Annotated in this window: 57 protein-coding genes (1 of these 57 cut by a window edge); 25 read left to right on the plus strand and 32 right to left on the minus strand. The window is 65.2% G+C overall.

The window, feature by feature from the left end:
• The first annotated feature begins 17 nt into the window (after positions 1–17).
• The 3 genes from B2585_RS06795 (at position 18) to B2585_RS06805 (ending at position 2903) form a co-directional block, all read left to right on the plus strand.
• On the plus strand, positions 18–695 hold the full coding sequence (locus B2585_RS06795) for an orotate phosphoribosyltransferase (RefSeq protein ID WP_292021330.1): 678 nt from the start codon (positions 18–20) through the stop codon (positions 693–695).
• Between the two features lie 227 nt (positions 696–922).
• A complete protein-coding gene (locus tag B2585_RS06800) occupies positions 923–2425 on the plus strand; it encodes a replicative DNA helicase (protein WP_292021332.1) in 1503 nt (500 codons plus the stop codon).
• A gap of 4 nt (positions 2426–2429) precedes the next feature.
• Positions 2430–2903 carry an NYN domain-containing protein gene (locus B2585_RS06805; protein ID WP_292021334.1) on the plus strand — a complete coding sequence of 158 codons (474 nt, stop codon included), beginning with the start codon at positions 2430–2432 and terminating at the stop codon, positions 2901–2903.
• Positions 2904–3140: 237 nt separating this feature from the next.
• Here the strand turns inward: B2585_RS06805 and B2585_RS06810 are convergent, their stop codons facing one another.
• On the minus strand, positions 3141–3740 hold the full coding sequence (locus B2585_RS06810) for a biotin transporter BioY (RefSeq protein WP_292021336.1): 600 nt from the start codon (positions 3738–3740) through the stop codon (positions 3141–3143).
• 130 nt (positions 3741–3870) lie between these two features.
• Positions 3871–4287, minus strand: coding sequence for a DUF6314 family protein (locus tag B2585_RS06815; protein ID WP_292021338.1), 417 nt, complete (start codon positions 4285–4287; stop codon positions 3871–3873).
• 71 nt (positions 4288–4358) lie between these two features.
• On the opposite strand from B2585_RS06815, the gene purB reads away from it, so the two are divergent.
• The 8 genes from purB (at position 4359) to B2585_RS06855 (ending at position 9874) form a co-directional block, all read left to right on the plus strand.
• Entirely contained in the window at positions 4359–5663 is a 1305-nt protein-coding gene (gene purB / locus B2585_RS06820) for an adenylosuccinate lyase (protein ID WP_292021339.1), read from the plus strand.
• A gap of 68 nt (positions 5664–5731) precedes the next feature.
• Positions 5732–5890: a hypothetical protein gene (locus B2585_RS06825; RefSeq protein WP_292021342.1), complete on the plus strand. Its 159-nt coding sequence runs from the start codon at positions 5732–5734 to the stop codon at positions 5888–5890.
• A gap of 4 nt (positions 5891–5894) precedes the next feature.
• Positions 5895–6053, plus strand: a complete 159-nt coding sequence (locus B2585_RS06830; protein WP_292021344.1) for a hypothetical protein — start codon at positions 5895–5897, stop codon at positions 6051–6053.
• A gap of 79 nt (positions 6054–6132) precedes the next feature.
• Complete coding sequence (locus B2585_RS06835) at positions 6133–6666, plus strand: hypothetical protein (protein ID WP_292021348.1); 534 nt, start codon at positions 6133–6135, stop codon at positions 6664–6666.
• An 84-nt stretch (positions 6667–6750) separates the two neighbouring features.
• Entirely contained in the window at positions 6751–7785 is a 1035-nt protein-coding gene (locus tag B2585_RS06840; RefSeq protein WP_292022751.1) for a flagellar motor switch protein FliG, read from the plus strand.
• 99 nt (positions 7786–7884) lie between these two features.
• Positions 7885–8271 (plus strand): hypothetical protein, encoded by a 387-nt coding sequence (locus B2585_RS06845; RefSeq protein ID WP_292021350.1) that lies wholly within the window; start codon positions 7885–7887, stop codon positions 8269–8271.
• A gap of 42 nt (positions 8272–8313) precedes the next feature.
• Positions 8314–8949 carry a TetR/AcrR family transcriptional regulator gene (locus B2585_RS06850; protein WP_292021351.1) on the plus strand — a complete coding sequence of 212 codons (636 nt, stop codon included), beginning with the start codon at positions 8314–8316 and terminating at the stop codon, positions 8947–8949.
• Between the two features lie 52 nt (positions 8950–9001).
• Positions 9002–9874, plus strand: coding sequence for a DMT family transporter (locus B2585_RS06855; RefSeq protein WP_292021353.1), 873 nt, complete (start codon positions 9002–9004; stop codon positions 9872–9874).
• A gap of 8 nt (positions 9875–9882) precedes the next feature.
• Here the strand turns inward: B2585_RS06855 and B2585_RS06860 are convergent, their stop codons facing one another.
• Together B2585_RS06860 and B2585_RS06865 are read right to left on the minus strand one after the other, a co-directional pair.
• Positions 9883–10632 carry a glutathione S-transferase family protein gene (locus B2585_RS06860; protein ID WP_292021355.1) on the minus strand — a complete coding sequence of 250 codons (750 nt, stop codon included), beginning with the start codon at positions 10630–10632 and terminating at the stop codon, positions 9883–9885.
• 150 nt (positions 10633–10782) lie between these two features.
• Positions 10783–11493, minus strand: coding sequence for a DUF1223 domain-containing protein (locus B2585_RS06865; protein WP_292021357.1), 711 nt, complete (start codon positions 11491–11493; stop codon positions 10783–10785).
• Between the two features lie 226 nt (positions 11494–11719).
• Here B2585_RS06865 and acnA point away from each other — a divergent pair, with 226 nt between their 5' ends.
• Positions 11720–14467 (plus strand): aconitate hydratase AcnA, encoded by a 2748-nt coding sequence (gene acnA / locus B2585_RS06870; RefSeq protein WP_292021358.1) that lies wholly within the window; start codon positions 11720–11722, stop codon positions 14465–14467.
• Positions 14468–14539: 72 nt separating this feature from the next.
• Here acnA and B2585_RS06875 read toward each other — a convergent pair whose 3' ends face one another.
• The 4 genes from B2585_RS06875 to B2585_RS06890 all read right to left on the minus strand — a co-directional run bounded on the left by B2585_RS06875 (position 14540) and on the right by B2585_RS06890 (position 17595).
• Entirely contained in the window at positions 14540–15505 is a 966-nt protein-coding gene (locus B2585_RS06875; RefSeq protein WP_292021360.1) for a DUF3179 domain-containing protein, read from the minus strand.
• A 46-nt stretch (positions 15506–15551) separates the two neighbouring features.
• Positions 15552–16196 (minus strand): hypothetical protein, encoded by a 645-nt coding sequence (locus B2585_RS06880; protein WP_292021363.1) that lies wholly within the window; start codon positions 16194–16196, stop codon positions 15552–15554.
• A 270-nt stretch (positions 16197–16466) separates the two neighbouring features.
• Positions 16467–17096 carry a peptidylprolyl isomerase gene (locus B2585_RS06885; RefSeq protein WP_292021365.1) on the minus strand — a complete coding sequence of 210 codons (630 nt, stop codon included), beginning with the start codon at positions 17094–17096 and terminating at the stop codon, positions 16467–16469.
• Positions 17089–17595, minus strand: coding sequence for a peptidylprolyl isomerase (locus B2585_RS06890; protein WP_292021367.1), 507 nt, complete (start codon positions 17593–17595; stop codon positions 17089–17091). The genes B2585_RS06885 and B2585_RS06890 overlap by 8 nt, the downstream gene beginning before the upstream one ends.
• A gap of 146 nt (positions 17596–17741) precedes the next feature.
• On the opposite strand from B2585_RS06890, the gene B2585_RS06895 reads away from it, so the two are divergent.
• The 3 genes from B2585_RS06895 (at position 17742) to B2585_RS06905 (ending at position 20692) form a co-directional block, all read left to right on the plus strand.
• A complete protein-coding gene (locus tag B2585_RS06895) occupies positions 17742–18935 on the plus strand; it encodes a phosphoglycerate kinase (RefSeq protein ID WP_292021369.1) in 1194 nt (397 codons plus the stop codon).
• The gene (locus tag B2585_RS06900) at positions 18932–19705 is read left to right on the plus strand and encodes an SDR family NAD(P)-dependent oxidoreductase (protein ID WP_292021370.1); all 774 of its coding nucleotides are present in this window, start codon (positions 18932–18934) and stop codon (positions 19703–19705) included. Before B2585_RS06895 ends, B2585_RS06900 begins: the two co-directional genes overlap by 4 nt.
• Before the next feature lie 96 nt (positions 19706–19801).
• The gene (locus B2585_RS06905) at positions 19802–20692 is read left to right on the plus strand and encodes a fructose bisphosphate aldolase (RefSeq protein WP_292021372.1); all 891 of its coding nucleotides are present in this window, start codon (positions 19802–19804) and stop codon (positions 20690–20692) included.
• 19 nt (positions 20693–20711) lie between these two features.
• On the opposite strand, the gene B2585_RS06910 is transcribed toward B2585_RS06905, so the two are convergent.
• Positions 20712–22325 (minus strand): acyl-CoA dehydrogenase family protein, encoded by a 1614-nt coding sequence (locus B2585_RS06910; RefSeq protein ID WP_292021374.1) that lies wholly within the window; start codon positions 22323–22325, stop codon positions 20712–20714.
• Between the two features lie 224 nt (positions 22326–22549).
• On the opposite strand from B2585_RS06910, the gene B2585_RS06915 reads away from it, so the two are divergent.
• The 5 genes from B2585_RS06915 to B2585_RS06935 all read left to right on the plus strand — a co-directional run bounded on the left by B2585_RS06915 (position 22550) and on the right by B2585_RS06935 (position 27276).
• Positions 22550–22816: an FtsB family cell division protein gene (locus B2585_RS06915; RefSeq protein WP_292021376.1), complete on the plus strand. Its 267-nt coding sequence runs from the start codon at positions 22550–22552 to the stop codon at positions 22814–22816.
• Between the two features lie 266 nt (positions 22817–23082).
• Entirely contained in the window at positions 23083–24072 is a 990-nt protein-coding gene (gene pdhA, locus B2585_RS06920; RefSeq protein ID WP_292021378.1) for a pyruvate dehydrogenase (acetyl-transferring) E1 component subunit alpha, read from the plus strand.
• 22 nt (positions 24073–24094) lie between these two features.
• Entirely contained in the window at positions 24095–25498 is a 1404-nt protein-coding gene (locus B2585_RS06925; RefSeq protein ID WP_292021380.1) for a pyruvate dehydrogenase complex E1 component subunit beta, read from the plus strand.
• Between the two features lie 12 nt (positions 25499–25510).
• A complete protein-coding gene (locus B2585_RS06930) occupies positions 25511–26851 on the plus strand; it encodes a pyruvate dehydrogenase complex dihydrolipoamide acetyltransferase (RefSeq protein WP_292021382.1) in 1341 nt (446 codons plus the stop codon).
• A gap of 107 nt (positions 26852–26958) precedes the next feature.
• The gene (locus tag B2585_RS06935) at positions 26959–27276 is read left to right on the plus strand and encodes a hypothetical protein (protein ID WP_292021384.1); all 318 of its coding nucleotides are present in this window, start codon (positions 26959–26961) and stop codon (positions 27274–27276) included.
• 705 nt (positions 27277–27981) lie between these two features.
• Here the strand turns inward: B2585_RS06935 and cysE are convergent.
• Complete coding sequence (gene cysE / locus B2585_RS06940) at positions 27982–28797, minus strand: serine O-acetyltransferase (RefSeq protein ID WP_292021386.1); 816 nt, start codon at positions 28795–28797, stop codon at positions 27982–27984.
• Between the two features lie 88 nt (positions 28798–28885).
• Here cysE and B2585_RS06945 point away from each other — a divergent pair, with 88 nt between their 5' ends.
• Positions 28886–29224, plus strand: a complete 339-nt coding sequence (locus B2585_RS06945; RefSeq protein ID WP_292021388.1) for a TraR/DksA family transcriptional regulator — start codon at positions 28886–28888, stop codon at positions 29222–29224.
• 22 nt (positions 29225–29246) lie between these two features.
• Here B2585_RS06945 and B2585_RS06950 read toward each other — a convergent pair whose 3' ends face one another.
• The 16 genes from B2585_RS06950 to B2585_RS07025 form a co-directional block, all read right to left on the minus strand.
• Entirely contained in the window at positions 29247–33173 is a 3927-nt protein-coding gene (locus tag B2585_RS06950) for a baseplate multidomain protein megatron (protein ID WP_292021390.1), read from the minus strand.
• A gap of 3 nt (positions 33174–33176) precedes the next feature.
• Positions 33177–33614: an NlpC/P60 family protein gene (locus B2585_RS06955; protein WP_292021391.1), complete on the minus strand. Its 438-nt coding sequence runs from the start codon at positions 33612–33614 to the stop codon at positions 33177–33179.
• Positions 33611–34498 (minus strand): DUF2163 domain-containing protein, encoded by an 888-nt coding sequence (locus tag B2585_RS06960; RefSeq protein WP_414674040.1) that lies wholly within the window; start codon positions 34496–34498, stop codon positions 33611–33613. Before B2585_RS06960 ends, B2585_RS06955 begins: the two co-directional genes overlap by 4 nt.
• Positions 34498–35130, minus strand: coding sequence for a DUF2460 domain-containing protein (locus B2585_RS06965; protein ID WP_292021392.1), 633 nt, complete (start codon positions 35128–35130; stop codon positions 34498–34500). Before B2585_RS06965 ends, B2585_RS06960 begins: the two co-directional genes overlap by 1 nt.
• Positions 35131–35140: 10 nt before the next feature.
• Positions 35141–35800, minus strand: a complete 660-nt coding sequence (locus B2585_RS06970) for a phage tail tape measure protein (RefSeq protein ID WP_292021394.1) — start codon at positions 35798–35800, stop codon at positions 35141–35143.
• Positions 35793–36005 (minus strand): rcc01693 family protein, encoded by a 213-nt coding sequence (locus B2585_RS06975; protein ID WP_292021396.1) that lies wholly within the window; start codon positions 36003–36005, stop codon positions 35793–35795. Before B2585_RS06975 ends, B2585_RS06970 begins: the two co-directional genes overlap by 8 nt.
• Positions 36002–36316: a gene transfer agent family protein gene (locus tag B2585_RS06980; protein WP_292021398.1), complete on the minus strand. Its 315-nt coding sequence runs from the start codon at positions 36314–36316 to the stop codon at positions 36002–36004. The genes B2585_RS06975 and B2585_RS06980 overlap by 4 nt, the downstream gene beginning before the upstream one ends.
• 1 nt (position 36317) lies before the next feature.
• A complete protein-coding gene (locus tag B2585_RS06985) occupies positions 36318–36731 on the minus strand; it encodes a phage major tail protein, TP901-1 family (protein WP_292021399.1) in 414 nt (137 codons plus the stop codon).
• 23 nt (positions 36732–36754) lie between these two features.
• Entirely contained in the window at positions 36755–37165 is a 411-nt protein-coding gene (locus B2585_RS06990; RefSeq protein WP_292021401.1) for a DUF3168 domain-containing protein, read from the minus strand.
• On the minus strand, positions 37162–37500 hold the full coding sequence (locus B2585_RS06995) for a head-tail adaptor protein (RefSeq protein WP_292021403.1): 339 nt from the start codon (positions 37498–37500) through the stop codon (positions 37162–37164). Before B2585_RS06995 ends, B2585_RS06990 begins: the two co-directional genes overlap by 4 nt.
• Complete coding sequence (locus B2585_RS07000; RefSeq protein WP_292021405.1) at positions 37497–38090, minus strand: head-tail connector protein; 594 nt, start codon at positions 38088–38090, stop codon at positions 37497–37499. The genes B2585_RS06995 and B2585_RS07000 overlap by 4 nt, the downstream gene beginning before the upstream one ends.
• Before the next feature lie 156 nt (positions 38091–38246).
• Positions 38247–39446: a phage major capsid protein gene (locus B2585_RS07005; protein ID WP_414674041.1), complete on the minus strand. Its 1200-nt coding sequence runs from the start codon at positions 39444–39446 to the stop codon at positions 38247–38249.
• A gap of 17 nt (positions 39447–39463) precedes the next feature.
• The gene (locus B2585_RS07010) at positions 39464–40051 is read right to left on the minus strand and encodes an HK97 family phage prohead protease (RefSeq protein ID WP_292021407.1); all 588 of its coding nucleotides are present in this window, start codon (positions 40049–40051) and stop codon (positions 39464–39466) included.
• Positions 40044–41240 (minus strand): phage portal protein, encoded by a 1197-nt coding sequence (locus B2585_RS07015; RefSeq protein ID WP_292021409.1) that lies wholly within the window; start codon positions 41238–41240, stop codon positions 40044–40046. The genes B2585_RS07010 and B2585_RS07015 overlap by 8 nt, the downstream gene beginning before the upstream one ends.
• 171 nt (positions 41241–41411) lie before the next feature.
• Positions 41412–42797: a DNA-packaging protein gene (locus B2585_RS07020; RefSeq protein ID WP_414674042.1), complete on the minus strand. Its 1386-nt coding sequence runs from the start codon at positions 42795–42797 to the stop codon at positions 41412–41414.
• Complete coding sequence (locus tag B2585_RS07025; RefSeq protein WP_292021411.1) at positions 42706–43029, minus strand: hypothetical protein; 324 nt, start codon at positions 43027–43029, stop codon at positions 42706–42708. The genes B2585_RS07020 and B2585_RS07025 overlap by 92 nt, the downstream gene beginning before the upstream one ends.
• A gap of 346 nt (positions 43030–43375) precedes the next feature.
• On the opposite strand from B2585_RS07025, the gene B2585_RS07030 reads away from it, so the two are divergent.
• From B2585_RS07030 to B2585_RS07040, 3 genes are all read left to right on the plus strand, one after another.
• Complete coding sequence (locus B2585_RS07030) at positions 43376–46249, plus strand: hypothetical protein (RefSeq protein ID WP_292021413.1); 2874 nt, start codon at positions 43376–43378, stop codon at positions 46247–46249.
• Between the two features lie 106 nt (positions 46250–46355).
• The gene (locus tag B2585_RS07035) at positions 46356–47576 is read left to right on the plus strand and encodes a chemotaxis protein (RefSeq protein ID WP_292021414.1); all 1221 of its coding nucleotides are present in this window, start codon (positions 46356–46358) and stop codon (positions 47574–47576) included.
• 70 nt (positions 47577–47646) lie between these two features.
• The gene (locus tag B2585_RS07040; RefSeq protein WP_292021418.1) at positions 47647–49545 is read left to right on the plus strand and encodes a monovalent cation:proton antiporter-2 (CPA2) family protein; all 1899 of its coding nucleotides are present in this window, start codon (positions 47647–47649) and stop codon (positions 49543–49545) included.
• Here the strand turns inward: B2585_RS07040 and cobT are convergent.
• Positions 49542–50558: a nicotinate-nucleotide--dimethylbenzimidazole phosphoribosyltransferase gene (cobT, locus tag B2585_RS07045; RefSeq protein ID WP_292021419.1), complete on the minus strand. Its 1017-nt coding sequence runs from the start codon at positions 50556–50558 to the stop codon at positions 49542–49544. The genes B2585_RS07040 and cobT overlap by 4 nt on opposite strands.
• 71 nt (positions 50559–50629) lie before the next feature.
• On the opposite strand from cobT, the gene cobS reads away from it, so the two are divergent.
• The gene (gene cobS / locus B2585_RS07050; protein ID WP_292021421.1) at positions 50630–51382 is read left to right on the plus strand and encodes an adenosylcobinamide-GDP ribazoletransferase; all 753 of its coding nucleotides are present in this window, start codon (positions 50630–50632) and stop codon (positions 51380–51382) included.
• A 57-nt stretch (positions 51383–51439) separates the two neighbouring features.
• On the opposite strand, the gene B2585_RS07055 is transcribed toward cobS, so the two are convergent.
• From B2585_RS07055 to B2585_RS07075, 5 genes are all read right to left on the minus strand, one after another.
• A complete protein-coding gene (locus B2585_RS07055) occupies positions 51440–51949 on the minus strand; it encodes a CarD family transcriptional regulator (protein WP_292021423.1) in 510 nt (169 codons plus the stop codon).
• Positions 51950–52235: 286 nt separating this feature from the next.
• Entirely contained in the window at positions 52236–52571 is a 336-nt protein-coding gene (fdxA, locus tag B2585_RS07060) for a ferredoxin FdxA (RefSeq protein ID WP_292021426.1), read from the minus strand.
• Positions 52572–52621: 50 nt separating this feature from the next.
• Positions 52622–52975, minus strand: a complete 354-nt coding sequence (locus B2585_RS07065; protein ID WP_292022759.1) for an RNA-binding S4 domain-containing protein — start codon at positions 52973–52975, stop codon at positions 52622–52624.
• A gap of 17 nt (positions 52976–52992) precedes the next feature.
• Complete coding sequence (locus tag B2585_RS07070) at positions 52993–55803, minus strand: helicase-related protein (RefSeq protein WP_292021428.1); 2811 nt, start codon at positions 55801–55803, stop codon at positions 52993–52995.
• 27 nt (positions 55804–55830) lie between these two features.
• A protein-coding gene (locus B2585_RS07075; protein ID WP_292021430.1) for a tetratricopeptide repeat protein crosses the window boundary here: on the minus strand, positions 55831–56005 show its 3' end. Its footprint extends 359 nt past the window's final position; 175 of the gene's 534 nt are visible here — the last part of the coding sequence; the start codon falls outside the window, past its right edge; it ends in the stop codon at positions 55831–55833.

Here is a 56005-nt window from a genome sequence, read left to right on the forward strand (position 1 = left end):
CGCAACAGGAGACCCAGATGATCCCCACTTCCTTCCCCGACAAGGCCGAGATCGCCCGGCTCTCTGCCCGGATGCTTCTCGAAATCGGCGCGGTGAACTTCCGCCCCGAAGACCCGTTCATCCTCGCCTCCGGCCTGCCCAGCCCGACCTATATCGACTGTCGCAAGCTGATTTCTTACCCCCGCATCCGGTCAACGCTGATGGATTTCATGGCCGTGACGGTGATGCGCGAGGCGGGCTTCGAGGCATTCGACAATATCGCCGGCGGCGAGACCGCGGGCATCCCCTTCGCCGCTCTCGTGGCTGAACGCCTCGCGCTACCGATGACCTATGTGCGCAAGAAGCCCAAGGGCTACGGACGCAACGCCCGGATCGAGGGCGCGATGAGCGAGGGCGAGCGGGTGTTGCTGGTCGAAGACCTGACCACCGACGGCGGCTCCAAGCTGTCCTTCGTCGACGCGATCCGCGAAACCGGCGCGACTTGTGGCCATACGGCGGTGATCTTCTACTATGGCATCTTCCCCGAGACCGAGAAAACGCTCGGCGATCACGGCGTGAAACTGCACCATCTTTGTACCTGGTGGGACGTTCTGGCTGAGGCCCGCGATCAGGGCATCTTCACTGACGCCGCACTTGCCGAGGTCGAGGCCTTCCTGAACGAACCGCGCGCGTGGCAGGACAAGCACAAGGGCTGAAAATCGCATAGTGCCGCGGCCCGGTCACGACCTGTGGACGACTCACCTGCACGACCTTCGACGGCTCGCCCCCTGTCAAGATGTAGATATTCGCACGCGATGTGCTACACTCGATAGCGTGTGCATCGGGGCCGTCGGGCCTGCCCACAGGGTTATCCACGATCTTATTGGACTGGCGCGGCCCCACCGCAAAGGTCTATGCCCGCCCAACGTCTTTGGGGGATGTAATGAACGACATAACGCCATTCCGGCCGGGCCAGACGCCGGAAAACACAAGCGATATGGCCGATGCCATGCCGCACAATATCGAGGCCGAGCAGCAGCTTCTGGGCGCGATCCTGACCAACAACGAGGTCTATGACCGCGTCGCGAACATCGTGCGCCCCGACCATTTCTACGAGCCCGTCCACCGGCGAATCTATGACATCGCCGAGCAGCGCATCTCCAAGAACGCGCTCGCCTCGCCCGTGACGATCAAGGCGTTCATGGAGGAGGACGAGGGGCTCAAGGAGCTTGGCGGTCCCTCCTATCTTGCGCGCCTTGCCGGTGCCGCGATCTCGTCCTTCGCGGCGCGCGACTATGCGCAACTCATCTATGAGATGCACCAGCGGCGCGAGCTGATCCAGCTTGGCGCCGACATCTCGGCCCGCGCCACGCGGTTCGAGAGGGACAACGAGCCGTCCGAGCAGATCGTTGCTGCGGAGCAGTCGCTCTACAAGCTGGCCGAGACAGGACAAGCGACGACCGGATTCGTGAGCTTTCTCAATGCCGTGACCGACGCCGTTCAGGTTGCCAACGCGGCCTATCAGCGTGACGGGGGCCTCGCCGGGGTCTCCACCGGACTCAACGACATGGACAAGAAGCTGGGCGGTCTGCACCGCTCCGACCTCCTGATCCTCGCGGGTCGTCCGTCGATGGGTAAGACCTCGCTCGCGACCAACATCGCCTTCAACGTCGCCAAGGCCTACAAGCGCGGCAAGCTCCCCGATGGGTCGGAAGGCGCGATCAACGGCGGGGTCGTGGGCTTCTTCTCGCTCGAAATGTCGGCCGAACAGCTTGCCGCCCGTATTCTGTCCGAGGCCGCCGAGGTGCCGTCCGAACAGATCCGGCGTGGTGACATGACCGAAGGCGAGTTCCGGCGGTTCGTCGACGCGGCGAAGGCGCTCGAGTCCTGTCCGCTCTACATCGACGACACGCCCGCCCTTCCCATCGCCCAGCTCGCCGCCCGTGCCCGGCGGCTCAAGCGCGAACACGGGCTCGACGTGCTGATCGTGGACTACCTTCAGCTCGTGCGCGGCACCGCAGAGAACCGGGTGAACGAGATCGCGGAAATCTCGATGGGCCTCAAGGCCATCGCCAAGGAACTCGATATTCCGGTGGTTGCGCTCTCCCAGCTCTCGCGCCAGGTGGAAAGCCGGGACGACAAGCGCCCGCAGCTCTCGGACCTGCGCGAATCCGGCTCGATCGAGCAGGACGCGGACGTGGTCATGTTCGTGTTCCGCGAGGAATACTATGCTGAGCGCGAGAAACCCTCCGACGACCGGCTGGACGAAATGGCGGCCTGGCAGGAACGGATGGAACGGTTGCACGGCAAGGCCGAGGTCATCATCGGCAAGCAGCGTCACGGACCGATCGGCACTGTCGAGCTGAGCTTCGAGGGTCGCTTCACGCGCTTTGGCAACCTCGTTCAGCCTTGGCAGCAGGGCGGCGGCGGGCCTGACGGCTACTGAGGCCATGTTGCCGGTCGCCCTCGGGGCGCTCATCGTCGTCCTTCTGGTCGGCGCACTTGTCCTGCGGGTGCGCCGTTCGCGTCGTCCCGCGGTCCTCGTCGACGGCTCCAACGTCATGTATTGGCACGGCGAAACCCCCGATATCCGAACGGTACGGCGGGTGGTCAGGCGGCTGGAGAAGGACGGCTTTCGCCCGGGCGTGATGTTCGACGCGAACGCGGGGTATCTGCTGTTCGGTAAGTATACGCACGATCCGGGCTTCGCCAGGCACCTGAACCTGCCCGAAGACCGGATCATGGTGGTTCCCAAGGGCTCACAGGCAGATGGCCATCTTCTGGCTGCTGCCGCCGATATGGGCGCGCGGATCGTCACGAACGACCGCTTTCGCGACTGGGCTGACCGCTATCCCTTCGTCACCGAAAAAGGCCGCCTGATGCGTGGCGGCTTTCAAAGCAATCGCCTTCACCTCGACAACTGAGCCCCCTTTGGTCGACGGCGGGTCAAGGAGGGCGCAGGCCCCGCGTCCAGACGCGGCTTGTCCTTCATGCGTCGCTCCTCGCCAGACCACCGAACCGGCGTTTTGCCAACCGCCCCACGACGACCGCCGACGTTGCCACCGATCTCGAACGGACTGAGCGATCAGACCATGACCCATTAAGAAAGGCGCGCGAGCGGTGCTCACGCGCCTTTCGGTCTTGTCACGATGCCGCCGGGATCAGCCGCGGGCGTTGCCCACCAGTTTCCAGGCCGCCGGCAAGATAAGCGCGGCGAGAACCAGCTTCAGCGCATCGCCAATCAGGAACGGGGTCAGGCCCCATTCGAGGATCGGCGCATCGAGACCGTAGAGGTTCACGAGCCAGGCCAGACCCGGCACATAAATGATGACGTTGCCGATCAGCATGGCAGCCGCCATCCACATGACCGAACGGTCCCAGCCACGGCGCGCCAGATAGCCGAGCGCCGCGACTGCCACGACGTAGCCGAACAGGTAGCCGCCGGTGCCGCCCAGCATGTAGGCGATGCCCGAGGCCTCCGCGCCGGAGCCTGCGAACACGTTCAGACCAAGCGCACCCAGAACCATGTATGATACGATGGTAACGAGGCCGAGACGCGCACCATAGGCTGCGCCGAGGCCGAGCACCGCGAACGTGCCCATCGTGATCGGAACCGGCCACATCGGCACGCGGATCTTGGCGGCCACGGCGAGGATCGCGACCCCCACGATCACCAGAGCTACCTGCTTCACGCGCAGGGCGGTGCCGGACTGCGGGCCGAAGACCTCGCTCAGAACCTTGTCATTCGTCAGTGTCGCCATGTGGGTCGTCCCCCTGAATACCAGTGTCGTTTTGATGTGTTGTGCCGCACCTGTTCCTCTTAGGCAAGTCTCAGTAGCGCCACCATTGCAAGGGTCCCGAGATTTCACGCGGCAAAACGGCTGCCAGCGATCACGGTGCGATCCGCATGTAATCGCTGACCATCGTATAGTCCTTGCGCGGCCCCGTTACGGTCCAGACCGCGCGCCAGTCGGGCCAGAGCGTAAAATCGTAGGCCACGCGGTAGTCGTCGGGGTCGCACCAATGATCCGCGACCGGCGCCTGATCCGTGCCGATCCGGTGAAAGAACCGCCCGTCTTCGAAATGGACCTCGATCCCGGTCTCACCCTGCCGCCAGAGGTAGGTGCGGGAGGCCGCGAAGGGCGTGCCGCCCTCGAAGGTCAGTTCGCCGGCTTCCCGACAGATCAGCCCTTCCCCGTCCGGCGCAAAGGTCACGACACCTTCGAAGCGGCCCATGCGCCCCTCGTGCCGGTCCTCGATCTGGCGCGCGACGCGCCAGCGGCCCTCGAAGTCGTAGAGTGCTGCCATGCTCACCTTGCCCTTGTCAGGGCACGAGTCTATGACGCGCGCGACCCGCCCACAAACCGAAAGGCCGCCCCATGATCCCGCGTTATGCCCGCAAAGAGATGACCGACATCTGGGAGCCGGCCACCAAGTTCCGCATCTGGTACGAGATCGAGGCACATGCCTGCGACGCCATGGCCAAGCTGGGCGTCATCCCACAGGAGAACGCGGATGCGGTGTGGAAGGCCAAGGACGTCGAATTCGACGTGGCCCGGATCGACGAGATCGAGGCGGTGACCAAGCATGACGTGATCGCGTTCCTCACCCACCTCGCTGAACATGTCGGGTCCGACGAGGCGCGTTTCGTCCACCAAGGCATGACATCGTCCGACGTGCTGGATACCTGCCTCAACGTGCAACTCGTGCGCGCCGCCGACATCCTGATCGCGGATGTGGAAAAGGTGCTCGCCGCGCTCAAGAAGCGCGCGATGGAGCACAAGATGACCGTCCGCGTGGGCCGCAGCCACGGCATCCACGCCGAGCCGACCACGATGGGCCTGACCTTCGCGCGCTTCTTTGCTGAGTTCGACCGGAACCTGTCGCGCCTGAAAGCGGCGCGAGAAGAGGTGGCAACCGGCGCGATCTCCGGCGCGGTCGGCACCTTCGCCAACATCGACCCGGCGGTCGAGGAACACGTCTGCGAACAGCTGGGCCTCAGCCCCGAGCCGATCTCGACCCAAGTCATCCCGCGCGACCGTCACGCGATGTTCTTCGCGACCCTAGGTGTCATCGCCTCGTCCATCGAAAACGTCGCGATCGAGATTCGCCACATGCAGCGCACCGAGGTGCTGGAGGGCGCGGAATTCTTCTCGATGGGCCAGAAAGGCTCGTCGGCCATGCCGCACAAGAAAAACCCGGTCCTGACAGAGAATCTCACCGGCCTCGCCCGGCTCGTTCGTATGACCGTGATCCCGGCGATGGAGAACGTGGCGCTCTGGCATGAGCGCGACATTTCGCATTCGTCGGTCGAGCGGGGCATCGGCCCGGACGCGACCGTGACGCTCGACTTCGCGCTCAATCGTCTGGCCGGCGTGGTGGACAAGATGATCATCTACCCAGAGAACATGCTTGAAAACATGAACAAATTCCCGGGCTTGGTCATGTCGCAGCGCGTGCTTCTGGCCCTCACCCAAGCTGGTGTGAGCCGCGAGGACGCCTATTCCATGGTGCAGCGCAACGCGCTGAAGGTCTGGGAAGAGCGGCTCGATTTCCAAGAGCTCTTGCTTGCCGATGCGGAGGTCATGGCCGCACTTGGCGAGGATGGCATCCGCGAGAAGTTCGACATGGAATACCACACCAAACACGTCGACACGATCTTCAGGCGGGTGTTCGGAGAATGATCGCGCCCGTGTGAACGCGGACGATAAGGATTCGTGCTAGCCTTCTGTCAGCCAACAGGAGATCAACCATGAAAGCCAAGACATTCCTTGCCGCCGCCTGCATGACGCTTCTGCCGATGGGCGCTTTCGCCATGTGCTCGGGACACGCGGAAACTGCGTCGTCCTGCATGGACGGCTATACTTGGGACGCTGAAACCAGCGCCTGCGTCGAAGTCGTCTCGGGCTGAGGCCGTGACGGTGCGTACCGCCGTCGTGGCGGCTGTTCTCGTTTGGCTCCCGTTCAGTGCGATCGCGCAGGAATCCGCGGCCTGTGAAGAGGCGCACGCGAACTGCCAGGACGGGACCATCTATGACGCCGAAACCAAGACTTGCGTGGTCGTGTCGAGCTGATCCCACGACCTTCCCATCCGATTGACCCGGCGGCGATCCTGCCGCGCGGGCATGTTTTCCAATGACCTGGAGTGTTACAATGCGCCCTGCCCTGTATCTCGCGGCCCTCGCCTTCCCGACCCTGGCTTTCGCCGTGGGCTCCGACGACAATGCGACCCCAACGACCACCGAGACAACAACCGAGTGCAGCGACGGCATGGTCTGGGACGCGGACGCACAACAATGCGTGGCGCCCAAGGAAAGCTCGCTCACCGACGACGCGCTGTATCAGGCTGCGCGCGAGCTGGCCTATGCCGGTCGGTACGGTGAGACGCTGAACGTGCTTGCGGCCATGTCCGACCAAGGCGACGACCGGGTGCTGACCTACCGCGGCTTCGTCCATCGCAATCTGGGCGACCTGGCACTCGGGGAGCGGTACTATCGTGACGCCATCGCTGCCAACCCGGACAACCTCCTCGCGCGATCCTACATGGGCCAGGGCTATGTGGAGGAAGGCCGGATCGACGAGGCTTACGCCCAACTTATGGAGATCCGCGCGCGTGGTGGAACGGGCGGCTGGCCGGCCGAGGCGCTGGAAACGACGATCCGCAGCGGCGTCACCACGAACTACTGAGCCTGCGCGTCCCAACCGATCCTTAACGAATGGCACGTTACTCTGATCCCGTCACAGGGGACGGAGTGAGACGTGTCGACGGAAATGGCCATGGCCGACGTGGGAATGCCGGCCCTACCCGCGAAACAACTGACCAAGCGTCAGAAGGCCGCCGTGATCGTGCGGCTTCTTCTCGCTGAAGGCGTGCCGCTCAAGCTCGCGGACCTGCCGGAAACGCTCCAGACCGAACTTGCGCACCAGATGTCCACCATGCGCTTCATCGACCGGGTCACGCTGAAATCCGTCGTCGATGAATTCGTTGAGGAAATCGAGAGCGTCGGCCTGTCCTTTCCGGGCGGGTTGGAGGGCGCGCTGACCGTGCTGGACGGGACCATCAGCGCTTCGACCGTCGCGCGTATCCGCAAGGCGAAGGGGTTCAATTTCACCGGCGACCCGTGGGAAACGATCGCGGGGCTGGACACCTCACGCCTCCTCTCGGTGCTGGAGGAGGAAAGTGTCGAGGTTGCGGCCGTCCTTCTGTCCAAACTCAAGGTCTCGGTCGCGGCCGACCTTCTGGGCAAGCTACCGGGGCCACGCGCACGCAAACTGGCCTATGCGATCTCGCTGACCGGGTCGGTGGAGCCTGCCGTCGTGGACCGGATCGGACGGGCCATCGCCGAACAACTCGACGCGCAGCCCGCCCGAGCCTTTGCCGAGGCGCCGGTGGAGCGGGTGGGCGCGATCCTCAACTTTTCGCCCGCTGCCACACGCGACGACGTGCTCGAAGGGCTGGACGAAGAGGACAAGGCTTTCGCCGAAGAGGTGCGCAAGGCCATCTTCACGTTCGCCAACATTCCCGAACGGCTCGACGCACGCGACGTGCCAAAGGTCACCCGCGACGTGGACCCGGCGGTGCTCGTCACCGCGCTCGCGGGCGCCACCGGCCCGCTGGAAAAAACGGCTGAGTTCATTCTGGGCGCCATGTCCAAGCGCATGGCGGACCAATTGCGCGAAGAAATGGGCAACCTCGGCAAGGTCAAACCGAAAGACGCGGAAGAGGCGATGAGCGCAATCGTCTCGGCCATTCGCGAGCTCGAGGCGGCGGGTGAAGTCCTGCTCCTGGCGGGTGAGGACGAGTAGCCCAGCGACCGCCCTTTGCATCCGCAATTGACATGATGCGCGTTGCTTCTATTGTGAAATTAGACCGACCGGTCTATTCAAGCACAAGGAGCGACTCCGATGCATGTGTCCAAGAACGATGTCGATATCAGGATGAGTATTCCCGGCGCAGTGATCCGCCAGCGCCAGAACTTCGGAAATGCGACGGGGCTGGGCCGGATCAGTGGCGAGTATTTCTCGCTCTCGGCAGGTGTCGACACGACGCCGCTCTTCAAGGGCCTCGAGGGCAACCTGTGCCAGGCGCCGCATTGGGGCTATGTCCTAAAGGGCAAGTTGATAACCACCGACTCCTACGGTGTTACGGAAACCGTGCAGGCAGAGGATTTGTTCTATTGGCCGCCGGGCCACAACGTACTTGTTGAGGAAGACGCCGAAATCATCATGTTCAGCCCGCAGCACGAACATGGTCAGGTCATCGACCACATGATAGACATGACCAAGACCTGATACGGCGGCATCCCGCCTCCGCGAGGCCAGCGAAAAAGCGTCATGCCCCCCGACACGACCCAAGCGACCAACCATGTCCCGCGCAAGCGGGACACGAGGCAACGCCTTATCGAAACCGGCATGCCCCTATTGCTGCGTCACGGCTACAACGATCTTGGTCTCCAGATGCTCTTGCGTGAGACCCGCGTGCCGAAGGGCTCGTTCTATCACCACTTCCGCGACAAAGAGGACTTCGCGCTCGCGGTGATCGACGCCTACATGGACGGTGTGCACCAGGGCATGGCCGCGAGCCTCGGAGACCACACTCTGCCTCCATTGGTACGCATACGAACTTTCTTCGAAATGACGGCGGAATCTTACCGTGACGAGGGCTACATGGGCTGTCTGCTGGGCGGGCTCGGACAGGAGCTTTCGGGCATTAGCGACGTGTTCCGCGACCGAATCTCGGTCTGTTTCGGAGAGATCGCGGGCGGCATGGCCGGCTGTCTGGCCGAAGCGCGCGCCAGGGGAGACATCGCCGCGGACTCGGACGTGGACGAAATGGCCGCGCGTCTCGTCGATTGCTGGGAGGGGGCTGCACTGCGCAGCAGACTGACGCGCGACCCCGCGGCGCTCATGTCAATGCTGGATTTCTACTTCGCCGCAATCACCGGCAAACCGGTGCAGCGGGAGGCCTGACGCGCAACTTTGCGCCGTTGCCAATCCCAGACCGCGCCCATAGGGTCGCGCGGTGGCGACCGTACCCTCCCCTCTGCAAGCCCCAGGCAAAGGCATCCTGCTCTACATGACCGGGATCTTCTGCATGGCCACGATGGACCTTCTGGCCAAGACGCTGTCACAGGAGGTGCATGTGGCGCAGGCGGTGTGGGCGCGATACGCGGGACAGACTGTGATCGTGCTGCTCTGGGTGCTGCCCTCGCTGGGTCGCGTCGTGCGCACGAATTACCCTTGGCTCCAGTTCGTGCGGTCCATGTCGCTGCTCCTTGGCACAAGCATGTTCTTCCTGTCGCTCACCTTTCTCGGCCTCGCCGAAGCCACGGCGATCATGGATGTGAACCCGGTATTCATCACGCTCGGCGCCGCGCTGTTTCTGGGGGAGCGGTTCGGACCGCGCCGGGCGTTCGGTGTGCTGGCAGCCCTCGTGGGCGCGCTCATCATCATTCGGCCGGGGACGGCCGTGTTCTCGCCGGCGGCGTTCCTGCCGCTCATCGCCGCGACGGGCTATGCCACGTTCATCCTGCTCACGCGCCGTGTGGGCCGGGACGAGGATCCGCGCACTTCACTGCTGTATGCAGCGCTTCTGGGCGCAGTCGTGACGAGTATCGTGGTCCCGTTCTACTGGGTGCCGCCCAGCCCCGCCGCAATCGCCATGATGTGCGCCATCGGGGGGCTCGGCGCGCTTGGCCAGCTTTTCCTGATTCAGGCCGTGCGCTTCGCCGAAGCCTCGGCCATCGCGCCGTTTTCGTACGTCGGCCTGCTTATCGCAGCCTTCTGGGGGGCGTTGGTGTTCGGGGAGTTCCCGGATCTGGCAACGTGGATCGGCGGCGCGATCATCGTGGCCTCAGGCATCTACATCTGGCACCGCGAACGAGTCGCGCCCTAGCCGAGCCCTCAGGCCCGAACGATCAGCGAAAAGTCCGCCTCGGGGCCATCCGTCTTGCGGTTGAACAGCCGATCGAGGGATTCCTGCGACGACGCCCGCCGTGTTCGGTTGTTACGAGGGTCGTATTCGGTTTCCACCCTGTGTGTCATCCGCGCGGCGGCCGGGCGCTCGGCAATCTGACTGCGCCAGCGCGCAAGGTTCGGGAAGTCATCGGGCACGAAGTCGTGTCGCTCGAGATAAAGCGTCCAAGGCCAGGTCGCGATGTCGGCGATGGAATAGACATCGCCCGCGATCCATTCCCGGCTCGCAAGCCGGTCGTCGAGGTGACGATAGACGGTTTCCGACTGGTTACGGTAGCGCGCCGCGGAATAGGGTTCCGTGCCGTGCTCCACCACGAGGTGGTAATGGTTGTACTGCCCGAGCATCGGCCCCACCAGCGCGGTCTGGACCATGAGCCAGCGCATCACATCGCGCCGGGCAGCACCTGCTTCAGGCAGGAAGGCGGGTCCATATGTTTCGGCCAGATAGATCAGGATCGCGTTGGATTCGAACAAGGGCTCTTCGGCCGCCGGATCGGTCAGGACCGGCACCTTGGCAATCGGATTCATCTCAAGGAATGCAGGCTCGAACTGTTCGCCGCTGAAGACCGCCACATGTTTCATGGCGTAGTCGAGCCCGAGCTCTTCGAGCAGCAGCGCCACCTTGCGGACATTCGGGCTTCCAGTGCCATAGAGAATACGATCGTCAGGTCCAGTCATGTCTGGGTCCTCCCCTCAAAACCTACAAATCCGCCGTCAGAGTGCCGGAGGACGAGGGGAAAGTCATATGATGCGGTCTGAAAAACGAGCAATACCGTGCATTGCGTCGCGCAATGAACCAAGCCGGCAAGCCCGTGAACGGGTCGCGCCCTAGTCGATGCGGTAGGCCGCCAGAACGTGCCCCGGCCCCGGCTCCTGAAGGATCAGCGCGACGGGACCGTCGCCTGCGATCTCGGTGTCGATTTCCAGCGTGTCCTTGCCGTCCCATTCCGCGATGCGCTCCCACCCCGTCACGATATTGGTGTAGGAGATCGTTTCGCCCGCGTTCTCACCGTGCTTGATCGAGACGGTTTCCTCGGGCTTGAAGCGGACGATGTCTACGTTGATCGCGGCAGGCAACGCCATGCCACCTTTGGGCAAGCAGGTGATGCGCAGGACGCCGTCGACGATCTCGGCCTCGACCACAACATCGGAAAGCCCCGCCTCGTGCGCTTTCATGTAGTCGGCGACGCGCATCGGTTTGTAGCCGACGACGTGATCCGTTCCACCGACGACCATCTGCGGCGTGTAGATCGTGGACGCGCCGGCGACATGGGCATAGGCCTTCTGCCGTGCCGTATGCTCGGGCCGGGCGAACTTGTCCTTCCAGCCGATATAGTCCCAGTAATCCACATGGAGCGCGAGTGGCAGCACGTCGTCGCGGTCGGACAGCTCGGCCAGAAGAGCATCTGCGGGCGGACAGGAGTTGCACCCCTGCGACGTGAAAAGCTCGATCAGAACGAGGGGCTTTTCTTCCGCCAGCGCCACGCCGCCCGCAAGCGTCGCGGCCGACACGAGCCCTGCTCCGATCCAAGATTTCATAAGTCGGTCTCCGTCCATCCGTATCGAAGGTCTTAGACGACCCCCCCTTCACCCGCCAATCAAGGTTTTGAGAGGGTCGCACAGCCGTGGCCGTGAGGCCATAGCCGGGGGCTTTGCAGAAATGTGTGCAATAGTATACAAATGTGACTGCTCCACCCTTGCACCGGACTGCGATCCGTTGCAAACCGAGCGCAACCGACCCATTCGTCCAGCAAAGGAGCCAGACATGCCCATCGTCGTCGGCAAGGATACCTCCAACACCCGCAAGACGCTTTCTTCCGGTAGCGCCTCCATCGCGTATTACTCGATCCCGGCCGCGGAAGAGGCCGGTCTCGGCACCTTCTCCAAACTCCCCGCCTCGCTGAAGGTGGTGCTGGAGAACATGCTGCGCTTCGAAGACGGCGGTCACACAGTGTCGGTCGACGATATCAAGGCGTTCTCCGAATGGGCCGACAAGGGCGGTAAGAACCCCCGCGAAATCGCCTATCGCCCGGCCCGCGTGCTGATGCAGGACTTCACCGGCGTTCCCGCCGTGGTCGACCTCGCCGCCATGCGTGACGGCATCAAGGCGCTGGGTGGCGATGCCAAGAAGATCAACCCGCTCGTTCCCGTCGACCTCGTCATCGACCACTCGGTCATGATCGACGAGTTCGGCAACCCGCGCGCGTTCCAGATGAACGTGGACCGCGAGTACGAGCGCAACATGGAACGCTACCAGTTCCTCAAGTGGGGCCAGACCGCGTTCGAGAACTTCCGCGTGGTCCCGCCGGGAACCGGCATCTGCCACCAGGTGAACCTGGAATACCTTGCCCAGACCGTCTGGACCGACACCGATCAGGACGGGACCGAAGTGGCCTATCCCGATACGCTCGTCGGCACCGACTCCCACACCACCATGGTCAACGGCGCTGCGGTGCTTGGCTGGGGCGTCGGCGGGATCGAGGCCGAAGCCGCGATGCTCGGCCAGCCGATCTCGATGCTGATCCCCGAAGTCGTGGGTTTCAAGCTCACCGGCAAGATGATGGAAGGGACGACCGGCACTGACCTCGTGCTCAAGGTCGTCGAGATGCTGCGCGAACACGGCGTGGTCGGCAAATTCGTCGAATTCTACGGCGAGGGCCTCGACAACCTGCCGCTGGCACAGCGCGCGACCATCGCCAACATGGCCCCGGAATACGGCGCCACCTGCGGCTTCTTCCCGATCGACGCCGAAACCCTGCGCTACATGGAACAGACCGGCCGCGACAAGGACCGCATCGCGCTGGTCGAAGCCTATGCCAAGGAAAACGGCTTCTGGCGCGACGCGGATTATGATCCGGTCTACACCTCGACGCTCGAGCTCGACATGACCACCATCGTTCCGGCCATTTCCGGCCCCAAGCGCCCGCAGGACTATGTGGCCCTCGACGCTGCCGCACAGGCATTCGACACGGTGATTGCGGATTTCCGCGGCGTCGACATCTCGGATGATGCACAGGACATGGCCGCAGAAGGCCCGGTCGCGACCAAGCCGTCGGCCACCGCGAAATCGGCCAAGGTTGACGGTGAGGATTACGAGATTCGCGACGGAAGCGTCGTGATTGCTTCGATCACCTCCTGCACCAACACCTCGAACCCCTACGTCATGATCGGTGCGGGCCTCGTGGCGCGCAAGGCACGCGAGCTGGGCCTGAACCGTAAGCCCTGGGTCAAGACGTCGCTCGCCCCCGGCTCCCAGGTCGTGACCGAGTATCTCGAAGGCGCGGGCCTTCAGGAAGATCTCGACGCCATCGGCTTCGACCTCGTGGGCTACGGCTGCACCACCTGCATCGGCAACTCCGGCCCACTTCAGCCGGAGATTTCCAAGGCCGTTAACGACAACGACCTGATTGCGGTGTCGGTGCTTTCGGGCAACCGGAACTTCGAGGGACGGATCTCACCGGACGTGCGGGCCAACTACCTCGCCTCCCCGCCGCTGGTCGTGGCCTATGCGCTTTCGGGCGACATGAATATCGATATGGCCAACGACCCGATCGCGCAGACGCCGGATGGCAAGGACGTCTATCTCAAGGACATCTGGCCGACGGACAAGGAAATCGCCGATCTCGTCGAACGTGTCGTCACTCGCGACGCGTTCCAGTCGAAATACGCGGACGTGTTCAAGGGCGACGAGAAGTGGCAGGCCGTGGATGTGTCGGGCGGCGAAACCTACGATTGGCCGCCGCAGTCGACCTACATCCAGAACCCGCCCTACTTCCAGGGCATGTCCAAGGATGCGGGCACGATCAGCGACATCGAAGATGCCGGTATCCTCGCGATCCTCGGCGACATGATCACCACTGACCACATCAGCCCGGCCGGCAGCTTCAAGCCGGAGACCCCGGCCGGCAAGTACCTGACCGAGCGGCAGGTCGCACCGCGTGACTTCAACAGCTATGGCTCGCGCCGCGGCAACCACGAGGTCATGATGCGCGGCACCTTCGCCAACATCCGCATCAAGAACGAGATGCTGGAAGGCGTCGAAGGCGGCTACACCAAAGGGCCTGATGGCGATCAGACCTCGATCTACGACGCCTCGATGGCCTACCAGGAGGCGGGCAAGCCGCTCGTCATCTTCGGGGGCGAACAGTATGGCGCAGGCTCTTCGCGCGATTGGGCAGCGAAGGGCACGAACCTTCTGGGCGTGAAGGCGGTCATCGCCGAGAGCTTCGAGCGGATCCACCGTTCCAACCTCGTCGGCATGGGCGTCATCCCGTTCGAGTTCACGGGCGGCGACACGCGCAAGACGCTGGGCCTTACCGGCGAAGAAAGCGTGACGATCAAGGGCCTCGCAGACGTGAAGCCGCTTCAGGACGTGACCGCACAGATCACCTACGCAGACGGCACCACGAAGGACGTCACCCTCAAATGCCGGATCGATACGGCGGTTGAGATCGACTACGTCAAGAACGGCGGCGTGCTGCACTACGTTCTGCGCAACCTCGCCAAGAGCTGACAAGCCACTGACGGAATTAGAAAAGCCCCGGGGTCTCGCCCCGGGGCTTTTTCGTATGAACCAAAGACCGACTCAATCCCGAGCGCTCAGCATCCATTCGCCGTCCGGATAGAAGGCGTGGAAGGCGAACGCGAACATCACGTCGTGGGGGAGGTCGTTGCCGTCGCCGTCCCGCACCCGGATCGCGCCGACCGATGCCGCCTCGCCAATGACCGAGCCGCCGAGCGCGCTCGCCTGCTCATGCTCCCATGTCAGCGTGACGCCCGCCTCGGTGATCTCGGCCCCGTCTGACAGACGTTCCATCGGCCAGGCCCGCTCGCCCACCCGGACGACCCGCGCGAGCGCTGGAATGTCGTGGGGCGGCGTTTCGCCGGTGAAAAAAGGATAGGGCCGCTCGCGGCTGTCGTAGCCCGCGTAGGGGTTCATGCCGTAGTTGCGCGGATAGTCCGGTTCGGCCATCACCAGCCCGTCCGGATTGCGCTCGGCGAACACCTGCCACGCCTCCATCCACGAGGGCAGCGTCGTCAGACTGTCGCCAGCATACTCACCCACGATCCCCTCGCCCATCGCCTGCTGCCACCAGCTTTCGGTTTCGCGGTCATACATCACCATGTCCGAGGCGCGCAGCTTGCCGGTCACGCCGAATGTCAGGACCTGACCGTCATGGCGCCGGTCGAATGTCAGCGCAGAGTTGCACAGCGGGCAAAAGGTAACGGCCACCGGCACGTCGCCCACCCGATCATTCACGATCTCATGCCAGATCATGTAGCGGAGCGGATATGCGCGTGGCGTTTCCCCGTCGAGTTCCAGGGTCATCACCGGCTCACGCCCCGGCAGGTCGGCATCGGCGACCGGCACCATATCGGGGTCCATCAGCGCCGGGATCCCGTCCCGCGGCGGACCACCGGACAGGATCTCACCCCAGCTATCGATGGTGCGCTGAGAGAAATCTGTCTTGGGGAACTCGTTCTTCCAGAACGACGGATCGGCCAGGACGAAACCCGGCAGAAGGATCAGGAGGCAGATGAGGCGCAGCATAGGGTGAGAATGGCACCCGCCGCCGGCCCTGTCACTCACAGTTGCGTCAGGCCATCGGGCGCAGCGTGATGTCCTCGGCCCGAAGGCCCGCATCGCCCGGAAGCTCTGCAATGGCCTCGCCGTCCAGTGCGATGGTCGTGAGGTCGGCCTCGGCGTCATAGCCGACCGAAACGACGGGCGTGATCGGTTCGCCGGTTTCAGCGTCGAATTCCGGAAGGTACTCGATCTCCAGCGCCTCGGTTTCCGCCTCATACCCGTCGATGCGGGCGGCTGCCGCGTCGGGGTCGCTCAGGTCGTAGGCCTCGATAACCGTGCCGCTCTCAGCCTCTTCGTAGAGCGCGTCCTCTTCCGTCGCCGACACTTCGCCAAAGATGTTGCCGTCCTCGAAGCCCGCCACCACAGGGTCGGCGGCAATCTCCGGTTCAGGCTCGGCTTCGCGCGTGTCCTGTTCGGCACTCCGCAAGGCCAGAAGGCTGTCCTGCTCATCCTGCAGGATATAGGCCAAAGTGGACTGGTATTCCCCGGTGCGCGGGTTCGGCGCCTCGTCGGGGTTTGCGCGGGTCGCTTCCGCGTCAGGGGGTTCGTCTTCGGCGTCCTTGCTGCCGAATAGGCTCGAGAAATCGACGAATCCTGACACGCCGGCCACGAAGGCCGCGCCAAGTCCGTAGAATACTACATCTTCCAACTGCATCGATCCGTCCTTTGTGGCGGTTTCGGACACAATTCAGGAGGAACGGGGGATTTTTATGATTATTTGAGGGTAATTCAGGGCCAAATTAACTGAAATGCCCCGAAACCCTTTGTTTACACCGACAGGTTAGAGATAGTCCCGAATAACTCGGGAGATGTCATGTTTGCTGCCGCCAAACGCTTTCGCGTGCCTCTGTTCGAGGGGCTGATCTTCGCCGCCTTCATACTCATGCTCGCGGGGGCGTGACGGCCCGGTGTCCGGGCCGCCCGATCATTCTTTCACTACCTCGACATTCGTCATCACGTCCGGCTGACCGATGATGGCACCGTTGGGCCCTTCGCCCCGCTTGATGTCGAGCACGACATCCATCCCCTCGATCACCCGACCGACCACGGTGTAGTCTCCATCGAGGAACGACGCCTCGTCGAACATGATGAAGAACTGGGAATTGCCGCTGTCAGGGTCCTGGGAACGGGCCATGCCGACCGTGCCGCGCACGAAGGGCTCTTCCGAGAACTCGGCTGGAAGGTCAGGATAATCTGACCCGCCGAGGCCCGCCTGCCGCATGTCTCCACCTTCGAGGCCGAAGGCTACGTCGCCGGTCTGGGCCATGAAGCCGTCGATCACGCGGTGAAAGACCACCCCGTCATAGGCGCCCTCTTCCGCCAGTCGGGTGATACGGTCGGCATGTTGCGGCGCGAGGTTGTCGTATAGCTCGATCAGGATCTTGCCATTCGCCTCGCCGGTAACTGTGATCTCGATCTGCGGCCCGCCCGCTTCGCCCGGCGCGTCGTTCACAACCTGCGGGGTTGAGCCAGGAACGGTCGCGAAATAGTACCAGGCGACCAGCCCGACCCCTGCGAGAAACAGGAGCCAGGCGATGATCGTCGGTCTACGCATCCGCCGCGACCTTGACCGAGATCATCTTGTCCGGGTTCGCCGGCGGCTCGCCACGCGTGATCGCGTCGACGTGTTCCATGCCTTCGATGACCTGGCCAAAGACCGTGTACTGACCGTTCAGGAAGTCGTTGTCCTTGAAGTTGATGAAGAACTGCGAGTTGGCGGAGTTCGGGTTCTGCGCCCGCGCCGCGCCGAGGGTGCCGCGTGCATGGGGCACCTTGGAGAATTCGGCGGGCAGGTCCGGCAGATCGGACCCGCCGGTTCCGGCCCGGCGCAGGTTGCCGCCATCGTCCACCTTGCCGTGCTCCACGTCGCCGGTCTGGGCCATGAAGCCCTCGATGACCCGGTGGAACACCACCCCATCGTATTTTCCGGCGCGCGCCAGTTCCTTCATCCGTTCGACGTGCTTGGGTGCGACGTCGGGCAGAAGCTCGACGGTCACTGTGCCGTCCTTGAGCTCAATCAGAATGGTGTTTTCGGGATCCTTGATCTCGGCCATCGGGCCCTCCTTGACTGTTCAGGCGGGAAACTAGGCTCCGCCCCGACCCGCCGCAAGGGCCGATATCCGTGGTCGGCCTGCGGCAGAACGCCATTGAAATCCTGCAAACGAGCGTGTTTGTGGTGGTCAAGAACAAGGAGAGCCCGATGAGCTGGAAAACGCTGGACGATCTGGATCTGGACGGCAAGACCGTGCTGGTGCGCGTGGATATCAACGTGCCAATAGATGACGACGGCAACGTGACCGACGCGACGCGGATCGAGCGGATCGTCCCTACGGTGCGCGACATTCTCGAGAAAGGCGGCAAGCCCGTGCTCCTGGCCCACTTCGGTCGTCCCAAGGGCAAGGTGGTCCCCGAGATGTCGCTGAAGCCCCTGGTCCCGGCGCTGGAAAAAGCCTTCGGTGTGCCCGTCAAATTCGCCGAAAAGTGCATCGGCGGACCGGCCAAGGTCGCGGTGTCCAAGCTCGAAGCGGGCGAAGTCCTTTTGTTGGAGAACACCCGTTTCCACACGGAAGAGACCGAAAACGACGCGCAGTTTGCGGCAGCCCTCGCCGCCCTGGGCGAAGTCTACGTCAACGACGCCTTCTCCGCCTCGCACCGGGCCCATGCCTCCACCGAAGGGGTTGCGCGGGTGCTGGACAATTGCGCCGGGCGGCTCATGGAGGCTGAGCTCAAGGCACTGGACGCGGCGCTGTCGAACCCGATGCGCCCGGTGGTGGCCGTTGTGGGCGGGGCCAAGGTTTCGACCAAGCTGGAGCTTCTGAGCAATCTCATCGAAAAGGTCGACACGCTCGTCATCGGGGGCGGCATGGCCAACACCTTCCTCGCCGCTCAAGGCATCGACGTGGGCAAGTCGCTCTGCGAGCACGAGATGACCGATACCGCCTCAGAAATCGCCACCAAGGCGAAGGAAACCGGCTGCACCATCATCCTGCCGTCCGACGTGGTCGTGGCGCGGGAGTTCAAGGCGGGGGCCGCGAGCGAAACGGTTGCCGCCGACGCCTGCCCCGCCGACGCGATGATCCTCGACGCGGGGCCGGACACGGTAGAACGCATCAATGCCGCCTTCGCCGATGCCGCCACGCTGATCTGGAACGGACCCCTTGGTGCGTTCGAGATCGAGCCCTTCGACGCGGCCACCAATGCCACTGCACGCAAGGCTGCTGAACTCACACGCGAAGGCCACCTCACCTCGGTCGCGGGCGGCGGGGATACGGTGTCCGCCCTGAACAAGGCGGGCGTCGCCGATGACTTCACCTATATCTCCAGCGCCGGCGGGGCATTCCTCGAATGGATGGAGGGCAAGACGCTTCCGGGCGTCGCTGCTCTGGACACATGACCAAAGGCTGGGCGCTGATCACCGGGGCCTCCTCCGGGCTGGGCCGGGAATTCGCAAGGCTTGCGGCGGCTGACGGCTGGAACCTCGTGATCTCGGCCCGCCGGACGGAAGAACTGGACGCGCTCGCTGCGGAGCTGTCCACCGACGTCGTTGTCGTCACTGCCGATCTTTCGCAACCCGGTGCGGCGGATACGTTGTGGGACCAGGCCAGCGACGGACGCGACATCGACCTCCTCGTCAATAACGCAGGCATAGGCGTCCACGGGCGGTTCGCTACGGCAGGCAACGCGCGCGAGCGCGGCTCTGTCGCGCTCAACGTGGTGGCCCATACCGAACTTCTCCAGCGCGCGCTGTTCGACTTCCGCGAGCGCGGCGTGCGGGGACAGGTGCTCAACGTCGCTTCGCTCGCTGCCGTGATGCCCGCGCCCTCGATGGCGATCTATCACGCCAGCAAAGCGTACGTCCTGTCCCTGTCGGACGCTGTCCATTACGAGTGCAAGCGCGACGGTATCACCGTCACCGCGCTCTGCCCCGGCCCCACCCGCACCGGGTTCTTCGACGCGGCCGGGCTGGACAAGACCTGGCTCACAACCGTCATGCCGATGCCGACCGCCGACACCGTGGCCGCCGCAGGCTGGCGCGCGCTCAAGTCCGGCAAACGCAGCGTGACCCCGGGCCTCATGCCCAAGATCATCGCCTTTTCGGCCCGGCTCACCCCGCGCGGTCTGCTCTCCCGCATGAACGGCTTTTTCTGGGGCCGCCGGAACTGAGCGCTATTCCCCTGTGCGTTAGCGCGACCAGAATTGCACCTGCGCGCGCGACCACTTACCAAGTGGCCAGACACACCGACCGACAGGGGATACGCAATGGCCAATGCAGACCAACTCGCCCAGATGAAAAGCGGCAAGGGCTTCATCGCCGCGCTCGACCAGTCCGGCGGATCGACCCCCAAGGCACTGCGCCTTTATGGAATCGAAGAGGATGAATATGCGTCCGAGGACGAGATGTTCGACCTCATCCACCAGATGCGCTCGCGCATCGCACAGGCCCCGGCCTTTTCAGGCGAGAAAGTAGTCGGTGCGATCCTGTTCGAAAAGACCATGGAGCGCGAGATCGACGGGAAGCCTGCTGCGCAATACCTGTGGGAAGAGCGCGGCGTCGTTCCGTTCCTGAAAGTGGACAAGGGGCTCAAGGCCGAGGAAAACGGCGTTCAGCTCATGAAACCACTGCCCGATCTGGACGCGCTGCTCGACCGCGCGAACGAGAAGGGCATATTCGGCACCAAGATGCGCTCGGTCGTCTCGGCGGCGAACCCCGGCGGCATCAAGGCCATCGTTGAGCAGCAGTTCGAGGTGGGCAAACAGATCCTCGCCAAGGGCCTCGTCCCGATCTTGGAGCCGGAGGTCACGATTTCCATCGACGACAAGGCCGAGGCCGAGGACATGCTCCTCAATGAGATCGTCCATCAGCTCGACACGCTGGCAGAGGGCCAGGACATCATGCTCAAGCTGACCCTGCCCACGCTCGCCAATCTCTATGCGCCGCTCATCGCGCATCCGCGCGTGATCCGCGTGGTGGCCCTGTCAGGCGGCTATGAACGTGACGAGGCGAACGAGAAACTCGCCAAGAACGAGGGCATGATCGCCAGCTTCTCGCGCGCATTGACCGAAGGGCTTTCCGCCAAACAGTCGGATGCGGAGTTCAACGCGGCCATCGCGGGCGCCATCGACTCGATCTACGCGGCTTCGATCACCTGAGCTGAGGGGCGCGCGCCGCTCAGATCCGCGCGATCAACGCTTCGGTATCAAGCCCGGCCACCGCGCCGGGCACCATGCCACGCGCGCCCTCGACCCGTGTGGCGACCCAGCCGTCCGCCACCGCCGCGTTGCCACCCCGGATCAGGACCGAGGCGGCAAGCAGCACGGCCAGACGTTCGGCGAACCACCGTGCCTCGCCCTCCTCCGGCAAACCGGGCCAGCGTTCGACATGGGCCTTGAGCGCAGCATCGTAACGTCGGTCCGCCCCGGTCGCGGCCTCCAACTCGGCCCGCAGCGTTTCGGCCGCCAGAGGCTCCCGCGCCAGCGTTCTCAGGATATCCAGGCAGATCACATTGCCCGACCCTTCCCAGATCGAATTGAGCGGCGCCTCGCGATAAAGCATCGGCATCGGCGTCTCTTCGACGTAACCCATACCACCGAGGCACTCCATCGCCTCGAGGATCACCGGCCCGCAGCGCTTGTTCGAGAGGAACTTGGCCAGCGCCACGCTGATGCGCGCGAAGGCCCGGTCCTCCGCCGCGTCACCGTCAAACGCCCGCGCGGCGCGCATCCCCAGCGCCAGCGCCCCTTCCCATTCCAACGCGAGGTCCGCCATGACGGACCGCATCAACGGCTGGTCGATGAGCCGCTTCTGGAACGTGCGCCGCCCCTCGACCCAGTGCTTGGCCTCCACCAACGCCGCGCGCATCAGGCCCGCGGGCGCCATCGCCGTGTCGAGCCGCGTGTGATGCACCATCTCGATGATCGTGGCGACCCCGCGCCCGTCCTCTCCCAGCTTATGCGCAAGCGCCCCGTGATACTCGATCTCGGAGGACGCATTCGCCTTGTTGCCCAGCTTGTCCTTGAGCCGCTGGATCTGGATCGGGTTCCGCCCGTCTTCGGTCCAGCGTGGGACGAGGAAACAGGTGAGCCCCGCGTCCGTATAGGCGAGCGTCAGAAATCCGTCAGACATGGGCGCAGAGCAGAACCATTTGTGGCCCGTCAGTCGCCACATGTCCCCGTCCGGTTCGGCGCGTGTCGTGTTCGCGCGCACGTCCGAGCCGCCCTGCTTCTCGGTCATCGCCATGCCCATCGTGGCCGAGCGCTTCGCGCCCACCGGCGCGATCGCAGGGTCGTAGGCGCCACCGGTAAGCTTAGGCGCCCAAACCGCCTGCAATGCGGGATCAGCCGAAAGTGCAGGCACGGCGGCATAGGTCATGGTGAGCGGACAGCAGATCCCCGGCTCGACCTGACTCAGCATATAGACCAGCGCGGCATGGGTCGCGTGGCCACCCGGCGCGCCGTCCCAGGCGACATTGGCATAGCCCGCCGCCATGCCCGCCTGCATGACCTCATGATATCCGGGGTGAAAGACCACTTCGTCGAGCCGCCGACCGGCCCGGTCGAAAAGCCTCAGTTCGGGCGGATACGCCCGCGCGGCCTCTCCGGCAGCCCTGAGCGATGCGGACCCGAACACCGCACCCGCGGCAGCCGCAGGGTCTTCGCGCCCGCCAGCAGCGCGCAGGTGATCGCGCAGCGCGCCGTCACTCGTCCACAGATCCCGGGCCTCGGGCGGGCCCGGCTGGTTCTCGACCTCGTGTGTGGCGAGAGATGTGCGCGGGGCAACAGTCATGGCATGTCCTCCTGCGAGGAGCCTAACGCGCCGCGCCACACCACGAAAAGCCGTCCCGTCACGGCATCCGCCAAATTCCGCCGGATCGAATCATTGGGGATTCACAGAGCGAATCACCTGTGGCATACATGAGGATAGCGCCCGCCAGAGGCGCACTGAGGCAGACATTCATTCGAGGGGCGAACCCCGTGCGCGGTCTACGCAGACAAACCGGATTTGGCGGTGTGCTCTATCTTCTGGGGCTCATCTCGGCCGGCACCTATTTCACCTTCGCCTCCGTTCAGGGGGACTACGGCCTGTTTCACCGCGTTCGCATCGACGCCGAAGCACAGGCGCTGACCAAGGAACGTGACCGGCTCGCAGCCGAGATTGCGGCACTTCAGAACAAGACCCGGCGCATTTCCGACGACTACCTCGACCTCGATCTCCTCGACCAGCAGGCCCGCGACGTGTTGGGCCTCGTGCGCGCGGACGAGGTGGTTCTGCGCTGATCCGCTTCTTCGTTCCTCAAATACTTCGGGGGTAAAGGCCGTTTCCCCGAAACGGCCGCAAGGGGGCTGGCCCCCTTCATCGCACGGCGGCACCTCGGTGCCGACGTGCTTGCCAAGCGCGGCAAAGCCGCACAATCTGGTCGCGCCATACCGGGCCGGATAGCGTGTGTGACGGTGCGTCAAATCGAGGCTCGCATCGAGGCCCGTTTTGGTTTATTAGATAGTTTAACACTAAACTATATTTGGAACCGCGGAGGAGAGGCCTCATGGCGACCGCCAAAAGCGCCAAGAAATCAAACACATCCAAGGAAGAACTGCTCGAGTACTACCGCGAGATGCTGCTCATCCGGCGATTCGAGGAAAAGGCCGGCCAACTGTACGGCATGGGATTGATCGGCGGGTTCTGCCATCTCTACATCGGTCAGGAAGCCGTGGTCGTAGGCCTCGAGGCCGCCGCGGACGAGGGCGACAAGCGCGTGACCTCCTACCGTGACCACGGCCATATGCTCGCCTGCGGCATGGACCCCAAGGGCGTCATGGCCGAGCTTACGGGCCGCGAGGGCGGCTACTCCAAGGGCAAGGGCGGCTCGATGCACATGTTCTCCACCGAGAAGCATTTCTACGGTGGGCACGGCATCGTCGGCGCACAGGTGCCGATCGGCGCGGGCCTCGCCTTCGCGGACAAGTACCTCGGCAACGACCGCGTGACCTTCACCTACTTTGGGGACGGCGCGGCCAACCAGGGCCAGGTCGCCGAGACCTACAACATGGCCGAGCTCTGGGACCTGCCAGTTGTCTTCGTGATCGAGAACAACCAGTACGCCATGGGCACCGCCGTGAAACGCTCCACCAAGTCGCCGTCCCTTTGGGAACGCGGCGCGGCCTACGGGATCGAGGGCGAGGAAGTCGACGGGATGGACGTGCTCGCCGTGAAAGCCGCCGGCGAAAAGGCCATCGCCCACTGCCGCGCCGGCAAGGGCCCCTACATCCTCGAGATGAAGACCTACCGCTACCGCGGTCACTCCATGTCGGACCCGGCGAAATACCGGACCCGCGAGGAAGTGCAGAAGATGCGCGACGAGAAAGACCCTATCGAGAACGTCCGCGACCTGCTGCTTCAGGGCAAGCATGCGAGCGAAGACGACCTCAAGGCGGTCGACAAGGAAATCAAGCAGATCGTGAACGAAGCCGCGGAATTTGCGCGCGAAAGCCCGGAGCCGTCGCTCGACGAGCTCTGGACCGACATTTACGCGTAAGCCCCCGGGAGGACAGACAGACATGACCACGGAAATTCTCATGCCCGCGCTCAGCCCGACGATGGAAGAGGGCACGCTGGCGAAATGGCTCGTGAAGGAGGGGGACGAAGTCTCCTCCGGCGACATTCTCGCGGAAATCGAAACCGACAAGGCGACGATGGAGTTCGAGGCCGTCGACGAAGGCACCATCGGCAAGATCCTGATCGACGCCGGCACCGAGGGCGTCAAGGTGAACACGCCCATCGCGGTCCTGCTGGAAGAGGGCGAGAGCGCCTCCGACATCGACAGTGGCGCGAAGGCGGCTCCCGCGAGTGAAGCTCCGGCGGCCGACAGCGGTGCCAGCCTCGACGACACCGACACGGCCAAGCCGATGTCGACCCAGCCCGCCGCTTCGGTTCCCGAGCCGGAGCCCGTCGAGGACCCCGAGGTGCCCGAAGGCACGACCTTCAAGTCCCAGACGGTCCGCGAAGCGCTGCGCGACGCGATGGCCGAGGAGATGCGCTCGGACGAGGCGGTCTTCGTAATGGGCGAGGAAGTCGCTGAATACGAAGGCGCCTACAAGGTGACCCAAGGGCTGCTCGACGAATTCGGGGCCAAGCGCGTGATCGACACCCCGATCACCGAGCATGGTTTTGCCGGTCTCGCGACCGGGGCTGCCATGGGAACGCTCCGGCCCATCGTCGAGTTCATGACCTTCAACTTCGCGATGCAGGCCATCGACCACATCCTCAACACCGCCGCCAAGACGCGCTACATGTCCGGCGGTCAAATGAGCGTGCCGGTCGTGTTCCGTGGCCCCAACGGTGCCGCCGCCCGCGTGGCCGCGCAACACTCGCAGGACTATGCCGCGTGGTACGCGCAGATCCCCGGGCTGCACGTCGCAATGCCCTATTCGGCGGCTGACGCGAAGGGCCTTCTCAAGACCGCGATCAAGGGCGACACGCCCGTTGTCTTCCTCGAGAACGAGCTGCTTTACGGCCAGTCCTTCGAGGTGCCGGAACTTGACGACTATGCGATTCCCTTCGGCAAGGCCCGCATCTGGCAAAAGGGCGACGACGTGACCATCGTGTCTTTCGGCATTGGCATGAAATACGCGCTTGAGGCGGCCGAACTGCTCGGCAAGGACGGAATTTCCGCCGAGGTCATCGACCTGCGCACGCTGCGCCCGATGGACACCAAGACCGTCATCGAGAGCGTCAAGAAGACCAACCGCTGCGTGACCGTCGAGGAAGGCTGGCCCACCCCGTCGATCGGGAGCTACATCTCCTCGGTCCTGATGCAGCAGGCGTTCGACTATCTCGACGCGCCGGTCATCAACTGCACGGGCAAAGATGTTCCGATGCCTTATGCCGCCAACCTCGAAAAACACGCCCTCGTCACGACCGACGAGGTGATCGAGGCGGTGAAAACCGTCACCTACAAGTAAGGAGCGCGCAGTATGCCCACGGAAATCCTGATGCCCGCGCTGTCTCCCACGATGGAGGAAGGCACGCTCGCCAAGTGGCTGGTCAAGGAGGGTGACGAAGTCTCCTCCGGTGACCTGCTGGCCGAGATCGAGACCGACAAGGCGACGATGGAATTCGAAGCCGTCGACGAAGGCGTGATCGGCAAGATCTTGATCGAAGGCGGCACCGAAGGCGTGAAGGTGAACACGCCCATCGCCGTGCTGCTCGAAGAGGGTGAGAGCGCCGACGACATCGGCGACAGCTCTGGCGGAAGCGCCGATGAAAAGGCCCCGACCGAAGCACAAGCGAGCCCCAATACGGCAACGCCCGACCCGGGCAAGGCCGAGACCCCTGCCCCGCAATCCACCGGCCCGATCCCGGCCCCTACCGACGGCAAAGGAGAGCGCATCTTCGCCTCGCCGCTCGCGCGCCGGATCGCCAAGGACAAGGGACTCGACCTCTCCCAGATCAAGGGCACCGGTCCCAAGGGCCGGATCGTCAAGGCCGACGTGCTGGACGCCAAGCCCTCTGCCGCTCCGGCCAAGGACGAGGCGAAACCTGCGGCCGCACCGGCAGCAGGCGGTGGCGGCTCCATGCCCACCGGCATGGGCGCCGAGACCGTGCTCAAGATGTACGAAGGGCGCGAGTTCGAAGAGGTCAAGCTCGACGGGATGCGCAAGACGATCGCCGCGCGGCTGACCGAAGCCAAGCAGACGATCCCGCACTTCTACTTGCGCCGCGACATCCGGCTCGACGCGCTGCTCAAGTTCCGTTCGCAGCTCAACAAGCAGCTCGAAGGGCGCGGCGTGAAGCTGTCGGTCAACGACTTCATCATCAAGGCCTCGGCGCTGGCGCTTCAGGCGATCCCGGATGCCAATGCCGTCTGGGCGGGCGACCGGGTGCTGAAGCTGAAACCGTCCGACGTTGCCGTGGCCGTGGCAATCGAGGGCGGGCTGTTCACCCCGGTGCTCAAGGACGCGGACATGAAGTCGCTGTCGGCGCTGTCTGCCGAGATGAAAGACCTCGCCGCACGCGCCCGCGACCGCAAGCTCGCGCCGCATGAGTATCAGGGCGGCAGCTTCGCGGTCTCGAACCTCGGCATGTTCGGCATCGACAACTTCGACGCGGTCATCAACCCGCCGCATGGCGGCATCCTCGCCGTCGGCGCGGGCGTGAAGAAGCCGGTGGTCAACGACGAAGGCGCGGTGGAGGTGGCCACGATCATGTCCGTCACGCTGTCGGTCGATCACCGGGTCATCGACGGGGCGCTCGGGGCGCAGTTGCTTGAGCAGATCGTCCAGAACCTCGAAAACCCGATGATGATGCTGGCCTGAGCGCCCGCCATCATGTCTGAACAGGGCCGTGCGGGCGACCGCGCGGCCTTTTTCATCGCTTGATCCACAGCCGCGGTCCAGCCACCCTGATCCGCAGGAGGTGAACCATGGGCACGCTCATCGCAGAATTCTTCGGCGCCATGTTCTTTGTGAACATGCTGCCGCATTTCATTGCGGGCATTCAGGGCCGCGCTTTCCCTTCGCCCTTCGCCAAGCCGCCCGGCGTCGGCATGTCGCGCCCGGCGGTCAACGTGCTCTGGGGCGCGGCGAACGGCATCGCCGCCTGGGCGCTCCTCTGTCCGGTCGCAGGGTTCGACGGGACCGGCACGGCGCATCTGATCGCAGTCGCGCTCGGCGGCCTCGTGATGGCGCTGGTCCTGTCATGGCATTTCGGGCGGGTGATGCGGGACTCAGGCCACGACTGATCGCGCACGGAGCCCCAAAAAAGAAAGGAGCGCGGGACTGCCATCCCAGCGCTCCATTTCTTCTTTTTTGGTTTGTTCTCCGTCAGGCTGCGATAGCAACCGCGTAAAGAGCCGCAAAACCGAGTACTGTGGCGATCCACATACGAAGCATGTTTTCTGTCCCCTGCTTTTGGATAGGGACACTTTTATCGAATTGTTGCCCCGTGTCATTGATGCAGGTCACAAGTGCGCGAGGTTTCGCCTATGAGACGCAGCGACTCGGTTATCGTCGGAGGATACGCAAGCGTAGGCCGCGCAGGCGATCAAGAAAAACGCATTCAGATCAGATCGTTGGAGGATAGGGGTGCCAAACAGGGCGCCACGGCCCAAGACCCTTTCCGCATCTGCTCGCTGGCGCCATGCTCACGGAACAGGCGTATTGAAAACAAAAGGCCCGCACGCCGAGCGCACGGGCTTTTTGTTTAGGTGGGCGGTCGGTCAGACCAGAAGGGCAAGCGTGCTTCCAGCGGCGAACCATCCGATCGTGATGAGGGCAAACGTCTTCATGTCGGTCTCTCCCAGGTATGAGCAGGCCCGATCCTGTCGGGCTGTTACCTAAGAAACGGTAAACGGACTCGGAAAGTTCCGTTCGGGCGACACAAGATGTTGGAAAAATGAAAGCGGCCCCCACAATGGAAGCCGCTTCGTTTCATACCGCCGCCGCGATCAGTCGTCGATGCGGGTGCCGAACATCTGGTTCATCGACACCGACGGATGGTCGCAGCCCGCCTCGCCGACCACCTTGGCGGGGACACCTGCCATTGTCGTGTTCGGCGGCACGTCCGTCAGCACGACCGAGCCCGCCGCGATGCGCGAGCAGCAGCCCACGCTGATATTGCCCAGAACCTTGGCCCCCGCGCCGATCAACACGTCATCCGCGATCTTGGGATGGCGGTCCTCCTCTTCCTTCCCGGTGCCGCCGAGGGTCACCGAGTGAAGCATGGAGACGTTGTTGCCGACCACCGCCGTCTCGCCGATTACGATGGAATGGGCATGGTCGATCATGATGCCCCGTCCCATGCGCGCCGCCGGGTGAATGTCGATGCCGTAGACTTCGGAGCAGCGCATTTGCAGGAAATAGGCGAGGTCCGTGCGCCCCTTCTCCCACAGCCAGTGCGCAAGGCGATGCGCCTGCATCCCCTGAAACCCCTTGTAGTAGAGGATCGGCTGAAGCATCCGGTGCGTGGCCGGGTCGCGTTCAATCACCGCATTCAGGTCGGCGCGTGCGGCCTCGACCAGCGAGTGATCGTCGTCATAGGCCTCGTTTGCCACTTCGCGCAGGACCATCATCGACATCTCGTTGGAGCTCAGCTTGGCCGCAATCCGGTAGCTCAAGGCGCGTTCGAGCGACTTGTGATGCAGGATACAGGCATGAACGAGCCCGCCCATGAGCGGCTCCTTGGCCACCGCTTCATGCGCTTCCGAGGTGATCCGGTCCCAGACCGGGTCGATCGCACGGGGTTTGGCTTTGGTCTCGGCCATGCGGGCCTCCGTCACTGTTGCTGGCGTGTCATACCGCAGATAGGCTCGAATTTCCAAACGCAAAGAGGTGATGGGAGGGTTCACGCGAATGGATGAGGCGACGCAGGCCCGCTACCGCGCGATGCTCGAAGCCTTGCTCGCGGAGTTGGAAAGCGACGACCAGTTGGGCGAGGAGGCCCAACGCACGGTCACGCTCGACCAGCAGTCCGTGGGACGGCTGAGCCGGATGGATGCGTTGCAGGGTCAGGCGATGGCAAAGGCGACGGCGGCCCGGCGCGCCGCCCAGCGCCGGCGCATTCAGGCCGCGTTCGAGCGGATGGACGAGGACGAATACGGCTATTGCGCAGAATGCGGCGAGGAGATCGCCGAGGCCCGTCTCGACCTCGACCCGGCGGTGCCCACCTGCATCTCCTGCGCGCGCGGGTGATGAAGCCTGAACTTCAGGGGCGTCACTCGACGGTTGTGCGTGAGAACGGCCCCGGTCCGAAGCTCTGCGACACCTGCGCGACCGCCACCTCGAAGGGCGCGCTTACGCCGTCCGCTACCTGCATGGCCCCCGTGTAGGTCCAACCTGCACTGCCCACGTCAACCTCACGTTTCACAGTGCCGCCGTCGATGACGCGGACGACGTAGCTTTCTACGTCTTCGCCCAACGGCACATCGACACCTTCCCAGCTATCTCCGTCAACGCGTGTTCGGCGCACCCAGTCGACCGAATAATCACCGCCCGCCGCCCGCACCGTGAGGTGGGCCGGCACATAGGGCCGCAGCCCGACGCCATAGGTCGTGACCGCCGCCTGTTCATAGGTATCGTCGTCGATGGGCTCCGATGCCGGGCCGATCCGGTAGTGACGTTCCAACCCCCGCGCCGACAGAGGCAGGGAAAGCGGCGTCACAGACCCATCGAGGAAGACCACCGTCGCCCCCACAGGCCATTCGGCGGGCATGGCCCAGTCGCTTCCCCCCTGCCCGCGCAGCCGGCCCGAAAGCTCGTAGACGTCCTGCTCAACCAGTTCCGCGTGGGCGAACTGGAACACTTCCCACCCGTCCGGGTCGCCGAAACCGATGGCGGCCAGGTTCGACCCGTTGAGGATTCCGTCCACCCCGGCCGAAGACACCGTTCCCTGCGGCAACCGCACCCGCAGTGCCGGTCCATTGTCGATGAGACCGGGCCGCGCCCAGCGCAAAACGCTCTCTGTTACGCCAATCCGAGCCGGCGCGCGGATCACCTGATTCAGGGAGTAGCCGTTCTCAGAAGCCGACGAATACACCGCCACCGGCCCGGGCCAGGGGTCCGAGGTCACGGCGAGGCGCGGCAGGTGCGCCGGGACATCCCCCGCAAGCACCGGCAGGTCCAGAAAGATCGGATAGACCGGAACGGCGGGCGTGAACTCCGCCAGCTCGATCTCGCTCGCCACCCCGTCCGCGGGTTTGAGAACGCCCGGCTCCACGCGCACCGCCTGCACCATCTGAACGCCCGCCTGTTCGACATGGTCTATGCGGTAATGCCCGGTGCCCTCCTCCGTCTCCAGCTCCACGACGTCGCCCGCGCGCCAGCTGAGGTCCGAAGGTGCGAGCGCGAACCGCGCCCGGTCGCGCGCCACACGCGCCTCGGCCAGCCAGCGTTCAGTGATTGCCCGCGCTTCCGGTTCGGTCAGGATCATGGGGAGGTCCGAGGACGACACCGCATGCGTGTCCTCATCAGGGAAAACAGCCTCTGTCGCGCGAATGTCATATGCAGACTCCGCCTCGGTGTGGTTGAGCCGCACACGCCCGATCATCTCGGCCTCCGGCGCGCGGGAAAACTCGAGATCTCCGTCGATCTCGCCCGTCGCGACGAACCGCGCGGGGTCGAGCGTGCCGTCCGGCGTGCCTTTGCGGGTGAAGAATTCAAGCTGGCCACCGCGCTCCGCCGCCTCGAACCCGTAGGCCAGCATAAGCGGTTGCAGCGCCGCGCGCGCATCCGTGACCTGGTCTACCATGTAGCCCCGCACGAGACCGTAGAGTCGCGACGTGTCATAGCGCGTGACGCCGGAGCGCTCGCAAATCTCCGCCACCACCGAGGCGAGCGAGCGGTTGGAGGCGCGCCCGTTCAGCCAATGGCCCTTGTCATAGTTCTCCCAATCACCCCAGGCACCGCGCCGTTTCGGAAACCACGGGAACGGCCGCGCGTCCCACGCCCAGACATGGGCGCGATCCATGTCGATCATGCGCACCCTGGTGATCGGGTGGGTCGGGTTGTTGGCCGGCTCCTCCCAGAACTCGCGCACGGCACGCAGGTACTGCATTTGCATTACATCATCGCGATGGCCGTTGGAATAGCGCGGCAACGAGCTTTCCGAGCTCTTCGGGTCAAGGAACTTGTTGGGCTGGTTGGCCCCCTTGTCGATGGCCGCGCAGCCATACTCCGTGAACCAGATCGGCTTGGAGCCCGCCTCCCAGTCGGTCGGTTGCGCTTGGCGCACGCCCCCGATCCGTTCGTGGTGTTCGTTTTCCCACCAGGACCTGATGTCCTTGTAGCGAAACACCCACGGCTCCCCATGTGCGCCGTCCGTGATCGGGGTACGCAACTGCACCTCGCGCGCTTCCGGAGCGTGGTAATACCAGTCGTACCCCTCTCCTCCCATGACGTTCGCCTTGAGGTAGTCGAGGTTGTAGATCGACCCCCAATGGGCATCCGCATGGTCCTCGCCTTCCCGCCAGTCCGCGACGGGCATGTAGTTGTCGATCCCGATGAAGTCGATGTTCGGATCGGACCAGAGAGGATCAAGATGGAAGAACACGTCGCCTGACCCATCCTGCGGGTGGTAGCCGAAGTATTCCGACCAGTCGGCGGCATAGCTGATCTTCACATCCGGGCCGAGGATCAGGCGCACATCGTTTGCGAGGGCCTGCAACTGTTCGACCACGGGAAAGGTGTTGTTCGCCGCCCGGATCTGCGTCAGCCCCCGCAATTCCGAGCCGATCAGGAATGCCTCGACCCCGCCCGCCTGGGCGCAGATCGTGGCATAATGCAGGATCATCCGGCGATAGGACCATTCATAGGGGCCGATGTAGTTCACCGTGCCATCGACCGGGATGAAATGGTGCGGCTGGGCGTTGCCGAAGAACGCCGCGACGTCGTCCTCGGCGGCCGCCGTTCCGTCGGGCGAGCCCGTCTGCCCCGGAGCCAGGGACGCGGTGATCCGCCCGCGCCATGGCAAGTTCGGCTGGTCGCCCGCACCCGTCCACGGGTCGGTGAGGCCGTTGCCCCCCATCTGCTCCATCAGGATGAAGGGGTAGAAGGTCACGGCCTTCCCGCGCTCCTTCATTCGCGTGATCGCCTGAAACACCGACAGGTCCGTGGGCGTGCCGCTATAGACCGCTCGCCCGCCGTCATAGGACACCCGCGTCGCGTTCTCCCGGTCGAGGCCGGAAACGCGCCAAGGCATTTTCACTCCATCCTCATCCTTCTGGTCGACGCGCGGGTGCAGCTCGCAATGGTTCGCGCGCAGATCGGTCCCGAACCATGACACGACAAGCGAGACGGACTCGCAGTTGGGCAGTTCGCCTTCAAGCATCGAAAGCGATGCCTCGAAATCCGGTTTACCCAAAGGCGTGTGCTTGTTGGCGGGCTTGCGCCGCCCCGGCCCACCCCCGAAATGCACAACCTCGGTCGCGAGCGCATATTCGCCGCAGCCGGGGATCATCGCTACCGCCTTGGTGCCACGCGCAAGGTCCGGGGCCTCGTCCGGCTGTTCGGGCCGGAACACCTCGAAATTGAAGACCGGGATGCGGTTGCCATACTGCGTGATGTCGAGGTTCTCGATCACCACATAGGCCGTGCCGCGAAAGGCAGGCGTCTTGCCCGCACCGATCGCCGCCTCCAACGCAGGGTCGGGCGCCTGGTCTTCGCTGCCGGGGTAGACGCGAAGCGTGAGGTGCTTGGGCTTGACCTCTTTTCCATCCGCCCAGATGCGCCCGACATGGGTGATCTCGCCTTCGCAAAGCGCGATAGCCAGCGAGACCGAATAGGAATACTCGGTCACGGTCGGGCCCTTCGGCGCCATGAACCCCTTGCCTGACCCCTGCGCCTCGCCCTCAGTGATCGTGCGGTTCTCACGCACCTTTCCGGACCAGATGACCTGCCCGCCGGTGCGGAAACGGCCATAGATCTGCCCGACCGGCGCGCCCTCGGACACCCCCGTGATGCGCAACCGGTCGACCTTGCCGGTCTCGACCGGTTCGGACCCCGCGCCCATGAGCCGGTTGTCGATGGTGCGCCCGGCGACCGCGCCCACGGCCCGCCCGATGACGACGGACGACAGGCCCAGGACCGAGCCGCCGACGGATGCGCCAAGACCGGCGCCGATTGCGGAAAGAACGATGGTGGCCATATGCTACCCCCTTTCGGGAAATCGGAAGGTGCCGACGATGCGGCGCTGCCACGGGGCGGAAAGCGAGCTTTCGACGACCCCGTGACCTGAATAGGCGTGAAGGAAACTGGGCTCCGGCGCGGGCTGTGCAAGGATGCCCAGATGCTTGGCCACCGCCCCCTCCCGCATCCGGAAGAGAAGCACATCGCCCGGCGCGGCTTCGGCCGCAGGCACCTCGCACAGAAGCGCGCGCGCCTCGCGCATCAGCACCTCGTCGCGCGCAGGCTCGGACCAGTCGGGTGTGTAGGCGGGAACTTCGACCGGCTCGCGCCCATACAGCGCCCGCCAGACTCCACGGACGAGGCCCAGACAATCCGCCCCCGCCCCCCTGCAGGACGCCTGATGGCGATAGGGCGTACCCAGCCAGAGCCGCGCCTCGGCCAACACGACAGCGCCGTTCATTTGCCGCCCCCGGTCTCGTCCGTGGTGGTGCCCTCAATCGGAACGGACAGGAGCCGCGCTTCGCCCGGAATATGCGGGAAGCCGCGGAAGTTCAGGATGTTGGCGAACTTGTCGCGGCAGGTCTGGTGGCGCTTGTCGCAGCCCGCTTCGATCCGCACCCGGTCGCCCACGCGCACCGGGGCGCGCACCGCTTGCCACAGCTCGACGACCCGCCCGCCCGGCCCGACACTGTCGTTCTTGACGACCCCGACAAGCCCAGCAGCGACGCCGTCCAGAACGGCAAAACGCCCTTTCTCGAACCACCGCTCCGGTTGCGCCATCGCGCCGTCGAGCGTGAAACGTACACCGTCTGCGACCGAGACAACCGCCAGCTCTTCGCTGAACCCCGCCTGTTCGGTGTCGAAGCGGCAACGCCCGTCCCCGAGAACCGCCGAACAGGCGCTCTGGTAGACCCGGCCCTGCGGCTGGTTCAGCGCCTCGGTCAGCCCCAGAAGCTCGGCCCGGAACGCCCCGCCCGAACGCGCGAGTTCCCCCAGCCGCCCGCGAAACTGGAGCAGACGCTCCTCCGGGTCGGCCCAGTTCACCAGCCACGCCTCAACTTCGGCGCCGTCGAAACGGCCCGCGCGGATGTCGGCCTCGGTCACCGCGGCATCCGACAGCGCGCCCAGCGCCTCGGAATTGTCGATGGACAGCCCCGTGGTCTGCATGATCGCGTGCGCTGTCAGCCCCGTGTCGGCGCGAAACGTCACGCCGTCGAACACCACGTCGGAATCGTGGTCGGTAAAGCCCCGCACCCAACCGTCGCGCCGGCGCAAAAGCCAGCAGCGGGCGAGCGTCGTCAGCCCGCTCTGGATGTGGTCAAGGAAAGCCTGGTTCATGGTCATCAGACCCGCACCTCCACCACTGGCACATTCGGCACGTCACCCGCCTGAAAGGAGGCAACCGAAGTCTGGATACGGTCCGTGTCGAACCGCACAGGCACGTCGAACTCGAACCCCACCGTGATCTGCACACCCGCAGGCGGCGGATCGGTGAAGCTGACGGTGCCGGAGGTCGTATCGACGGCGTAGTCGATCATCTCAACCTGCGGCACACCCGCGATCCCCACCTTCACCGTGCCGGCCACGGGCTTGCAGATCGGGCGGGAATAGCTCTCGGCCCCGGACTCGTAGGTCTTGGCGATCTGGAACGCCGTCGTCTCACCGTCACCCACCGCGAGCCGCTGATCCATGTGATCCACGTCCTTGGACGGCGGGCAGGACTTGAAGTCCGACCAGTCTTTCCACCGGAACCCGAACAGCTGGCCGCGCCGCGCCTCAAAAAAAGCGATCAGCACCTCGATATCGTCGAGCGAGCGCATCCCCAGCCCCGCGTCATAGCGACGGCGGCTGTGCGCCCAGGGCGTGTTGCGCTCCTCGAACCCGTTGGTGAGCGTGACCACTTCCGTGCGCCGCTCCGGCCCACCGACCGAGCCGAAGCTCAGGTTCGGTGGAAATCTGACCTCATGGAAACTCATGCGCTCCTCCTCAGCTGTAACGGCGCCCACGCCCGAGCACCCGGTTCACCTGCGCGGCGACCTGACCCTGCGAGCGGCGGAAGCTTTCCGCATCCGGTGTGGAAATGTTCATGGTGACGTTGACGGTGCCGCCGACCGCGGAACGGACCCCCAGCTTGCCGTCCGGCCCAAGCGCGAGCGGCATGATCGCCTCCGGCCCTGCCTCACCCATGAGCCCGGTGCCGCCCCGCATCGGGAAGGTGACCGGACCGTTGACGACACCACCATTCGCGAAAGGCATGACGCGTCCCTGCGAGAATGCCCCCCCATTCGCATAGGGCAGAAAGGCGTTCATCACCGTGCCGAGCCCCTGCCCCAACAGCCCCCCAAAATGGCTGACCATCGGCGAGACGGCTGTGTCATAGACGGTGTCGAGCATCGACTTGCCGAGCGACGCGAGCGCCTGTTCGGCATTCATCGAACCATAGACCAGCCCGTCCAGCGATTTGCGCAGGCCTCGCGACATGCCCGAGGACAGGCCGGAAATGTCGGTGTTCACCTTGTCGAAGGTCGCGCCGACCCGCTCAATCTCGGCGGTGAAATGCGCGGTCAGCGCGGTCGCCCCCTGAAGCGACCCCTCCAGCGCGGCCACTTGGTCGTCGAATTCATCGAGGTTTTCGATGTCAGCCATTGGGTGTCTCTCCTTCATCTTGTGGCGCGTCCGGGAACGCGGCCGCCAGTTCCTCCAGCCGGGCACGGTCCAGCGTCACCGCTGCCCCGTCCCGCCCGAGCATCAAGGTGAGTTCAGCGGGCGTAAGCGCCCAGAACTCCTGCGGTTTGAGCCCCAGCGCCCGCATCCCGAGCCGCAAGAGACCCGGCCAGTCGAACCCACTCATCCCGCCTCCGGCAGGGAAAAGGCCCGCACGATCAGCTTCCCGGCCACGCGGGCGGCCTCCATAGGACCGCCCGCGATCTCGGCGCTGGTGAGGTCGAGGGCGTCATGCCCGCCGCCCCGCAATCCGGCGACAAGCACCGCGATCACGTCCCGCGCGGCGAAACGACCGCCCTCGAACCGCTCGACAAGGGCCAAAAGGCTGTCGGCCTCAAGCCGCGCCTCCAGCTCTGCCAGCGCGCCGAGCGTGAGTTTCAGAACCCGCCGCTCCCCGTCGATGGTCAGCGCCACCTCTCCCGTCCACGGATTGGCCATGTCAGAGCGCCGTGAAGCTCAGTTCACCCGCCGAGGCCATCGACAGCTCGAAGGTCGCCTCGCCGTTGTGGGTGCCGGAATACTCGATGCCGGTGATCATGAAGGCGCCCTGGATGATGCCGAAATCCGGGACGATCACCTGGAAATCCGGCACCTCGCCGTCGAAAAAGATCTGGCGCGCGCGGGCATCCGTCGCATCGTCCTTGAAAATCCCCGAACCTGAGATCGAGGCCGACTTGACCCCGGCCCCGCCCAGAAGCTCACGCCAGCCCCCGGTGCTTTCAAGCGATGTGACATCGACGCTCTCGGCATTGAAGCTGATGCGTGTCGCACGCAGTCCGGCGAGGGTCGAGAAGTTGCCCGTGTCGTCCATGTCGATCTTGATGAGAAGGTCTTTGCCGTTTTGTGCGGTCATGGCAGGTCTCCGTTTGTGTGAGGTCAGCTATCTTCGACGCGGGCACGAAACCGCAGGTCGATGCGCCGCATATCGGCGTCCTGAACCCGGCGCGCCCGGGCACGGTAGAAGTTGAGTGCGACGAGCACGCCGCGCGTGAGCGTGAGCGGGGCATCCAGCAGGGCATCCGACACGGCGCCGGCGACCTCCTTTGCGGTGGCGAAACCGGCTGAATCCGAGACGATGCTCACCGTCACTTCATGAAGCGCGCCCTGGCCGGACATGTCCGCGGCGTCACGCACATCCTCCGGGCCAAGCGCCACATACGTCACGTTCGTCAGCCCCGGCGGCACGGCATCGTAAATGGCGCCGCCCACAAGTCCCGCAAGCGTGCTGTCCGCGGTCAGGCGCTGATAGATCGCCTCCTGTAACGCGAGAGCGGTTCCGTAACTCATGCCGAGACCTCCTCTTGCGCGAAACAGGTGAGATAGCGCGCGGCAGGGTCAGCTTCGGCCACGGCGAGGATGCGAAAGATCCGGGCTCCCGACCGGAACCGCTGATCCGGCTTCGGGCGCGAAGGCGAGTCGGGCGGCATGGCGCGCACCGTGATCTTGAGCGGGATCATCGAGGCGGTCATCGACTCCACGGCCCGCTCGCGGCCGGTGCCCGCGCGCACGTCAGCCCAGAGGGTGCCGAGGTTCACCCAGGTCCGGGTAAAGCCCCCGGCCCCATCGGGAATGTCCTGCGGCTTCTCGAGCGTCAGTTGGCGGTTGAGGACCGGGCGTCTCATGCGCGACCTCCCCCGAACAGCCGCACATCACGATAGCGCGCGATGAGCGCGTTCACGGCGCTGGGAATCCCCGATGTGTCGACGGCGCTGCGATCCTCGTAATACTGCGTCGCCAGCAGGAACACGGCCTGCGCGAGGTCCGGCGGGATCGCATCCCAACTCGCGCCGTAGCCCGCGTCGAAATCGATCATCGCCTTGCCTCCCACCGGGATCGGCGGAAGCAGGAACCCGGTCGATACGAGCCGCGGTCGGTGCGTGTCGGTCGCGAGCGTGAAGCGCGACTCATCGATCGGCTCCTCGCCGCCTTGTCGGTCCACGATGGTCAGCGCGGTGATCGCCGCGACCGGCGCTATCGGCAGGGTCTGGCTCGCCAGGTCGCGCCACGCGGGCACGCTCCAGCGGAACGTCCGCGAAAGCGTGGCTTTCGACGTGCGGGCCTCGATGGCCGCGATGGCCGCCCGGAGGTAGGCCCCGAGCACGCTTTCCTGAACGTCGTCATCGGAAAACCCGGTGCCGAGCCGCAGGTGCTCCTTGAACGCCCAGACCGGCAAGGCGCTGCTCGCGATCATGGTCTGCTCGACTAACATCATGGAACTACTCCAAAATTCGGGCCCCTCGCATCGGTGGTATGGGCGCGCGCCTCCGTGTCGCTCGGACGGAGGGGGAGCAGCTGGACGACACGAAGTTGTCCGGCGCGCGCCCATCGCCGCGCCTGCCCGTCAGGGCAGACGCGACTGTCGCAGGTCTCAGGAGACCGCGAACTTCAGCAGCTTGATCGCAGCGAAATCGCTCACATCGCCGCCCACGCGCTTGGTCGCGTAGAACAGGACATGCGGCTTTGCCGAGAACGGATCGCGCAGAATGCGCGTGTCGGGGCGCTCGGCCACGGTGTAACCCGCCTGGAAATCGCCGAACGCGATGGCACAGGCGTCGGACGCGATGTCAGGCATGTCCTCGACGATCAGAACCGGGTAACCCGCAAGGCGTGCCGGCGCTTCGGCTGCAAGCCCGTCGGACCAAAGGAAGCGCCCATCGGCATCCTTGAGCTTTCGCACGGCACCTGCCGTCTTGGAGTTCATCACGAAGGACGCCCCGGTCCGGTACTCAGCATCGAGCGCATAGATCAGGTCGAACAGGCAGTCCGCCGGATCAGTGCCGTTGAACCCGCCATCCGCGCCGGTGACCACATAGCCGATGTTGCCCCAGGACCAGCTGTCCTCGGCGACATTCGGATGGGTGAGGAAGCCCGTGGGCTTGTCCACCCCGTCCCCTGCCACGAAGGCCGCGGCCTCGGCGCGCGCGAACTTGTCCGCGATGCGCGCGGCGAGCCAGTTTTCGATGTTGAAGGCCGCGTCGTCCAGAAGGCGCTGCGAGGCCTTGGGAAGCGCCGACAGTTCGTGCAGAGGAATGGTGATCCGCTCGAATGTCGGGGTCGAGGTCTCGGACGACGGGTCCGTTTCGGTCGCCCAGCCTGAGCCGAGGTCGCCGTGGTCGATCAGCACGTCATAGGACGTGGCCTCGACGTTCACCACGTTCGCAATGGCGCGCAGGCTCGCGTTGGAGCGCAGGACGGACCGGATGACATCCGCCGTTTTCGGATCGACGAGGTAGCCGCCATCGCCGGCGACGGCGGTGGAGAGGCTCTTTTCCTCCACGACGATCCCGCGCAGGGCGTCGTCGTCGCCGGAGCGGACGTAGGCCTCAAAGGCCTTCTGGTGCGGGGCATCGGCGTCCGCAGACCGGGACAGCACCGGGCGCGCGGGGGTGAGGGATTTACGATCCAGCATGGTCAGTCGCTCTTCCTGTTGTTGAAGTCGGATGTGAATGTCGTCGTTGAACGACTTGATATCGCTTGCGAACCGCGTCAGGGCGGCCTTCACCTCCCCGGTCGGATCGGCCCCGCCGGGCATGTCCGACGGCCCGCAAGCCTTGGTCTCTTTCGTCATCGCGTGATCCTGCTTCGTCAGAGGGTCAGATCGCCGCCCGAACCAGGCCGGGTCAGCATCAGGCGGGCATCGTCGATGATGCGCGCCAGTTGGCGAAAGCCGGTCTCCTCAGGCGCATCGCCTTTGGCCCCGACCCGCGCACTGGGCAGCATGGGAAAGGTCACGAGCGACACCTCCCACAGCTCCAGTTCCTTCAAGAGCCGCTGGCCCTTCTCGTTTCGTGCCGCGCGCACCGTCCGGTAGCCGATGGAGAGGCCGTCGATGGCCCCCGCCTCGATCAGCCGCGCGGCCTCGCGCCCCTTGGCGACATCCGCCAGAATGCGGCCCTTCACGAAGAGCCCGCGGGCGTCTTCGCGCACCTCGTCCCAGACGCCGATGGGCTGCGCCGGGTCGTGCTGCCAGAGCATCTTCACCTGCCCGCCGGTGCCGGCGAGTTCGGCAAGCGACGCGGCATAGGCCCCCTTGGCGACGATATCCCCGCCACGGTCCGCCTCGCCGAAGAAGCTGGCGTAGCCTTCGATTGCGACCCCGCCATCGACCTCGCGCGTGTCGCCAAGGGCCACGAACTTGTGCTCCAGCCCGAAATCGGTGTGGTAATCACTCATCAATCGTCTCCTCGGTCTCGGGGGTGCGCGGCGGCAGGCCCAAAAGGCCGCGCTTCTCGTCGTCGGTCAGGAAATCGGCCTGCGCGACCCGTGCCCATTGCTGGTCACGCTCCACGGCAAGCGCGGGCACCTGGTCGAGGTCGGGCTTGAGCACCACGCTCTCGCCCGCGAACCCCGACAGCCAGTGCGACAGGGTCGCCGCGACCTTGACCGCCATCGGCAGGACCGTCAGGCGATAGAACGCCCGGTTCGCCTCCTGATAATTCGCGTAGGTCGCGTCGCCGGGTATGCCCAGCAGCATCGGCGGCACGCCGAAGGCTGTCGCGATTTCGCGCGCGGCGGCTTCCTTGGTCTTCTGGAATTCCATGTCCGACGGGCTGAACCCCATCGGTTTCCAGTCGAGCCCACCCTCGAGCAGCATCAGCCGACCCGCATTGCGCGCGCCCACATGGTGCGCCTCCATCTCGTTCAGCAGCCGGTCGTACTGGTCCGCCGTCAGCGTGCCCTGCCCCTCGCCGCCTGAGTAAACGATGGCCCCTGACGGCCGCGCGGCGTTGTCGAGCAGCGTCTTGGACCAGGCCGTCGCAGAATTATGGACGTCGAGCGCGGTGGCCGCCGCCTGCATTGGCGATAGGCCATAGTGGTCGTCCTGCGGGTGGAAACTGCGCACATGACAGATGGGCGACAGCCCCTCGCCGATGTGGAACCGGTGCTTACGCGCCCCCACGGTGTAGTCATAGGCGATGGGCCACCCGTCCGCGCCGGGGATCAGGCTCATGCGATCCGAGCGCAGCACATGCAGCTCCATCGGAACGCCCGAGCCGTCGCCGACGGCCTCCACATACCCGTTGCCGGACAGCAGAAGCTGACCGAAAAGCGCCTCGAACAGCTCCGCACGGCCCTGCGCCGGGTTGGGCCGCGTCACCAGGTCGAGCACCGGGTGGGTCTCGTAACGCTGATAGGCGTCCTGAAGCACGAGGGGGAGCGCGGCGGCGGCCTCGGCGATCAGTTTCACCGCGCGGAACCCCACCGGGTTACCCGTGAAGCCGTTGCGCGTGAGGTTCACGGTGTCACGCGGTCCCCAGACCACGCGGCCCGATCCGCGATAGGCGATGACCGGCCCGGTGGCCGAGGCTTTGACCTCACCCGGTCCGGTGCTTCCGCGTTTCAGGAAATCCAAAACCGCCATTGCGTCGCGCTCCTTGTCCCGGCCCCGTCTCGGGGCAAAACCGTCCCATCCGGGCCCGCCGCATAGGCCGCCCGTCCGGGGATTTACCTGTTTCAGATCAGCGCCTTGTGCGGCGCGGGCGCCGGTGATGTCCGACTTGGGACACCATGCCAGCGATGGTTAAAGTAGTGTTTAAAGCAGCGTACGCACCTGCGGTTTGCGCAGACTGCGCGCCGGTTCGATCATGAGGTCGTGAATCGCCCAGACGAGCGCATCCACGCGGTCCGGGCTGCCCGATCCTTCGTAGCCACGAGTCGTCATGCGGCACATCTGGTCCTCCAGTTCCCCCAGCCCCCTGAGATGCGCCACCCGGCCCTGCTCGTAGAGGGCGGCGACCGGTTCCGCCCGCGCGCTCTTGCCTTTCGCGGCCCGCACCGCGCGGTAGGACACCAGCGGGTCGATCTGACGGATGACGGTCTCCACGAGGTCGCCCCCCTGGTTCACCTCGGCCACGAGCCGCTCGGCCCCGTGCCGGTCCATTGCCGCCAGTGCCGCCTCCGCCCAGTCGGTCGGTTTCGCCGCGGTCACGCTCGCATCTTCGAGGACCACCGCGCGCCACCCCGTCGGCGGCCCCTCCGTCACGGCGCCCACAACCACGATTCCGCAGGCGTCGGACCCGGCGTGACCTGTCACCGGCGGGTCGACGGCGACGACGATCCGCCCAAGGGCTCCCGGCTCATCGCACCGTGCGCGTTCCAGCGTCTCGGTCGTCCAGAGCGCGCCTTCACGGTCATCCAGCAAAACGCCTTCAAGCTCCTGCCGCCCAAGCCGGGTCCCGCCATAGCGCGCCTCCACCTCCTCGAGAAAACTGCGCGCAAGGTTGGCGCGGTTGGCTTCGGTCGGCGCGTGGGTGCTCACGGTCGAGGCCGCCGCGAGGATGCGCCGCAGGATCGGCACGTTGCGCGGCGTGGTGGTCACGACCTGACGCGGATCGTCACCCAGCCGGAGCGCGAATTGCAGCATGTCCCAGGCCTCTTCGGCCTTTTTCCATTTCGCCAGTTCATCAATCCAGGCCGCATCGAACTGCGGCCCGCGCAGCCCTTCAGGTTCCGACGCCGAGAACGCCGCCGCCGTCGCCCCGTTGGGCCAGACGAGCCGGCGCTTGGTCGCCTCCCAGGCGGGGCGCCGGTCTGGCGGTGAGCAGGCCATGATCCCGCTATCACCGAACACCATCACATCGCGCACCTGATCGAACGTCTCACCGATCAGCGCGACGCGCCCGGCCGTGCCCGGCGCTGACGGGGTTGCCCCCTCCACCTGCGCCCGCACCCATTCGGCACCCGCCCGGGTCTTGCCTGCCCCGCGCCCGCCGAGAATGACCCAGCTTCGCCAGTCGCCTTCGGGCGGCAACTGGTGCGCCATTGCCCAGAACTCGAACAGGTATGGCAGCGCGCGCAGCGTCACATCGCCCAGCGCCTCGAGGAATTCACTCTGAACGGCTGGCGGCTGCGATGCGACCCAGTCGGCCGAGAAGATCCTCTCGTGCCTCGTCGAGGTCGAGTTCAGGGGTCTGGTCATTCGGTTCACCTTTGAGAATGCCCGCCACTCGGTGACGTTCGTCGAACAGGGTCTGGGTGGCCTTGCGAAGGCTTTGCGCCGCATCGCGGGCGTCTTTCTCCGCCTCGACGTCTCCCGCTTCCACGGCCGCCGTGAGCTCATTGAACGCCACGAGCGCGCGGGCAAAGTGGCTCATCGCCACGCGCTGGATCGTCACGTCTTCGGTGTCTTCACACAGTTTGTCGTCGTCCATATCGCCTCTCGCCCAAGGCTCCCCGCACGGACCCTTCAGGTCCTCCATCCGGCGCATAACCTGCCCGCGAAACCTCATCAGGGCGCGAAACAGCCGCGCGGGGCATTAAGTGGCGGGTCACCGCCCGGAAGTGATTCTCTCACCACCGCCGCCTAAGCCACGCGAAACACGCGGAATTTCCCGAATTGTCGGCAAAAACCCGCGATCGGGCGCCAAACACCGCCGTCACGGTCACCCAAGCCACCGCTTTCCCTTCCCTTGTGAGGGGTCCTGCTATAGTTTCCCAAAAACTTCCGGGACTTGGCTCTTGGGGGAGAGAGACTTTGCAGCGGGCATATCGCGACACATGAAGCCGAACTTCGCGCTCGACCTGACCCACGACGGCATCAGCCTGCTGTTCCGTGCGAACGGCGGGTGGGCACTCGTCGGCGACCTTGCGCTCGACGACCCGCAGATGTCCGAGCATCTCAAGGAGCTGCGCGCGCGGGCCGAGGCGCTGGGTGACGGACGTATCACCACCAAACTGATCATCCCGAACAGCCAGATCCTCTACGCGACGCTCGAAGCGCCGGGGCCGGACGATGTGGCGCGTGAGGTCCAGATCCGCGTGGCGCTCGAGGGGATGACCCCCTATTCCGTCTCCGACCTCGTATTCGACTGGCGCGCCGAGGGCGACGTGGCCCGTGTCGCCGTCCTTGCCCAGGAAACGATGGAAGAGGCCGAAGGCTTTGCCGCTCAGTTCGGCTTCAACCCGGTGAGCTTCGTGGCCCGGCCCGGAACGGGCGAGTTCTCGGGCGAACCCTTCTTCGGTCGCACACGCGGTGCTGCGCGCATTCTGGGCGCGAACGAAAAGATCGTGCCGGATGCGACGCCGGTCCCGCGCAACCCGCGCCGTCTCGATCCGCCAAGCACGCCGGAGCCGGAAACGGCCGCCCCCGTCGACGCCGCGCCGGAACCGACTCCCGAGCCTCTGGACCCTGCGCCGGAGCCCGCGACACCCTCGGCACCGCCGCCAAGCGAACCGCCAGCGACGGAACGTCCCGTCCTCGACGCTTTCCCGGACGAGCCGGAGACATCCGACGCTGACACGACGGAGACGCCGAAAGCGCCCACTGCGCCGCGTGCCGCGCGCCCCTCCGCCAAGCAGCGCACCACGGGGACTCCCCCGGCCCTGGCGCCCTTCCCGCCGACGCCTGAAGACCCGTCCGAGATTTCCAAGACCTCGACCTATCGCCCGGTCATGCGGACCGAGCCCAAGCCGGCCAAGCCCGCCCGCCCCAACGGGGCCGCGCCCCTGCGCGCAACGCCGGACGAAGCGCCGGGCCCCTCCGCGCCGGAGGCCCCGGCACCCAGGGGGCCTGAGCCGACCGCCGGCGAACCGGCCCCCTCCTTTTCGACCCGTCGCGCCCCGGCAGCGGACCCCACGTCAAAGCCCGGGACTCCCGAAGGCCCTTACCCCAAGGTGAATTTCGGTGCCGGAGCCAGACCGGCGACGCCCAAGCCCTCGGACATAGACGATTCCGAGGAAACCGGCGCCAAAGGGGCGGATGACAAACCGGCGAAACAAGTGCTCGACGACACCGCCGGCGGACCCCGCGTCCTTAGTGGCGAGGCTGAGGCACGGCGGCAAGCGATGGCCCGTGCCCTGTCACGCAAGGAAGGCGACCCCGAAGAGCCGCGCGAATCCGGCCTTCTGTCGCGCGTGACGACAGGGCTTTCGGGCTTCTCCGGGTCCACTGCCTCCCGCTTCCGACGGATGCCGAAAGACCGGCCCGAGACGCAGGCGCCGCTCGCGCCGCCGGTCGAAGACCCGACTGTGACTCCGGTCATGCCGGAAGCCCCCGCTCCGGCGCCCGTGTCGGAACCCGCGCCAAATGCCGAGAAGCCCAAACGCGGTGGGCTGCGCAAACGCAAGCCGCAGCCGCAGGACGACGCCCGGTCGCGCGAAGCCGAGTCGATGACCGTCTTCGGTGCGCGCCAGCAGGCCAGCACCCGTGGACGCCCGCGCTACATGGGCCTGATCCTCACGCTCGTCCTCCTGCTTCTGATGGCCGCGGCGGCCCTCTGGTCCACCGTTTTCCTTGATGATGAGGATGTGGCGCTCTTCAACCCTGATCCGGTCACAACGCCGGAACCCGAGACACCAGCAGCCGACACCACCCCGACGCCCGAGCCGGAGCCGGAGGAGCCCGCCGCCGATGTGCTCTCGCCCGAAGAGGCCGAGGCCCAATACGCGGTGACAGGCGTCTACCAGCGTGCGCCCGACGCTCTCGGCGAACCCGAGACCGCGCGTGGCGACGACGTCTATATCGCCTCCATCGACCCTTCCGTCTCGCCAAACGATGCCCTCGCCCTGCCGGATGCGACCGGCGCCGCCCTGCCACCGCCCGAAGGGGCGATCCCGCCACCGCCGCCCGGAACGACCTTCGATCTCACCGACGAGGGTCTCGTCGTCCCCACACCTGAAGGCGCTGTTTCTCCGACCGGCGTCGTGGTCACGCAGGGCCGCCCCGCCGTGGTTCCCGCGCCGCGCCCTGAAAACCTGGTTCCCGAGACGCAGGACGACGCGGCACTCGACCTGCCACCGGAAACCCCGTCGATCACGCCCCGCGCGCGGCCCGTGGACCTCGCAGAGCAGAACGAACGCGCGCAGCTCGGCGGGCAAAGCATCGCCGAACTCGCCGTCCTGCGCCCCCGCGCCCGCCCGGCCTCACTCGACACGACGAAGATCGACGAGGTCGAAACCGCCGAGGCCAACGAGGCGACGGAAGAGCCCGGGGAAGTGATCGCCAACGCCACAGAACTCGCCGTCGCGACCTCCCTGCGCCCCGGCTCGCGCCCCTCGAACTTCAGCGCGGTGGTCGCCGAGGCCCTGCAATCGGCGCGCAGCCAGACGCAGCCGAGCGCCGACAATTCCGACGGCAGCACGGTGGTCGCCGCAGCCGCGCGCTCATCGCAGCCGATCATCCCCTCCTCGGCCTCCGTCGCGCGAACGGCGACGATGAAGAACGCCCTGAACCTGCGCAAACTGAACCTGATCGGTGTCTACGGCTCGTCGTCCTCGCGCCGCGCCCTCGTGCGCATGGGCAGTGGCCGCTATGTGAAAGTCTCGGTGGGCGACAGGCTCGACGGTGGCCAGGTGGTCGCCATCTCCGACACCCGTCTCGTCTACCAGAAAGGCAGCAAACAGTACGCGCTGGACGTTCTGCCGCTCGGCTGAGGCCGTTAACCTGCAAACAACGCTTCCCGGTTAGAAAGACACGGACAGCCGCGCGCGGCCTGTCGCTGCTATTCGCCATCCGCAGTCTTTCGGAGCCGCCCGACCCGTGTCCTATCAGGAAAAACGTAATGAGTTCCGCCCGTCTCATGGCGAGGCGCCCTTCGATCTGGACGAGGTCTTCTTCTCCCGCACGGACCATCGCGGGGTCATCGAGTCCGGGAACTACGTCTTCCGCCGCGTCGCGCATTTCGACTGGGACGAGTTGATCGGCGCACCGCACAAGATCATCCGTCATCCCGGCATGCCGCGCGGGGTCTTCTGGCTCCTGTGGACCACCATCCAACAAGGTCAGCCCGTCGGCGCCTACGTCAAGAACCAGGCCAAGGACGGCCTGCACTATTGGGTATTCGCAGTCGTCATGCCCAACGGCACCGGCTATCTCTCGGCCCGGTTCAAGCCGAGCAGCCCCCTGTTTCAAACGATCGAAGCCGAATACGCGGCCCTTCGCCAGCGCGAAGAGAGTGAGAACCTCACACCCGAAGATAGCGCGCGCCACCTCCTCGACCGGCTTCAGGACCAAGGATACGCTGACTACGCGGCCTTCGCAGCCGACGCGATCTCGCGTGAACTCGTGGCACGTGACCAGGGGCTCGGGCGCCACCCGGATGCACGGACCCACGCACTGCGCGACACCATGCAACATGCCGAGGCGCTGCGCACCGAGACCGAAGGGCTGATCGAAGATTTCAACGCCATGCGCACCGTGCCTCACAACCTGCGCGTCATCGCTTCCCGGATGGAACCGACCGGGGGCCCGATCTCAACCCTGTCAAAGAACTACGGAATGATGTCGCGCGACATGTTCGACTGGTTCGAAACCCATGTGATCGGCAAGGACAGCAACTTCTCCAACATCAAGGCCTCGGTGATCGAAACCTTGTTCATCGACGGCCTCTCGCGCCTGCTCAACGCCTGCGACAACCAGCTCACCTTCGAACGCCGACAACTCGGCCATACCGACCTCGCTACGGAACGCGAAATCCTGCGCAATCTCGTGATGCATTATCGCGAAACTGCAGCCGCCGCCGTCACCTTGGTGCAGGAGGAAGCGGCACGCATTCTCAGCGCTTGCGACAAGATGGAGCGGCATGTCCTTGGCCTCTCCACCACCCGTGTCATGTGCAAGATCGAAGGTGCGCGTCTGCCGCGCTCCGGCGAAAGCCTCACGGATATCATCGGTCAGTTGAAGGTGTTTCAGGACAGGATCAGCACAAGACTTGATCGCATCACCCGGCTCGGGAACGAAATTCAGGATCGTTTGTGCTGAAAGGTGTTTTTCCGCCGTTACATCATCCGCCTACATTGCCAATGTGACGGGCTGTTGCGAAGATAGCGGCATGGAAACTTTCCTTTTGAACGCCACGATTTACCTCGGTGCCGCCGTCATCGCGGTGCCGATCGCCGCGCGTCTGGGCCTCGGCTCGGTGCTGGGCTACCTCGTCGCCGGTCTGCTGATCGGCCCGATCACCGGAATCGATGGGGGCGAAACCGAAGGGTTGATGCACTTTGCCGAATTCGGCGTCGTGATGATGCTCTTCCTCATCGGCCTGGAGCTCGATCCCGGCGCATTGTGGGACATGCGCCACCGGCTCATGGGGCTTGGCGGGTTGCAGGTCGTCCTCACCACCGCCGTCGTCACCGGCGCCGTGATGATCATGGGCGAATCCTGGCAGGTCTCGCTCGCCATCGGCCTCATGCTTGCGCTCAGTTCGACGGCGATCGTCCTGCAGACGCTTACGGAAAAGGGGCTGATGCAGTCCGCGGGGGGGCGTTCCAGCTTCTCGGTGCTGCTCACGCAGGACATCGCCGTCATCCCCATGCTCGTCCTCGTCCCCCTGCTTGCCACCGGCGGCGGCTCACACGGCGTAGACGACCATTCCTCGGTCTCCATCGTCGAGAACCTGCCAAGCTGGGGCGTCGCCCTCGTCACGCTCGGCGCGGTCGCGGCGATCATTCTTGCGGGCCGTTACCTCGTGCGGCCGCTCTTTCGCTTTATCGAGAGCGCCCGTCTGCGCGAAATGTACACCGCCGTCGCGCTCTTGATCGTTGTCGGCATCGCCACGCTGATGAACGTCGTCGGCCTCTCGCCCGCCCTCGGCGCCTTCCTCGCCGGCGTCATGCTCGCCAACTCCGAGTTCCGGCATGAGCTTGAAACCGACATCGAGCCGTTCAAGGGCCTGCTGCTCGGCCTCTTTTTCATCACCGTCGGCGCGGGCATGGACGTGCGCGGCTTCATCGCCGATCCCGTGCGCCTGATCGGTCTGGCCACGCTTCTCATGGCAGCCAAGGCCGCCGTGCTCGCCCCCCTCGGGCTGATCTTCAACCTGCGGGGGCGAGATCTGTGGCTCTTCACCCTCGGCCTCGCGCAGGCCGGCGAATTCGGCTTTCTGCTCGTCACCTTTTCGCTTCAACAGGGCGTCATCACCAACGTGATCGGGCAGGACGTGCTCACCGTCATCGCACTCTCGATGCTTCTCACGCCGCTGGCGTTCATCGTTCACGACTTCTACGCCAAACGCTCGAAAGTCCGGGTCGAGGCGACCGAGGCTGACGAGATCGACGAGCATTCCGGTATCATCATCGTCGGGATCGGTCGCTTCGGGCAGGTGGTGAACCGGCTTGTCCGCTCGGTCGGTTTCAAGACGACCGTGCTCGACAACAACCTGCAAACCATTCAGATGATGCGCAAATTCGGGGTGAAGGGCTTCTTCGGCGATCCCACCCGCCCGGACCTGCTCAAGGCTGCGGGGCTGGAAACCGCCAAAGTGCTCGTCGTCGCCGTCAACAATGCCGATGCCTGCATGCGCATCGTCGCCCATGCCCGCGCCGTTCGGCCCGACATCCACATCATCGCGCGCGCGCGCGACCGGACCCATGTCTATGGCCTCTACCAGGCGGGCGCGAACGACATCGTGCGCGAGATGTTCGACAGCTCCCTGCGCGTCGGGCGCTACGTTCTTGAAAATGTCGGATTGTCGGAGTTCGAGGCGAACGAAGCCGAGCGGATGTTCTACAAACATGACCGCCACATGATCCGCGAACTCGCGAATTACTGGGATCCCAATCTGCGCGCGGATGAGAACGAGGCTTACCGTGAACGCTCCATGGCGCTCGACCGGGACATGGAAAGCGCGATGCTCACCCAGCTACTCGCTCTCGACCAGGAGCCGAAGCCCTCGCGCGACGATGACCGCGAAGATGATGACGACGACACGCCCGAGGCCAAGGCCTCCTAACCGTCGCTGACGCCCGCCTCCGCGAAGGTCGCCATGCCGGAATGGGCCGCAACCGCGCCCTTCAGGACACCGATCGCCAGAGCGGCGCCAGAGCCCTCGCCCAGCCGCATGCCGAGCGACAGGAGCGGCGCCTTGCCGAGCAGGTCGAGCAGCCGTGGATGCGCGGCCTCCGCCGACACATGGCCGGCCACCGTGTGATCCAGCGCCCCGGGCACCGCCCGTTCGAGGCAAGCCGCCGATGCCGTGCAGATGAACCCATCGAGAATAACCGGAATGCCGAGCGTGCGCGCGCGCGCAATCGCGCCTGCCATCGCGGCAACCTCGCGCCCGCCAAGGCACCGCAGTGCCTCAAGCCCATCACCCGCGGCACCCGGATTGGCCGCGAGCCCGTCGCGCACCACCCGCGCCTTGAGCGCAAGACCCGCGTCATCCACGCCGGTCCCGCGCCCGACCCAGTCCTCTGCCGTCTCACCGAACAGCGCATGCGCCAGCGCCGCCGCCGAGGTCGTATTGCCAATCCCCATCTCGCCGGTGACGAACAGGTCGGCCTTCGGATCGACCGCGTCCCAGCCGGTCGACAGCGCCGCGATCACGTCGGCCTCGCTCATCGCCGGACCCTGCGTGAAGTCCGCCGTGGGCGTATCGAGCGACAGGGCGTGCACATCCATCGACGCCCCGAACGCGCCGGCCAGCTGGTTGATCGCCGCCCCGCCGGCCGCGAAATTCCCGACCATCTGCTCGGTCACTTCGGCCGGAAACGCCGACACACCCTGCGTCGTCACCCCATGATTCCCTGCAAAAATAACGACTTGTGGACGTTCGATCCGAGGCCGCGCCTCCCCACGCCAACCTGCATACCAGATCGCCAGATCCTCCAACCGGCCAAGCGACCCGGGAGGTTTGGTGAGCTGACCGTTGCGCTCCACCGCTCCGTCACGCGCCGCCTGATCGGGCGCGGGCAGCTCCGCGAGCAGCGCGCGGAATGCGTCCAGCGTGTCGAAGGGGGCGGTCATGGGCGTCTCCTGTTGATGTGTCGCGGACGAAGCCTTACCGAGGAAACATCGACGAGAACAAGGCGAAACTCATGGCCAGCTCCGACCCCCTTGCCACCTCCGGCGACATTCCCGCCGCCATCGCGCTCCTGACCCGCCTGCCGGTGCGGGCCGACCACGCGCGCGGGGCTCGTGCGGCCTGGGCCTGGCCGCTGGCGGGCGCGCTCGTGGGCCTCGCGGCGGGTGTGTTGGGCTGGATCCTGATGCGCATGGGCCTGCCGGTGCCCCTCGCCGCCGCCGCGACGCTTGCCACGCAGGTTGTCATCACCGGAGTTCTTCACGAAGATGGCCTCGCCGACGTCGCGGACGGGTTCTGGGGTGGGCACGACCGCGCAGGGCGGCTCGACATCATGAAGGACAGCCGGGTCGGCAGTTACGGCGTCATCGCGCTGGTCCTGTCCCTGCTTGTCCGCTGGGCAGCCCTCACCGTGCTCCTGCCCGCCGGCGGTATCGCCGTCGCGCTCGTTGCCACCGGCCTTCTGAGCCGGGCGCCGATGGGCGTGCTGATGGCCGCCATGCCCAATGCGCGCGGCACGGGGCTTGCACAATCCGTGGGCCGCCCGTCGCAGGCCACGGCGACGCTGGGCGTCCTGCTGGCCGTCGGGGGCGCGTTCCTGTGCATCGGCACCGATGTGCTTGCCCCGCTCGTCTGGGCCAGCCTCGCCACCCTCACGGTCGCAGTCGTGGCACAGCGCAAGATCGGCGGGCAGACCGGCGACGTGCTGGGCGCGACCCAGCAATGCGCGGAAATCGCTGCTCTCGCCGCGCTTGCCACCCTCGCATAAAAAAACCGCCGCACCCTTGGGGCGCGGCGGTCCGTAATCAGTCGTTGGCTCTGGCGATCAGGCCGCGCGGGAGGTCAGGACGTCGCCCACCTTCTGCTGGGCCGCCGCCTCGTCACCACCGGACACGGCAGCCACTTCGCGCGTCAGGCGCTCGAGCGCGGCTTCGTAAAGCTGACGCTCCGAATAGCTCTGCTCGCGCTGGTCGTCGCTGCGGTGCAGGTCGCGCACCACTTCGGCGATCGAGATCAGGTCGCCCGAGTTGATCTTCTGTTCGTATTCCTGCGCCCGGCGCGACCACATCGCGCGCTTCACGCGGGCCTTGCCCTTGAGCGTGGTCATCGCCTTGGACACCACGTCGGGCGAGGACAGCGAGCGCATCCCGACCTCGGTGGCCTTGTTGGTCGGCACGCGCAGCGTCATCTTGTCCTTCTCGAACGAGATGACGAACAGTTCCAGCGTCAGCCCGGCGACTTCCTGCTCCTCGATCGATACGATCTGGCCGACCCCGTGGGCCGGATACACGACGTATTCGTTGGGACGGAAATCAAGCTTCTTGGCTTTGCTCATCTTCAATATCTTCCTTTCAGCACCGCGCATCCGAGCGACAAAAACGAAACGTGCGAGGAGTTCTCCTCACCCCGTCCTGAAGCTGTCAGCTTGTCGAACGCGCCCAGTAACGACCCCCAATTGGGCGCTGGTCAGGTGTCATGGTTCACAGCGAAGTTCTATATAGCGCAGAATCGCCCTTTTTCAAAGGGTTCGGTGGCAAAACACATGAATCTCCGCTGAATCCGCGGAGTCTGGCCGATCCCGGCCCCCATTCCGTGCTGCCGTGCAGCGTGCGCGAGCCGAATCAGCCCTCGCCCGCCGCTTCGGAGAAATACTTCTCCAACTTGCCCTCTTCACCGTCACGCTCCTCGGCGTTCGGCAGGGGATCTTTCTTTTCGATGATGACCGGCCACAGCTCGGAATACTTCCGGTTGAACTCGACCCACTTGGCCGCTTCCGGTTCGGTATCCGGGCGGATCGCGTCAGCCGGGCATTCCGGTTCGCACACGCCGCAGTCGATACATTCGTCCGGGTGAATCACCAGCATGTTCTCGCCTTCGTAGAAGCAATCCACGGGGCACACCTCCACGCAGTCGGTGTATTTGCAGGCGATGCATTTGTCGTTGACGATATAGGTCATGGGACTTCCAGATGCCGGTCGTTTCAGGTGTGCTAACGCCCTTGCGGGCATCATTCAAGGCGGGTCGGGTCGTAAAGACGGGCGTTGCGGCGATCTTTGCCCGTCGGGCGCCCCTTTCCTTCGAACCCCGGATTTTTCGGGACAGGTGTTTCCTGTGGCGTCAGATCCTCGTACAGCAGTTGCGCCTCGGGCGCGGGTCCGCGTCGCAGCGACAGAGCAACAAGCCGGATCACACGCACCCGTTTGGCCTGCGGAAAGGTCAGAACATCCCCGGGACTGATCCCGTGCGAGGCCTTCGCGATCTTTGTCCCGTTCACCCGCAGGTGCCCGGCGGCGATCAGCTTGGTGGCCAGCCCGCGCGTCTTGAAGAACCGCGCATGCCAGAGCCACTTGTCCGCCCGCATCGTCGCGCGCGGTTCGCTCACTTCTTGTCCTTGAGTCCCATCAGCGCCTGGGCGAAGGGGTTGTCCGGGTCGATGGCCTTTTCCTTTTTCGGCGGGCGCGAAGAGAACGACTTGGCCTTCTGACCCTCGCCATCCTTGCGCGGTCCCTTGCCGCGCGGCTTGGCCCCCTGCGGCTTGCCACCCTTGCCGCGTGCCTGTCCGCCGCGACGCTCGGCCTGGTTGCCTTTGCGCCCGAACCCGGACCAGGTGAACGTATAGTAAACCTCGACTTCGGGTTCGACTGGCGTATCGGCCTCCGGCACCGCCTCGACCTCGGACGCACCTTCGGCGGGTGCCTCTGGTGCGACAGGTGTCTCCGCTACCGCAGGCGTGTCGGGAGCATCCGCGGGGGCTTGCGCAGCAGAACCATCCGCCGGCGTCTCGCCCGCCTCCGGCACCGCCTCGGCCTCGCTCACCGGCTTCGCCTTGGGGCGTTCGGCGCGCTCGGCCTTGTAGCCCAGCCCCTGCATCAGGTCCGCGAACTGTTCCAGCGTCAGGCCGGTGATCGACAGCATGTCCGGGTTCGCCTCGAACCCGCCGCGCGAATCCTGCGCGCGAAGCTGATCGGCGAGCCGTTCCAGCATGTCGATGCGAATCGCGCGCTGCCCGGCCTTGTGGTAGCCCGAGAGCGTATACACCTCGCCGGTCACGCCTTCGATCACGGGAATCGTCACGAGCCCCGGCGGCGGCGCTTCGGGGAACTCGTCCAGTCCCTGAAACAGGCTCCACAGCACCAGCCGGAGCCGCGTCGGCGCGGGCTTCAGCAGAAGCGGCAGGAAGATGGTGAACTGGCCGAAGCGCACCCCGTGCTTGCGCAACTGGCCCCGCGCATCCTGATCCAGATCCTTGACCTCACCGGCCACCTGTCCGCGCGGGATCACGCCCAGCGCCTCGATCAGGCGGAAGGCAAAGCCGCGCGGCAGGCCGGTCAGCGCCTCGTCACGCTGCATGGCGATCATCGGCTCGAACAGCGCGGCGACCTTGCGATCAATGAAGTGCTGAAGGCGTCGCGTGACCTTTTCGGCCACTTCGTCGCCCGCTTCCTCGTCCACGAAGGCCTGCACGCGAGGGCGGAGCACCTCATCGCCCTTTACGAGCTTGCCGATCGCGTTCTCGCCCCACATGAGCCCGCCCTGTTCGGTAAAGTCGAGCTCGGTATCGGGCGCGTTGTAGAACCTGTCGGCGCGCAGGTGGAACTCCGGCGCGAGCGCGCCCAGCGATGCCTGGCGCAGCGTCTTGGCCTCTTCGGGCGACGCCGACGTATCCTGCCGGAACCGGAACCCTTCAAGCCGACCGACGAATTCGCCCTCGACACTCACTTCACCCTTGTCGTTCACCTCGGCCACAAGGCTCTCCTTCTGTTTCAACCGGCGCAAAAGCACGGATGTGCGCCGGTCGACAAATCGCTTGGTCAGCGCCTCGTGCAGCGCATCTGACAGGCGATCTTCTACCGCACGGGTTTCGCCGCGCCAATGGTCAACGTCCTTAAGCCAGCCGTTTCTCTGCGCCACATAGGTCCATGTGCGGATATACGCCAATCTTTTGGACAGCGCGTCGATATCCCCGTCGGTCCTGTCGATCCGCTTTACCTGCCGCGCGAACCAGTCTTCACGCACCGCGCCATGTTCGTGCAAGTCCGTGAAAAGCGTGTGAAGGAGCGTGGCGTGTTCCGTCTGGCTGATCCCGCGGAAATCGGGCACGCGGCACACGTCCCACATCAAGCGCACGCTGCGACCGTCGCCGGCGCGCGCCCGGATCACCGGGTCGTCGGCCAGGTCCTTGAGCGCCTGCAAATCGTCCGCCTCGCGCGCCTGCACGAGCCACGGATCGTCCGTCCTGGCCTCGAGCGAGCCGATCAGCGCGTCGACGGACCCGAAAGACAGGTCCGAGTTGCGCCACTGGAGCTTGCGGATCGGGGTGAAGGAATGGTTGGTGATCGCTTCGACCACCTCGTCCTCGAGCGACGGCGCCTCGCCGGTCACGCCGAAAGAGCCGTCGGTCATATAGCGCCCGGCACGGCCGGCGATCTGGGCCAGCTCGTTGGGCGCGAGCCTTCGCATCCGCCGCCCGTCGAACTTCGACAGGGCCGAGAAAGCCACGTGGTTCACGTCGAGGTTCAGACCCATCCCGATGGCATCGGTCGCGACGAGGTAATCGACAACGCCATTCTGATACATCGCCACCTGCGCATTGCGCGTGCGCGGACTGAGCGCGCCCATGACCACCGCCACCCCGCCCTTCTGGCGGCGCATGAGCTCGGCAATGGCATAGAGGTTGTCGACGGAAAACCCGACGACGGCGGAGCGCCCCGGCATCCGGCTGATCTTCTTCGATCCCGCATAGACGAGCTGCGAGAACCGCTCGCGCCGCATGAACTGCGCCTTGGGCACGAGCTCGGCAATGGCGCCGCGCATCGTGTCGGCGCCCATGAACAGGGTTTCGTGCAGGCCGCGTGCATGAAGCAGCCGGTCCGTGAAGACGTGGCCGCGCTCGGGATCGGCGCAAAGCTGGATCTCGTCGATGGCCACGAAGTCAGCGCCCAGCCCTTCGGGCATCGCCTCGACCGTGCAGACCCAGTATTGCGTGCGCTCCGGCACGATCCGCTCTTCGCCCGTGACGAGTGCGACCACCGAAGGCCCGCGCACCGCGACGATCCGGTCATAGACCTCGCGCGCGAGCAGGCGCAGCGGCAGCCCGATCACACCTGTGCGGTGCGCCAGCATCCGTTCGATGGCGTAATGTGTCTTGCCCGTATTCGTCGGGCCGAGAACGGCCGTGATCCCCGGCATCCGCCCCCCTTGGCACGCTTTGGTGCTTCAGATGGATTTCCCCTGAAGCTCCAGCTCCAGGCGCTCCACCGCCCGTATTAAGGTCGGCCGGTACGGATGTATAGAGAGCGCCTCGCGGTAGGCGTCGAGTGCCGCATCGTCGTTGCCGGTTTCCTCAAGGATACGGCCCAGCCCGGACAACGCCCCGAAGTGACGCGGCTCA

It is taken from the genome of Maritimibacter sp. UBA3975, from assembly GCF_002384975.1.
Lineage (GTDB): Bacteria > Pseudomonadota > Alphaproteobacteria > Rhodobacterales > Rhodobacteraceae > Maritimibacter.

Coding starts and splice junctions, on each gene's coding strand:
- B2585_RS06970 (WP_292021394.1), bottom strand. CDS start 35,800: ATGGCTGACATCGAAAACCTCGATGAATTCGACGACCAAGTGGCCGCG.
- B2585_RS07025 (WP_292021411.1), bottom strand. CDS start 43,029: ATGGACGACGACAAACTGTGTGAAGACACCGAAGACGTGACGATCCAG.
- B2585_RS06840 (WP_292022751.1), top strand. CDS start 6,751: ATGGCCATGGCCGACGTGGGAATGCCGGCCCTACCCGCGAAACAACTG.
- B2585_RS06945 (WP_292021388.1), top strand. CDS start 28,886: ATGGATGAGGCGACGCAGGCCCGCTACCGCGCGATGCTCGAAGCCTTG.
- B2585_RS06900 (WP_292021370.1), top strand. CDS start 18,932: ATGACCAAAGGCTGGGCGCTGATCACCGGGGCCTCCTCCGGGCTGGGC.
- B2585_RS07070 (WP_292021428.1), bottom strand. CDS start 55,803: ATGCCGGGGATCACGGCCGTTCTCGGCCCGACGAATACGGGCAAGACA.
- B2585_RS07030 (WP_292021413.1), top strand. CDS start 43,376: ATGAAGCCGAACTTCGCGCTCGACCTGACCCACGACGGCATCAGCCTG.
- B2585_RS06795 (WP_292021330.1), top strand. CDS start 18: ATGATCCCCACTTCCTTCCCCGACAAGGCCGAGATCGCCCGGCTCTCT.
- B2585_RS06805 (WP_292021334.1), top strand. CDS start 2,430: ATGTTGCCGGTCGCCCTCGGGGCGCTCATCGTCGTCCTTCTGGTCGGC.
- B2585_RS06860 (WP_292021355.1), bottom strand. CDS start 10,632: ATGACTGGACCTGACGATCGTATTCTCTATGGCACTGGAAGCCCGAAT.
- B2585_RS06845 (WP_292021350.1), top strand. CDS start 7,885: ATGCATGTGTCCAAGAACGATGTCGATATCAGGATGAGTATTCCCGGC.
- B2585_RS06810 (WP_292021336.1), bottom strand. CDS start 3,740: ATGGCGACACTGACGAATGACAAGGTTCTGAGCGAGGTCTTCGGCCCG.
- pdhA (WP_292021378.1), top strand. CDS start 23,083: ATGGCGACCGCCAAAAGCGCCAAGAAATCAAACACATCCAAGGAAGAA.
- B2585_RS07015 (WP_292021409.1), bottom strand. CDS start 41,240: ATGGCGGTTTTGGATTTCCTGAAACGCGGAAGCACCGGACCGGGTGAG.
- B2585_RS06910 (WP_292021374.1), bottom strand. CDS start 22,325: ATGACTGTTGCCCCGCGCACATCTCTCGCCACACACGAGGTCGAGAAC.
- B2585_RS06950 (WP_292021390.1), bottom strand. CDS start 33,173: ATGGCCACCATCGTTCTTTCCGCAATCGGCGCCGGTCTTGGCGCATCC.
- B2585_RS06850 (WP_292021351.1), top strand. CDS start 8,314: ATGCCCCCCGACACGACCCAAGCGACCAACCATGTCCCGCGCAAGCGG.
- B2585_RS06885 (WP_292021365.1), bottom strand. CDS start 17,096: ATGCGTAGACCGACGATCATCGCCTGGCTCCTGTTTCTCGCAGGGGTC.
- B2585_RS06975 (WP_292021396.1), bottom strand. CDS start 36,005: ATGAGTGGGTTCGACTGGCCGGGTCTCTTGCGGCTCGGGATGCGGGCG.
- B2585_RS06905 (WP_292021372.1), top strand. CDS start 19,802: ATGGCCAATGCAGACCAACTCGCCCAGATGAAAAGCGGCAAGGGCTTC.
- B2585_RS07065 (WP_292022759.1), bottom strand. CDS start 52,975: ATGCGGGCGGACAAGTGGCTCTGGCATGCGCGGTTCTTCAAGACGCGC.
- B2585_RS06875 (WP_292021360.1), bottom strand. CDS start 15,505: ATGCTGCGCCTCATCTGCCTCCTGATCCTTCTGCCGGGTTTCGTCCTG.
- B2585_RS07010 (WP_292021407.1), bottom strand. CDS start 40,051: ATGAGTGATTACCACACCGATTTCGGGCTGGAGCACAAGTTCGTGGCC.
- B2585_RS06965 (WP_292021392.1), bottom strand. CDS start 35,130: ATGAGTTTCCATGAGGTCAGATTTCCACCGAACCTGAGCTTCGGCTCG.
- B2585_RS06825 (WP_292021342.1), top strand. CDS start 5,732: ATGAAAGCCAAGACATTCCTTGCCGCCGCCTGCATGACGCTTCTGCCG.
- B2585_RS06895 (WP_292021369.1), top strand. CDS start 17,742: ATGAGCTGGAAAACGCTGGACGATCTGGATCTGGACGGCAAGACCGTG.
- B2585_RS06980 (WP_292021398.1), bottom strand. CDS start 36,316: ATGGCCAATCCGTGGACGGGAGAGGTGGCGCTGACCATCGACGGGGAG.
- B2585_RS06815 (WP_292021338.1), bottom strand. CDS start 4,287: ATGGCAGCACTCTACGACTTCGAGGGCCGCTGGCGCGTCGCGCGCCAG.
- B2585_RS07005 (WP_414674041.1), bottom strand. CDS start 39,446: ATGACGAAAGAGACCAAGGCTTGCGGGCCGTCGGACATGCCCGGCGGG.
- purB (WP_292021339.1), top strand. CDS start 4,359: ATGATCCCGCGTTATGCCCGCAAAGAGATGACCGACATCTGGGAGCCG.
- B2585_RS06960 (WP_414674040.1), bottom strand. CDS start 34,498: ATGACCATGAACCAGGCTTTCCTTGACCACATCCAGAGCGGGCTGACG.
- B2585_RS06890 (WP_292021367.1), bottom strand. CDS start 17,595: ATGGCCGAGATCAAGGATCCCGAAAACACCATTCTGATTGAGCTCAAG.
- B2585_RS07055 (WP_292021423.1), bottom strand. CDS start 51,949: ATGAGCAAAGCCAAGAAGCTTGATTTCCGTCCCAACGAATACGTCGTG.
- B2585_RS07020 (WP_414674042.1), bottom strand. CDS start 42,797: ATGACCAGACCCCTGAACTCGACCTCGACGAGGCACGAGAGGATCTTC.
- fdxA (WP_292021426.1), bottom strand. CDS start 52,571: ATGACCTATATCGTCAACGACAAATGCATCGCCTGCAAATACACCGAC.
- cobT (WP_292021419.1), bottom strand. CDS start 50,558: ATGACCGCCCCCTTCGACACGCTGGACGCATTCCGCGCGCTGCTCGCG.
- B2585_RS06985 (WP_292021399.1), bottom strand. CDS start 36,731: ATGACCGCACAAAACGGCAAAGACCTTCTCATCAAGATCGACATGGAC.
- B2585_RS06835 (WP_292021348.1), top strand. CDS start 6,133: ATGCGCCCTGCCCTGTATCTCGCGGCCCTCGCCTTCCCGACCCTGGCT.
- B2585_RS06880 (WP_292021363.1), bottom strand. CDS start 16,196: ATGCAGTTGGAAGATGTAGTATTCTACGGACTTGGCGCGGCCTTCGTG.
- B2585_RS06935 (WP_292021384.1), top strand. CDS start 26,959: ATGGGCACGCTCATCGCAGAATTCTTCGGCGCCATGTTCTTTGTGAAC.
- cysE (WP_292021386.1), bottom strand. CDS start 28,797: ATGGCCGAGACCAAAGCCAAACCCCGTGCGATCGACCCGGTCTGGGAC.
- B2585_RS06800 (WP_292021332.1), top strand. CDS start 923: ATGAACGACATAACGCCATTCCGGCCGGGCCAGACGCCGGAAAACACA.
- B2585_RS06990 (WP_292021401.1), bottom strand. CDS start 37,165: ATGAGTTACGGAACCGCTCTCGCGTTACAGGAGGCGATCTATCAGCGC.
- B2585_RS06955 (WP_292021391.1), bottom strand. CDS start 33,614: ATGAACGGCGCTGTCGTGTTGGCCGAGGCGCGGCTCTGGCTGGGTACG.
- acnA (WP_292021358.1), top strand. CDS start 11,720: ATGCCCATCGTCGTCGGCAAGGATACCTCCAACACCCGCAAGACGCTT.
- B2585_RS06925 (WP_292021380.1), top strand. CDS start 24,095: ATGACCACGGAAATTCTCATGCCCGCGCTCAGCCCGACGATGGAAGAG.
- B2585_RS06930 (WP_292021382.1), top strand. CDS start 25,511: ATGCCCACGGAAATCCTGATGCCCGCGCTGTCTCCCACGATGGAGGAA.
- B2585_RS06995 (WP_292021403.1), bottom strand. CDS start 37,500: ATGAGACGCCCGGTCCTCAACCGCCAACTGACGCTCGAGAAGCCGCAG.
- B2585_RS07000 (WP_292021405.1), bottom strand. CDS start 38,090: ATGATGTTAGTCGAGCAGACCATGATCGCGAGCAGCGCCTTGCCGGTC.
- cobS (WP_292021421.1), top strand. CDS start 50,630: ATGGCCAGCTCCGACCCCCTTGCCACCTCCGGCGACATTCCCGCCGCC.
- B2585_RS07040 (WP_292021418.1), top strand. CDS start 47,647: ATGGAAACTTTCCTTTTGAACGCCACGATTTACCTCGGTGCCGCCGTC.
- B2585_RS06865 (WP_292021357.1), bottom strand. CDS start 11,493: ATGAAATCTTGGATCGGAGCAGGGCTCGTGTCGGCCGCGACGCTTGCG.